The sequence below is a fragment of the Microbacterium hibisci genome (genome assembly GCF_015278255.1).
GTDB classification, from domain to species: domain Bacteria; phylum Actinomycetota; class Actinomycetes; order Actinomycetales; family Microbacteriaceae; genus Microbacterium; species Microbacterium hibisci.
In genome coordinates this window covers 796126-852276 of record NZ_JADIJC010000001.1, presented here as the reverse complement: position 1 = coordinate 852276, position 56151 = coordinate 796126, and the positions used below count along the sequence as shown (strand labels likewise).

Annotated in this window: 58 protein-coding genes, 1 tRNA gene, 1 other RNA gene and 1 pseudogene (2 of these 61 cut by a window edge); 37 read left to right on the top strand and 24 right to left on the bottom strand. The window is 69.9% G+C overall.

All coding sequences use genetic code 11. The features are described 5' to 3' along the window. Positions 1–769 carry the 5' portion of a DedA family protein gene (locus IM770_RS04070; RefSeq protein WP_203579798.1) on the bottom strand. 17 nt of this gene lie to the left of the window's left edge, so only the first 769 of its 786 coding nucleotides appear in the window; its start codon is at positions 767–769; its stop codon lies beyond the left edge, outside the window. Positions 770–816: 47 nt separating this feature from the next. Continuing rightward, positions 817–898: transfer RNA gene (locus IM770_RS04065), tRNA-Leu, on the bottom strand. A 105-nt stretch (positions 899–1003) separates the two neighbouring features. Here IM770_RS04065 and IM770_RS04060 point away from each other — a divergent pair. Further along, positions 1004–1333, top strand: coding sequence for a hypothetical protein (locus IM770_RS04060; protein ID WP_203579797.1), 330 nt, complete (start codon positions 1004–1006; stop codon positions 1331–1333). Between the two features lie 33 nt (positions 1334–1366). Here IM770_RS04060 and IM770_RS04055 read toward each other — a convergent pair whose 3' ends face one another. Both IM770_RS04055 and IM770_RS04050 read right to left on the bottom strand, forming a co-directional pair. After that, positions 1367–1573 carry a PLDc N-terminal domain-containing protein gene (locus IM770_RS04055; protein WP_203579796.1) on the bottom strand — a complete coding sequence of 69 codons (207 nt, stop codon included), beginning with the start codon at positions 1571–1573 and terminating at the stop codon, positions 1367–1369. A gap of 67 nt (positions 1574–1640) precedes the next feature. After that, complete coding sequence (locus IM770_RS04050) at positions 1641–2186, bottom strand: GNAT family N-acetyltransferase (RefSeq protein ID WP_203579795.1); 546 nt, start codon at positions 2184–2186, stop codon at positions 1641–1643. A gap of 257 nt (positions 2187–2443) precedes the next feature. Here IM770_RS04050 and IM770_RS04045 point away from each other — a divergent pair, with 257 nt between their 5' ends. From IM770_RS04045 to IM770_RS04015, 7 genes are read left to right on the top strand one after another with little or no spacing between them, the layout of a single operon-like run. Continuing rightward, on the top strand, positions 2444–3592 hold the full coding sequence (locus IM770_RS04045) for a TadA family conjugal transfer-associated ATPase (RefSeq protein WP_203579794.1): 1149 nt from the start codon (positions 2444–2446) through the stop codon (positions 3590–3592). Then, entirely contained in the window at positions 3589–4449 is an 861-nt protein-coding gene (locus IM770_RS04040) for a type II secretion system F family protein (RefSeq protein ID WP_203579793.1), read from the top strand. Before IM770_RS04045 ends, IM770_RS04040 begins: the two co-directional genes overlap by 4 nt. Further along, positions 4446–5375, top strand: coding sequence for a type II secretion system F family protein (locus tag IM770_RS04035; RefSeq protein ID WP_203579792.1), 930 nt, complete (start codon positions 4446–4448; stop codon positions 5373–5375). Before IM770_RS04040 ends, IM770_RS04035 begins: the two co-directional genes overlap by 4 nt. 30 nt (positions 5376–5405) lie before the next feature. Continuing rightward, positions 5406–5594 carry a hypothetical protein gene (locus IM770_RS04030; RefSeq protein ID WP_203579893.1) on the top strand — a complete coding sequence of 63 codons (189 nt, stop codon included), beginning with the start codon at positions 5406–5408 and terminating at the stop codon, positions 5592–5594. A 28-nt stretch (positions 5595–5622) separates the two neighbouring features. After that, entirely contained in the window at positions 5623–6033 is a 411-nt protein-coding gene (locus tag IM770_RS04025; protein WP_239065625.1) for a TadE/TadG family type IV pilus assembly protein, read from the top strand. Further along, positions 6008–6493, top strand: coding sequence for a TadE family protein (locus tag IM770_RS04020; protein ID WP_203579790.1), 486 nt, complete (start codon positions 6008–6010; stop codon positions 6491–6493). Before IM770_RS04025 ends, IM770_RS04020 begins: the two co-directional genes overlap by 26 nt. Then, positions 6490–6933 (top strand): pilus assembly protein TadG-related protein, encoded by a 444-nt coding sequence (locus tag IM770_RS04015; RefSeq protein WP_203579789.1) that lies wholly within the window; start codon positions 6490–6492, stop codon positions 6931–6933. The genes IM770_RS04020 and IM770_RS04015 overlap by 4 nt, the downstream gene beginning before the upstream one ends. 23 nt (positions 6934–6956) lie before the next feature. Here IM770_RS04015 and IM770_RS04010 read toward each other — a convergent pair whose 3' ends face one another. Then, entirely contained in the window at positions 6957–7553 is a 597-nt protein-coding gene (locus tag IM770_RS04010) for a response regulator transcription factor (protein ID WP_239065773.1), read from the bottom strand. A gap of 170 nt (positions 7554–7723) precedes the next feature. Here IM770_RS04010 and IM770_RS04005 point away from each other — a divergent pair, with 170 nt between their 5' ends. Next, on the top strand, positions 7724–9631 hold the full coding sequence (locus IM770_RS04005) for a hemagglutinin (protein ID WP_203579787.1): 1908 nt from the start codon (positions 7724–7726) through the stop codon (positions 9629–9631). Between the two features lie 380 nt (positions 9632–10011). Beyond that, positions 10012–10701, top strand: a complete 690-nt coding sequence (locus IM770_RS04000; RefSeq protein ID WP_307785367.1) for a serine protein kinase RIO — start codon at positions 10012–10014, stop codon at positions 10699–10701. Between the two features lie 68 nt (positions 10702–10769). Here IM770_RS04000 and IM770_RS03995 read toward each other — a convergent pair whose 3' ends face one another. Further along, the gene (locus IM770_RS03995; protein WP_203579785.1) at positions 10770–14615 is read right to left on the bottom strand and encodes a S8 family serine peptidase; all 3846 of its coding nucleotides are present in this window, start codon (positions 14613–14615) and stop codon (positions 10770–10772) included. Positions 14616–14735: 120 nt separating this feature from the next. On the opposite strand from IM770_RS03995, the gene IM770_RS03990 reads away from it, so the two are divergent. Continuing rightward, a complete protein-coding gene (locus tag IM770_RS03990) occupies positions 14736–15710 on the top strand; it encodes a transcriptional regulator TrmB (protein ID WP_307785366.1) in 975 nt (324 codons plus the stop codon). A gap of 6 nt (positions 15711–15716) precedes the next feature. Here the strand turns inward: IM770_RS03990 and IM770_RS03985 are convergent, their stop codons facing one another. Both IM770_RS03985 and IM770_RS03980 read right to left on the bottom strand, forming a co-directional pair. Continuing rightward, on the bottom strand, positions 15717–16049 hold the full coding sequence (locus IM770_RS03985) for a hypothetical protein (protein ID WP_203579784.1): 333 nt from the start codon (positions 16047–16049) through the stop codon (positions 15717–15719). Continuing rightward, positions 16046–17377: an MFS transporter gene (locus tag IM770_RS03980; RefSeq protein ID WP_203579783.1), complete on the bottom strand. Its 1332-nt coding sequence runs from the start codon at positions 17375–17377 to the stop codon at positions 16046–16048. Before IM770_RS03980 ends, IM770_RS03985 begins: the two co-directional genes overlap by 4 nt. Before the next feature lie 25 nt (positions 17378–17402). Between IM770_RS03980 and prfB the strand changes: the two genes are divergently transcribed. The 4 genes from prfB (at position 17403) to smpB (ending at position 21346) form a co-directional block, all read left to right on the top strand. Beyond that, positions 17403–18512, top strand: coding sequence for a peptide chain release factor 2 (gene prfB, locus IM770_RS03975; RefSeq protein ID WP_203579782.1), 1110 nt, complete (start codon positions 17403–17405; stop codon positions 18510–18512). Positions 18513–18688: 176 nt separating this feature from the next. After that, entirely contained in the window at positions 18689–19828 is a 1140-nt protein-coding gene (ftsE, locus tag IM770_RS03970; RefSeq protein WP_203579781.1) for a cell division ATP-binding protein FtsE, read from the top strand. Then, positions 19825–20739, top strand: a complete 915-nt coding sequence (ftsX, locus tag IM770_RS03965) for a permease-like cell division protein FtsX (protein WP_203579780.1) — start codon at positions 19825–19827, stop codon at positions 20737–20739. The genes ftsE and ftsX overlap by 4 nt, the downstream gene beginning before the upstream one ends. Positions 20740–20869: 130 nt before the next feature. After that, on the top strand, positions 20870–21346 hold the full coding sequence (smpB, locus tag IM770_RS03960) for an SsrA-binding protein SmpB (RefSeq protein WP_191171280.1): 477 nt from the start codon (positions 20870–20872) through the stop codon (positions 21344–21346). 29 nt (positions 21347–21375) lie between these two features. On the opposite strand, the gene IM770_RS03955 is transcribed toward smpB, so the two are convergent. Then, complete coding sequence (locus IM770_RS03955; protein WP_203579779.1) at positions 21376–22050, bottom strand: SIMPL domain-containing protein; 675 nt, start codon at positions 22048–22050, stop codon at positions 21376–21378. Positions 22051–22211: 161 nt separating this feature from the next. Here IM770_RS03955 and IM770_RS03950 point away from each other — a divergent pair, with 161 nt between their 5' ends. The 10 genes and pseudogenes from IM770_RS03950 (at position 22212) to IM770_RS03905 (ending at position 30406) form a co-directional block, all read left to right on the top strand. Then, positions 22212–23042 (top strand): DUF4397 domain-containing protein, encoded by an 831-nt coding sequence (locus IM770_RS03950; protein ID WP_203579778.1) that lies wholly within the window; start codon positions 22212–22214, stop codon positions 23040–23042. A 20-nt stretch (positions 23043–23062) separates the two neighbouring features. Further along, positions 23063–23692, top strand: a complete 630-nt coding sequence (locus tag IM770_RS03945) for a class F sortase (RefSeq protein WP_239065624.1) — start codon at positions 23063–23065, stop codon at positions 23690–23692. Between the two features lie 36 nt (positions 23693–23728). Beyond that, positions 23729–24280, top strand: a complete 552-nt coding sequence (locus IM770_RS03940; RefSeq protein ID WP_203579776.1) for an RNA polymerase sigma factor — start codon at positions 23729–23731, stop codon at positions 24278–24280. After that, positions 24267–25022: an anti-sigma factor gene (locus IM770_RS03935; protein ID WP_203579775.1), complete on the top strand. Its 756-nt coding sequence runs from the start codon at positions 24267–24269 to the stop codon at positions 25020–25022. Before IM770_RS03940 ends, IM770_RS03935 begins: the two co-directional genes overlap by 14 nt. 129 nt (positions 25023–25151) lie before the next feature. Further along, a pseudogene (locus IM770_RS03930) lies at positions 25152–25619 on the top strand (SRPBCC family protein); the annotation flags it as partial. A 560-nt stretch (positions 25620–26179) separates the two neighbouring features. Continuing rightward, the gene (locus IM770_RS03925; RefSeq protein WP_203579774.1) at positions 26180–27682 is read left to right on the top strand and encodes a phytoene desaturase family protein; all 1503 of its coding nucleotides are present in this window, start codon (positions 26180–26182) and stop codon (positions 27680–27682) included. Positions 27683–27844: 162 nt separating this feature from the next. Further along, on the top strand, positions 27845–28264 hold the full coding sequence (locus IM770_RS03920; RefSeq protein WP_307785365.1) for a DUF2243 domain-containing protein: 420 nt from the start codon (positions 27845–27847) through the stop codon (positions 28262–28264). Next, positions 28261–29082 (top strand): cytochrome c oxidase assembly protein, encoded by an 822-nt coding sequence (locus IM770_RS03915; protein WP_203579772.1) that lies wholly within the window; start codon positions 28261–28263, stop codon positions 29080–29082. Before IM770_RS03920 ends, IM770_RS03915 begins: the two co-directional genes overlap by 4 nt. 74 nt (positions 29083–29156) lie before the next feature. Continuing rightward, positions 29157–29444, top strand: a complete 288-nt coding sequence (locus IM770_RS03910; protein WP_239065623.1) for a hypothetical protein — start codon at positions 29157–29159, stop codon at positions 29442–29444. Next, entirely contained in the window at positions 29441–30406 is a 966-nt protein-coding gene (locus IM770_RS03905) for an SDR family NAD(P)-dependent oxidoreductase (protein ID WP_203579771.1), read from the top strand. Before IM770_RS03910 ends, IM770_RS03905 begins: the two co-directional genes overlap by 4 nt. Before the next feature lie 19 nt (positions 30407–30425). Here the strand turns inward: IM770_RS03905 and IM770_RS03900 are convergent, their stop codons facing one another. Both IM770_RS03900 and IM770_RS03895 read right to left on the bottom strand, forming a co-directional pair. Further along, entirely contained in the window at positions 30426–30935 is a 510-nt protein-coding gene (locus IM770_RS03900) for a DUF2231 domain-containing protein (protein ID WP_203579770.1), read from the bottom strand. A 91-nt stretch (positions 30936–31026) separates the two neighbouring features. Continuing rightward, entirely contained in the window at positions 31027–31821 is a 795-nt protein-coding gene (locus tag IM770_RS03895; protein WP_203579769.1) for an SDR family oxidoreductase, read from the bottom strand. Positions 31822–31982: 161 nt separating this feature from the next. Between IM770_RS03895 and ssrA the strand changes: the two genes are divergently transcribed. Further along, positions 31983–32353: a transfer-messenger RNA gene (gene ssrA, locus IM770_RS03890) on the top strand. Positions 32354–32483: 130 nt separating this feature from the next. Here the strand turns inward: ssrA and IM770_RS03885 are convergent. Continuing rightward, the gene (locus IM770_RS03885; RefSeq protein WP_203579768.1) at positions 32484–33653 is read right to left on the bottom strand and encodes a site-specific integrase; all 1170 of its coding nucleotides are present in this window, start codon (positions 33651–33653) and stop codon (positions 32484–32486) included. A gap of 134 nt (positions 33654–33787) precedes the next feature. Next, positions 33788–34099 (bottom strand): hypothetical protein, encoded by a 312-nt coding sequence (locus IM770_RS03880; RefSeq protein ID WP_203579767.1) that lies wholly within the window; start codon positions 34097–34099, stop codon positions 33788–33790. A 214-nt stretch (positions 34100–34313) separates the two neighbouring features. Here IM770_RS03880 and IM770_RS03875 point away from each other — a divergent pair, with 214 nt between their 5' ends. From IM770_RS03875 to IM770_RS03855, 5 genes are all read left to right on the top strand, one after another. Continuing rightward, complete coding sequence (locus IM770_RS03875; RefSeq protein WP_239065622.1) at positions 34314–35306, top strand: glycosyltransferase family 4 protein; 993 nt, start codon at positions 34314–34316, stop codon at positions 35304–35306. Between the two features lie 173 nt (positions 35307–35479). Beyond that, positions 35480–36610 (top strand): glycosyltransferase, encoded by a 1131-nt coding sequence (locus IM770_RS03870; RefSeq protein ID WP_203579765.1) that lies wholly within the window; start codon positions 35480–35482, stop codon positions 36608–36610. Then, complete coding sequence (locus IM770_RS03865) at positions 36607–37623, top strand: glycosyltransferase (protein WP_239065621.1); 1017 nt, start codon at positions 36607–36609, stop codon at positions 37621–37623. Before IM770_RS03870 ends, IM770_RS03865 begins: the two co-directional genes overlap by 4 nt. Then, complete coding sequence (locus tag IM770_RS03860) at positions 37620–39077, top strand: glycoside hydrolase family 130 protein (RefSeq protein ID WP_203579889.1); 1458 nt, start codon at positions 37620–37622, stop codon at positions 39075–39077. The genes IM770_RS03865 and IM770_RS03860 overlap by 4 nt, the downstream gene beginning before the upstream one ends. A 140-nt stretch (positions 39078–39217) precedes the next feature. Then, positions 39218–40318: a fatty acid desaturase family protein gene (locus IM770_RS03855; RefSeq protein ID WP_203579764.1), complete on the top strand. Its 1101-nt coding sequence runs from the start codon at positions 39218–39220 to the stop codon at positions 40316–40318. A gap of 23 nt (positions 40319–40341) precedes the next feature. On the opposite strand, the gene IM770_RS03850 is transcribed toward IM770_RS03855, so the two are convergent. Both IM770_RS03850 and IM770_RS03845 read right to left on the bottom strand, forming a co-directional pair. Then, positions 40342–41055: a GAF and ANTAR domain-containing protein gene (locus IM770_RS03850; RefSeq protein ID WP_203579763.1), complete on the bottom strand. Its 714-nt coding sequence runs from the start codon at positions 41053–41055 to the stop codon at positions 40342–40344. A gap of 22 nt (positions 41056–41077) precedes the next feature. Beyond that, entirely contained in the window at positions 41078–41776 is a 699-nt protein-coding gene (locus tag IM770_RS03845) for a GAF and ANTAR domain-containing protein (protein WP_203579762.1), read from the bottom strand. Between the two features lie 120 nt (positions 41777–41896). Here IM770_RS03845 and IM770_RS03840 point away from each other — a divergent pair, with 120 nt between their 5' ends. Beyond that, positions 41897–42061, top strand: a complete 165-nt coding sequence (locus IM770_RS03840) for a hypothetical protein (RefSeq protein WP_191173235.1) — start codon at positions 41897–41899, stop codon at positions 42059–42061. 10 nt (positions 42062–42071) lie between these two features. Here IM770_RS03840 and IM770_RS03835 read toward each other — a convergent pair whose 3' ends face one another. The 5 genes from IM770_RS03835 to IM770_RS03815 form a co-directional block, all read right to left on the bottom strand. Beyond that, complete coding sequence (locus IM770_RS03835; RefSeq protein WP_203579761.1) at positions 42072–43073, bottom strand: diacylglycerol/lipid kinase family protein; 1002 nt, start codon at positions 43071–43073, stop codon at positions 42072–42074. Positions 43074–43110: 37 nt separating this feature from the next. After that, on the bottom strand, positions 43111–43659 hold the full coding sequence (locus IM770_RS03830; protein WP_203579760.1) for a hypothetical protein: 549 nt from the start codon (positions 43657–43659) through the stop codon (positions 43111–43113). A 178-nt stretch (positions 43660–43837) separates the two neighbouring features. Next, positions 43838–44269, bottom strand: coding sequence for a DUF1048 domain-containing protein (locus IM770_RS03825; protein ID WP_203579759.1), 432 nt, complete (start codon positions 44267–44269; stop codon positions 43838–43840). Positions 44270–44356: 87 nt separating this feature from the next. After that, the gene (locus IM770_RS03820) at positions 44357–45358 is read right to left on the bottom strand and encodes an IS481 family transposase (protein ID WP_203579758.1); all 1002 of its coding nucleotides are present in this window, start codon (positions 45356–45358) and stop codon (positions 44357–44359) included. Between the two features lie 563 nt (positions 45359–45921). Then, the gene (locus tag IM770_RS03815; protein ID WP_203579757.1) at positions 45922–47268 is read right to left on the bottom strand and encodes a vanadium-dependent haloperoxidase; all 1347 of its coding nucleotides are present in this window, start codon (positions 47266–47268) and stop codon (positions 45922–45924) included. 272 nt (positions 47269–47540) lie between these two features. Between IM770_RS03815 and IM770_RS03810 the strand changes: the two genes are divergently transcribed. Next, complete coding sequence (locus IM770_RS03810) at positions 47541–47792, top strand: DUF1272 domain-containing protein (RefSeq protein ID WP_203579756.1); 252 nt, start codon at positions 47541–47543, stop codon at positions 47790–47792. A gap of 126 nt (positions 47793–47918) precedes the next feature. Here IM770_RS03810 and IM770_RS03805 read toward each other — a convergent pair whose 3' ends face one another. Then, positions 47919–49607, bottom strand: a complete 1689-nt coding sequence (locus IM770_RS03805) for a glycoside hydrolase family 13 protein (RefSeq protein WP_203579755.1) — start codon at positions 49605–49607, stop codon at positions 47919–47921. Between the two features lie 225 nt (positions 49608–49832). On the opposite strand from IM770_RS03805, the gene IM770_RS03800 reads away from it, so the two are divergent. Further along, positions 49833–50201, top strand: coding sequence for a VOC family protein (locus tag IM770_RS03800; protein WP_203579754.1), 369 nt, complete (start codon positions 49833–49835; stop codon positions 50199–50201). Between the two features lie 87 nt (positions 50202–50288). On the opposite strand, the gene IM770_RS03795 is transcribed toward IM770_RS03800, so the two are convergent. After that, positions 50289–52025 carry an L-aspartate oxidase gene (locus tag IM770_RS03795; protein ID WP_203579753.1) on the bottom strand — a complete coding sequence of 579 codons (1737 nt, stop codon included), beginning with the start codon at positions 52023–52025 and terminating at the stop codon, positions 50289–50291. Between the two features lie 76 nt (positions 52026–52101). On the opposite strand from IM770_RS03795, the gene IM770_RS03790 reads away from it, so the two are divergent. Both IM770_RS03790 and IM770_RS03785 read left to right on the top strand, forming a co-directional pair. Continuing rightward, complete coding sequence (locus IM770_RS03790) at positions 52102–53034, top strand: LysR family transcriptional regulator (RefSeq protein WP_203579752.1); 933 nt, start codon at positions 52102–52104, stop codon at positions 53032–53034. 253 nt (positions 53035–53287) lie between these two features. Then, entirely contained in the window at positions 53288–54265 is a 978-nt protein-coding gene (locus IM770_RS03785) for a zinc-binding dehydrogenase (protein ID WP_203579751.1), read from the top strand. Positions 54266–54301: 36 nt separating this feature from the next. On the opposite strand, the gene IM770_RS03780 is transcribed toward IM770_RS03785, so the two are convergent. Both IM770_RS03780 and IM770_RS03775 read right to left on the bottom strand, forming a co-directional pair. Beyond that, the gene (locus IM770_RS03780) at positions 54302–54514 is read right to left on the bottom strand and encodes a putative acetyltransferase (RefSeq protein ID WP_203579750.1); all 213 of its coding nucleotides are present in this window, start codon (positions 54512–54514) and stop codon (positions 54302–54304) included. After that, the gene (locus IM770_RS03775; protein WP_203579749.1) at positions 54508–56013 is read right to left on the bottom strand and encodes an SDR family oxidoreductase; all 1506 of its coding nucleotides are present in this window, start codon (positions 56011–56013) and stop codon (positions 54508–54510) included. Before IM770_RS03775 ends, IM770_RS03780 begins: the two co-directional genes overlap by 7 nt. Positions 56014–56038: 25 nt before the next feature. Between IM770_RS03775 and IM770_RS03770 the strand changes: the two genes are divergently transcribed. After that, positions 56039–56151: the 5' end (the start) of an NUDIX hydrolase gene (locus tag IM770_RS03770; RefSeq protein WP_307785364.1), read on the top strand. Its footprint extends 304 nt past the window's final position; only the first 113 of its 417 coding nucleotides appear in the window; its start codon is at positions 56039–56041; its stop codon lies off the right edge, out of view.

Here is a 56151-nt window from a genome sequence, read left to right as displayed (position 1 = left end):
CGCCCTCGTGGTGCTCGGGACCGCGGTCGAAGACCTCGGGGTCGAGCACGAGCGCCTGGGCCTCGTCGTGATCGGTGACCACGTCTTCACCCGCCGCGGCGGCCTTCTTGGCCTTGCTGCGCTCACGCAGGTAGTGCCAGAGGGTCACGACGGCCGTGCCGCCGACGGCCGCGAGCAGGATGAGGTCGATGTAGTTCTCCACGAACTCGGCGACCGGCGGGATGAAGCCGATGAGATAGCCGAACATCGTGAGCCCGAAGCCCCAGATCACCGCGCCGATGAAGTTGTAGAGCGTGTACTTCCACTTGTTCATGTGGCCGATGCCGGCGGCGACCGGAGCGAACGTGCGGATGATGGGGACGAAGCGAGCCAGGATGATCGTGAGTCCGCCGAAGCGCTCGAAGAAGGCGTTGGTGCGTTCGACGTTCTTGACGCTGAAGAGGCCCGACTCCTTCTTCTCGAACACCGCCGGCCCGCCCTTGTGGCCGATGTAGTACCCGACTTCACCGCCGATGAAGGCGGCGAGGCCGATCAGGAGAGCGACCCACCACACGCTCAGGCCGAAGACGCCGTTCGACGCGTAGGGCTGGGGGTGGGAGAGCAGTCCTGAGATCACCAGGAGGGTGTCGCCCGGCAGCAGGAAGCCGACGAGCAGGCCCGTCTCGGCGAAGACGATGAAGCAGACGACGACGAGCGCCCACGGTCCTGCCCATCCGATGATGGACGCCGGATCGAGCCACGGGATCAGGGCGGAGGGGACTGCGTGCACGATGTGGGTTTCCCGTCGTCAGTCGGCGGAGGATGCGCGGATTCGCGTGCGGAAGGTGGGACTTGAACCCACACGCCCGGAGGCACAGGAACCTAAATCCTGCGTGTCTGCCAATTCCACCACTCCCGCGACGCGTTCAGTCTACTGACGCGCAGGGACGCGAGCCCGGGGGACAACCCGACGGTTTGCTGTGGACGCTCGGGTATCGTGTACGAGTCCCCGAAGGAGCCGATCGTGAACCCGCTCGTCTGGCCGATCATCGTTACGTTCATCGTGCTCGGCGTCCTCGCCTACCTGGGGCTCTGGAAGCAGTGGATGCGCGTCCCGCGTGGGTACGGCACGTACATGGGGTTCTCCATGCTGTACATCGGCCTCGCGCTCGGGGTCGGCGGTCTCGCGGTGGAGCTCGGCGTGGTGCGGACTCCGTTCGGCACTGTCGTGATGGGCGTCGCCGTACTGCTGCTGCTCGTCGCGATCGTCGGGTTCTGGTGGCTGCCGTCGTTCCTACAGCCTCGGTGGTTCCGTATCTGGCTCGCGGCGACCCGCCGGTCGGATGGTCGGTGAACCGCCCGGATCAGACGCCGGTCGACGTGCTCGTCAGCGCCTGATGCCGAACAGGAAGTAGCTCGCCGGCCCGATCCAGTTGACGAGGATGGCCGGAATCCACGCGGCCTTGGGCCCGCGTACCTCGTCGGCCTCGCGGTGGGCGAGGTCCCAGAACGCGAGGAAGGCGAACGCGACCTGCACGATGCCCAGGATCCCGAGGCCGGCCTTCGCGCTGGGGGAGATCTCGGTCTTCGTCATCGTCGTCCTTTCGTCGGTGCTTCCATCCTGCCGCGCGAAGACGGATGCCGCACCCCTCGGCGCCGCTTCACCGCGTGAGTACGTCGAGGCGCTGACCACCGTCGATCGTCACGTTTCCGAGAACCCGGTAACCCAGCCGTGCATAGAAGCGCTGAGCCGGCTCAGCCTGTGCATACACGCCGAGCACGACGTGCGCCTCACACCGCGATTCGAGGAGCCGCGTGAGGCACAGCTCCGCGACGCCCCGGCGCCGCGCAGCAGCCGCGGTCGCGAGCTCCTGGATCACGAAGACGTCGTCGGCGGCGTCTGCGAGGGAGGTGGTCTCGGCGGTGTCGCAGCGTCGGAGAAGGCGCTGCCACCCCGCGTCCGACGAGAGGGTGCGTCCGAGCCCGAATCCGAGGATCGCCGAGTCCTGGGTGGCGACCGCCAGGGTGCCGCCGGGGGTGGCGAGGAGCTCTGGACCCCACACCGCGATCTCTCCCAGACGACCAGGATCCTCATCGTACGGAGGCGCCGAGAACGCTTCGACGAACAGCCGCGTCACGGCGTTCCACACCGCAGCGTCTGCCTGCGCCGACCACAGCTCGACCACGGGCGGAGACAGCGAGGGCATCCCGCCATCCTGGCGCATTCTCCCGATCCGGCGTGGACCCCGCAGCTTCGACAGCCCTGCTTCCGGCGGCCGGATGACGCCTCACCGCGGAGCACGTTCCGCCGACGCTGCTGAGACTGCCTCCGCACGAGACGCCCCGCGCCGACGGAGAGCGGCGGTGGCGTTCGCGAGTGTGCAGCGCCGTTGACGTGCGCGTGCGGCTGCGGCGCTGTGGATAACTTTCGGCTGGCTCGGCGCCGAATTGCCAAGATGCTGACGTGACCTCCTCCGCCGCCCCCGTCGCGACCGTCGTGGCGGAGCGGGTGCGGGAGCGGCTGCGCGCGGAGCGGTCCGATCCGACGCGCGACCCGGACTTCGCCGCACAGATCGCCCGCGCGGAGGTTCGGCGTCACAACGACTTCGCTCTCGCGCGGGGGCTCGCGCCGGTCGACGACGAGAGTGCGTGCGTGCGCGAGGTGCTCGCGGCCGTCGCCGGCTTCGGTCCGCTGCAGGCGTACCTCGACGATCCGACGGTCGAGGAGCTCTGGATCAACGCCCCGGACCGCATCTTCGTCGCGCGCGGCGGCGTCGCCGAGCGGACGCCGCTGATGCTCACCGATACGGCGGTCCGCGATCTGGTGGAGCGGATGCTGCAGTCCAGCGGTCGTCGTGTCGACCTCAGCCAGCCCTTCGTCGACGCCTCTCTGCCGGACGGGAGCCGGCTCCACGTGGTGATCCCCGACATCACCCGGCGCCACTGGGCGGTGAACATCCGCAAATTCCTGCCCGCGTATCGCGACCTCGGCCGGCTCGTCGCGGCCGGCTCGATCGCTCCGGCGGCTGCCACCCTCCTCCGCGACGCGATGATCGCGGGCCGCTCGGTCCTCGTCTCGGGCGCCACCCACGCCGGCAAGACGACACTGCTCGGCGCGCTGATCGCCGCCTGCCCGCCCGACCAGCGCATCGTCACGGTGGAGGAGACGTTCGAGCTGGCCGTCGCCGCCCCCGACCTCGTGGCGCTGCAGGGTCGGCAGCCCAGCCTCGAGGGCACCGGCGAGGTCACCCTTCGGCGCCTCGTCAAGGAGGCGCTGCGCATGCGCCCCGACCGCCTCGTCGTCGGCGAGGTGCGCGATGCCGAGGCCCTCGACCTGCTGCTGGCGCTCAACACGGGTGTCCCGGGCGCCGCGACCATCCACGCCAACTCGGCGCGGGAAGCGCTGGGCAAACTCGCCGCGCTGCCTCTCCTGGCCGGGCGGAACATCGACGCGGCGTTCGTGCAGCCGGCTGTCGCGGCATCGGTCGATCTCGTCGCCCACTGCGAAAAGGACGCCGCCGGCATGCGCCGCGTCGTCGAGATCGTCGTGCCGACCGGCGTCGCCGGCGGTGTCGTCACGGCCGAGACCCTGTACCGAGCGGAGTCGGTGTGACCTTCGTGTGGGGCGCCGCGCTGGCGGCCGGGCTGCTGCTGACGGTGTCGCCGTGGCTCTGGCCTGCCGGATCGCAGACGCGGCCGGCGTCCTCTCGTCAGGGGCGCATCGCGCGACTTCTCGAGGATGCCGGCATGTCCCGGCTCTCCGTCGTCTCCCTCGTCATCGTCGCCGGGGTCTGCGCCCTCGTCGCCGCGGCGATCGCGTGGCTGATCGCTCCGGTTGCCGCATTGGCGCTCGTCGCGGCCGCGGCGGGGGCGATCGCCCCGTTCGCGTGGTTGCGCGCGCGGCGCTCCAAGCTCCTGCGCACCAGGCGCGGACTGTGGCCGGATGTCTGCGACCTGCTCATCGCCTCGGTGAGGGCGGGGATGTCGCTTCCCGACGCGGTCGCCAGTCTCGCGGAGTCGGCACCGGCCGAGCTGCGACCGCCGTTCGCGGTGTTCGCGCGCGACGTAGCGGCGTCAGGACACTTCGACTCCAGCGTGCTCCGGCTCAAGAAGAGTCTCGCCGACCCCGTCGCCGACCGGATCGTCGAGACCCTGCGCATGGCACGCCAGGTCGGTGGCACGGAGCTCACACCGGTGCTCCGGGCACTCGCCGCCTCGGTTCGCGCGGACGCCACACTGCGCGCGGAGGTCGAGTCGCGGCAGTCCTGGATCCGCGGCGCCGCGATCCTCGGCGTCGTCGCTCCGTGGGTGATCCTCGCGATGCTCGCGATGCGCCCGGAGGGCGCGCGGGCCTACGGAAGCCCTGGTGGCATCGTCCTCATCCTCGTGGGCGCTGCGGTGTCATTCGTCGCGTACCGGCTCATGCTGCGGCTCGGCCGCCTTCCCGAGCCGCGACGGTGGTTCGGATGACCGGCTTCGCGGTGGGCGACCTGGCCTACGCGGTGGTGCTCGGCACGGCGCTCGGCATCGGCGCGTGCCTGCTGATCTCACTCGCTCCGCGCTGGGGCGCGCCCAGCCTCGCGCGCCGTATCGCGCCTTACATCCGCGACGTCACCGACGCGCGCGGACTCGACGTGACGGCCGGCGGCATGGGGGCCTCGCTCGCGTGGAGGGACTACGCCGAGCGCCGCCCCTCCCGCCTGGCAGGTGGCGACGCGGCTCTGGCCCGACGGCTGCATCGCGCGGCGTGGAGCATCGACCCCGCGCGGTTCCGCGGTCGCCAGCTCGGCTGGGCGATCGCGGGACTCGCCGCCGGGGGAGTGGGCGTGGTGGCTCTGGTGCTCGCGGGCAGAGGGTCGCCGGTGCTCGGGCTGCTTCCGCCTGTCGCCGCGGTGTCCGCGGCCCTCGCGTACGACGCGTGGCTGACGCACGCGGGACGCGCCCGTACCGGACGCATCGAGGAGGAGCTGCCGACGGTGCTCGAGTTCCTCGCCCTCTGCCTGTCGGCCGGCGAGGGCATCCTGGATTCGCTGCGACGGGTGAGTGAGGTCGGTGCCGGCGAGCTGACCGGCGAGCTGCGGGGAGTGGTCGTCGCCGTCGGCACCGGTTCGCCGCTGTCGGACTCGCTCGCCCGGCTCGCCGCCAGCCTCGAGATCCCGGCCCTCACGCGCACGGTCGATCAGCTCGTGGCGGCGATCGAGCGCGGCGCGCCGCTCGCGCACGTGCTCCAGGCTCAGGCGCTCGACGCGCGCGAAGACGCCAAGCGCACGCTCATCGAGCGCGCCGGACGGAAGGAGATCTTCATGCTCTTTCCACTGGTGTTCCTGATCCTGCCGTTGAGCGTGCTGTTCGCGGTGTTCCCCGGGATCTTCATGCTTCGACTCGGACTCGGCTGACAGCCGGAAGGAGAAATGATGAACGCACGGATGCGGCAGCTGGTGGCGCGGATTCGCACTGCGGGTCGCGAGCTCGTTGAGGACGACCGGGGAGATGTCCCGGGCTGGGTCCTCATCACTCTCATGACCGCCGGGCTCGTGGTGCTGATCTGGGCCATGGCCGGGCCGGCCCTCGCCGACCTGTTCGAGCAGGCGATCAGCCGCGTCTCGGGACTCTGAATCGGGGATGGTCGTCGTGGTCCGTGCGATGAGGCGCGTCCGCGCGCGCCTCGCGGCGGCAGCGCGCGACGACGCGGGCTCGAGCCCGGTCGAGTTCGTGCTGGTGGGCGCCCTGCTCACGGTGCTGACGCTCGGAGTCCTGCAGTTCGGTCTGGCCGTGTACGTGCGCAACGTGGTGCACGACGCGGCGGTCGAGGGCGCCTTTCACGCCGCCCTCGCCGACACGACCCTCGACGAGGGCGCGCAGCGCACGCGCGACATCGTCAGCCGCACGATCGGCGTGGAGTATGCGACTGACGTGGCGGTGCGCGAGAGCACCTCGCTCGGGCAGGAGACGGTTCAGGTTCGCGTCGCCGCCACACTCCCGCTCATCGGCCTGCTGGGTGCGTCGCGCTCAATGGAGGTGACGGCCCATGCTCCGGTCGAATCCTTCGATTGACGCCGTTCGCGCGGCAGCCGAATCGGCGGACGACGCCACGGACCGCGGATCGGCGGCACTGGAGTTCATCGTGGTCGGGCTGATCCTGCTCGTGCCGCTGGTCTACATCGTCGTGGCACTGGGACTCATCCAGGGGCAGAGCCTCGGCGCAGAGGCCGCGTCGCGTCACATCGCTCGCGCCGTCTCGACGGCCGCCGACGCCGACGACGCGCGCGCTCGCGCTGACGCGGTCCTCGCTGCGGTATCCGAGGAGTACGGACTCGACGACGTCGACCTCTCGATCGGCTGCACGCCGGCCGGCGCCGCATGTCCGAGCGCGGGCGCCACGCTGCACGTGAGCGTCCGGACTGTCGTCGCCCTTCCGCTCGTGCCGCCGGTGCTCGAGCTCGACCGGATCGCCGCGATACCGGTCGAGGCCTCGGCCGCGCACAAGGTCTCGCGCTTCTGGAGCGAGCGATGAACCGTCGGCTCAAGGCGCTTCTCGGTCGACGTCACGGCGCCGACGACGAGGGCAGCGTGCTGCTCCTCACCCTCGGCTACGGCGTGCTCGCCATCGCGGTGATCCTCGTGTGCACGGCCGCGACCAGCCTGTACCTCGCGCAGAAGCAGCTGGACGCGGTGGCGGATGCCGCGGCGCTCGCCGCAGCCGATGGCTTCGAGCTCTCGGTGGTGGACGGTGAGCCTGTCGCCACGCTCACGTCCGACGGTGTGCGCCGTGAGGCAGAGGCGATGGTGGGCGCCGTCGCCACCGACGCGCGCCTCATCTCGGCGACGACTCCGGATGGCGTGTCCGCGCGCGTCACGGTGGCCGGGTCGTGGCATCCGCCCGTCGTCACCATGTTCGTGCCCGACGGCGTCGCGCTCGAGGCGACCGCAACCAGCCGCACAGCACTCCGCTGACGACGAGAGTCTCGCCAGGGGGTTCACATATCGGCTGAGCCCGCACGAGCGGCGAGCGCCACCGCCTCCATGCGGGAGTGCACGCCGAGCTTGCCGAGCAGATTCTGCATGTGCGCCCCGACCGTCTTGATGCTGATGCCCATGGCCGTCGCCACCTGCTTCTGCGTCATGCCCTCCGTCGTCAGCGTGAGCACCTGGCGCTCGCGCTGCGTGAGGGTGGTCAGGCGTCTCAGGTCGGCGGTCGCGCTGCGCGCGGGCTTCGTCCGCTCGACGAGGCGGCGCACGCGCGCGAGGAACTCCTCGGCGTCCATCGACTCTGCGGCGTAGTCGTCGGCGCCGACGAGCAGGCCCGCCACGACATCGGCGGGCGTGATGCGGTCGGCCGAGACGAGCACAGCGGGCATGTCGGGCCCATAGCGATCGCGAAGCTCGCGGAGGAAACCGCAGCCGCCGTCTTCGACCTCGAGGATCGCCACCGCCGGCGCGGTGCCGTTCAGCCACGTGGCGGCATCCGTTGCTCGTCCGAACTCCGCGGAGCGCAGGCCGAGTCGCCCCAACAGTGCCACATAGTCGGACCTGACATGGTCGCCCGCGACGACCAACCCGTACGCATCTTCCATGCTCACGATTCCTCCCCGAATCGCGCGCCTCTCGCCTGGAACGCCACCTAGGGAGATTACCCAGCCCCAGATGTCCGGTTCACCCAATGGTCGCATTCCCACGCGGTTCCTAGGGTAAGCGCTGGGCCGCGCCGCTACCAGTGGCGTGGCGACCTGGGGAAGGGGAGATCATGTCGGAGAAGGTGCGGCGACGCTCGCTCGCCGCGGGAATAGTCGGCTGTCTGGTGGCAGCCTTGATCATCGGCTCGGCGCCGGCAGCGTTCGCCGTCACCGTCGGCCCGTACGAGATCGAAGGGAACCCGATTCCGGACAACGCGGGCATCCCGACGTACAGCGATCCGGCGGGCAACACCAAGGAATTGGGGCCGGTCAACTCGAGCACGACCAAGATCGGCGTCATCCACAATGACGCGTTGCCGACGCTCGACCTGACCAACCCCAACTCGCAGGTCGACCTCAATCGCGTGTGGCTCGAGGCCAAGCGCGTCTCCAACGAGGACTTCCTGTACTTCGCGTGGCAGCGCGACAAGGAGACCGGCAGCGGCTTCATCGCGTTCGAGTTCATGAAGAACCCGGCTCCTGCGGAGTGCGCGTACGGCTCTGCGACGGACGCGCAGCTGATGGCTGCCTGCAATCCGTGGAAGAACCGCGCTCCGGGCGACTTCCTGATCCTGTGGGACCAGCAGGGCGGCAGCACGAAGCTGTACGTCCGCATCTGGCAGGCGAACATGACCTTGAGTCCGATCAGCGAGCTGCCGGCGAACACGTACCACGCCGAGTACAGCCCCGACGGATTCCGGGGGGAAGCCGCCATCAACCTGACACTCAACGGAATGGGCTCCGGCGGGTCGTGCCTCGCGTTTGCGAACGTGATCCCCAGCACCGTCACCGGCAACTCCGACACCGCCGACTACAAGGACACCGTCCTGCAGCGCATCTCCATCAGCAACTGCGCGTCGCAGACCCGGACGACTCCGTCCGACGTCAACGGGCTGTCGCTCGGTGGGACGGTCTCGATCGGCGGCGGTGTCGTCGCGGTGAAGGACTCGGCGGAGGTCAGCGTCACGGGCGGCAATACCAATGCCGCGGGGAGTGTCGCGTTCTGGCTCTGCAAGGTGGACACGGGCGCGTGCGACGGGACGACCGGCCGGGTCGGAACGCCCATCGGCTCGACGAACCTGAATACGGCGGCTCAGTATCCGCAGACGATCCTCTCGCCGACGGCGTGGGTGACGTCTGTGGGTCGCTACTGCTGGCGCGCGGTGTTCACGGGTGACCCTGCGAACCAGATCCCGGGTTCCGCGGACTTCGACGCGACGCGAGAGTGCTTCACCGTCACTCCGGTGACGCCGACGCTCTCGACGACGGCGAGCGCCGACGTGACACTCGGCAACGAGATCAGTGACGACGCGGAGCTGGACGGCACAGCCACCCAGCCGACGGCGGCGATCATCGAGACCGTCGAGCCGACCGGCCTGACGCCGGCAGGTGGCACCATCGTCTTCAAGGCCTACGGCCCGCTGGACGACGACTGCAACGGCGCCGCGACCTACACCTCGAACGCGGTGACGGTCAGTGGAGACGGCACCTACGAGAACTCGCCCGCCTTCGTGCCGACGCTTCCGGGCGACTACCACTGGGTGGCCGTCTACAGCGGCTCGTCGCCGAACACCAACGGTCTCACGCACAACGCGGACTGCCTGGACGACGCTGAGGACGTGACGGTGACCACCGTCGCCTCTTCGCTGACCAGCGACCAGACCTGGGTGCCCAACGACTCGGTCACGCTGACCGCGCCGGCGGGCGGACCCATGACGGGAACGGTCCACATCGCGCTGTATCCGAACGGTGACTGCGACCACACCGACGACCCGATCTACGCGGACGATCTTCCGGTGCCTGGCCCCGGCGGACAGACCGTGGAAACGGACAACGAGACCGCAGTCCTCGAGTCCGGCGAGTATTCGTGGGAGATCAGCTACACGAGCACGAACCCGGCCCAGCGCAGCATCGGAGCGAGCTGTGAGGAGACCTCGTCGATCACCATCCTGAACGGAGGTGCCGCGACGAGCGACTGAGGCGACGTTCCGCGCCTCGCGCGGAACCACGACGGCCGTGGGCATCAGCCCGCGGCCGTCTTCGCGTGAGGGATGGATGAGGCGGCGCGCCTCCGCTACAGTGGTGCCCGATTCAGTGCTCCGGCACGTGACCGGAAGGAGGAGAACGATGGCTGTCTTCGTCATGGCCCGTGTCCATTCCCCTTCCCTCGAGGTCGCCCGCACCCACTGAGATCGGCGGCCTCCCACCCTGGAGTGCCCATCCGATGTCATCCGCACGCTTCGACGCGTCCGCATCCCTTCTTCCGCTCGAGCTCGAGCCGGGCCCCGGCCAACGCTGGTCGACCTGGCCGGCGTCTCCACCCACGCAACGCGGGCCGCTGCCGCATCCCGATTGGCTCGTGACATCCTCCGGCGCGTGGGACACCGAGCTCGGCGTCGTCAAGACCGGCAAAGAGGCCGACGTCCATCTCATCGAGCGCGCCATACCGGGCGCCTCCGGCATTCGGCTCGCCGCCAAGCGCTACCGCAGCACCCACCACAGCGATTTCCATCGCTCGGGCAGCTACGAAGAGGGGCGCACCATGCGCAACACCCGCGACGCCCGCGCGGTCGGCCGCAAGTCCGCCTACGGACGTTCGGTCGCCGCCGGGCACTGGGCCGTGAGCGAGTTCGACGCCCTGTGCCGTGCCTGGCGTGCCGGGGTTCCGGTGCCTTACCCCGTGCAGGTGAGCGAGACCGAGGTGCTGATGGAGTTCATCGGCGACGGCCGGACGGCTGCGCCGCGCCTGGCGCAGAGCCGGCGGCACGGGGAGCAGTTGACGGATGCCTACAGGCAGGTCGTCGGCATCCTCGAGGCCTTCGCGCGCGCGGGTTTCGCGCACGGTGACCTGTCGCCGTACAACCTGCTCGACCACGACGGCCGCGTGGTGGTGATCGATCTGCCGCAGATCGTGGATGTCGCCGCGAATCCGCAGGGCCTCGACTTCCTCTACCGCGACGTGGTCAACGTGTCGACCTGGTTCGCCAGGCGAGGTCTGGAGAACGACCCGGAGGACCTCTTCGCCCACCTCGTCGCGCAGCTGTGGTGACGCGGGTGGCGGGTGCCCGACGCCGAAGTGCCCCGGCGCTCGCGCACCGGGGCACTTCGGCTCGGTCCCTAGCGAACGCCCTTGGCCGGGGTCGCCTGGAACGCGTTCTCGATCTCCTGCGTGAAGGTGTTGCCCTCGGCATCCGTCGCCGTCACCCGCAGGTCGACCCAGCCGCCCTTGTCGGGAACGGAGATCTGCGCGGCGTACCCGCTCACCCACGCGCGCGACTCGGCGAAGATGTACCCGTCGCCCTTGACCGCGCCGGTGGGGGCATCCGTCGCCGCCGTCTTCAGGCCGACCGGCACCCACTCGCCGCCCGCGGTGCGAGCCTCGAGCGTCGCGCCCGTGATCGCGCCGGCGGGCGCCGTGCCCGCGACGTGACCCAGTTCGAGCCCGAGGGCGACCGGCGAGCCCTTGCGACGGCCTTCGCCCACGAGGTTCTTCTCGTTGACGTCGACGTCGTAGTACGCCTGGATCATTGGCAGTCGCCGGTAGTCCCAGTCGCCCTGCTGACCGGCCGAGCGGAAGGCCCACTCGGTGACGGTCTTCGTGGAGCCCGCCAGGTGAGCGCCGTCGTGGGTCGCGGTGCTGACGACGCGCCAGTCCTGCTCGCCGTCCGGCAGGTCGAACACGTTGGCGCCCTGGTGCTCCTTCTGCGCGAACAGCTCGCCGTCGATGTAGAGGTCCATCGACTGGTGGACGGTCGACGGCTCCATCCACGTGTCGAAGGCGCCGGTGTGATCGCCGCTGCCGCCGTCCGCCCAGCTCGGGATGTTGATCTGGGTGTTGTCGGACTGGCGGTACGGCACCCAGTAGCCCGTCGCAACGTACGGACGCACGATGCCGCCGTAGTACTCGGCTTCGGTGCGCTCGCCCGGCTGGTAGGTGCGCTGGATGTCGCGCATCTCCCAGCCGACCGACGTGATCGTCGCGCCCTGGTACCAGCGGAGCTGATCGGTGTTGACCCATTCGGCGCGCGCGGTGCCGCGCTGGGTGCGCATCGGGAATCCGCTGCCGTACTCCGCGCCGGGCACGAAGTCGTAGCGGAACTCGCCGATCTCCTCGGCCTGGCCGATGTAGCGGGTGTCGATGCGCGCGAGGTCCTTGGCCGTGTGGCGGTAAGCGAGGTCGGCGGGGATCTCGCCGTCTCCGAACTCGGCGATGTCGTACACCACCTCGGCCGTGGGCACTCCCGCCGCCGTCAGCGTGACCTTCTTCGCCGCCAGCTGCTGGAGCAGCGCGCGCCCCTCGATGCCGCTGATGCCCGCGACCGGGAGGGCGGCATCCGTCGTGTAGTCCTCGGATCCGACCCACTCGTTGAACTCGCCGTCGGCGTCGTTCACGACCACCAGCAGCTTCGCGCCGGCGGCTGCCGCATGCGCGGCGCGGGCGGATGCCGACACCTCGGCCGACCGCGTCACCACGGCGATCTTGCCCGCGACGTCGACGGCGGCGAACTCCTCGGCGCTGCCCGTGCCGGCATCCACGGCGGCCGCCTTGAACGAGCCGTCGAGGAGCGTCGAGCCGATCTGCACGATGAGGTCGAGCGGCTTCTTGCCCGCCGAGACCGTCAGCAGCGGGGTCTGGAGCCTCCAGCGGGTCGTGAAGCCGAAGTCCGCGTCGTCGACCGTCATCGGCTGGGCCCACAGCTCGTCGGTCCACACCGGCATCAGGGCGCTCGCCGCGAAGGCGTCGACCGTCACGTCCATGCGGCGGAAGACCGGCTCGAGGCCGTCCTGACCCACGTCGACCGTGACCTGTTCGGCGGTGCGGGCGTCGAGTGAGACGGTGCGGTTCTGATCGAGGGTCAGCGTCGGTTCGCCGACCAGCACGCTGGCGATGGTGTCGGGGGTGCGGTTCAGCTCCATGAACGACATCACCGTGTAGTCGCCCTTCATGAGGCGCAGGGTGGTCTCACCGTCGACGAGCACGGGCTCGGCCCACTCGGTGGACGGATCCCACAGCATCGCGTAGGCGGCAGTGGGGTTGCCCTCGAAGTCGGTCGCCGCGATCGTGAGGTCGTAGCGCTCGGCCTCGGCGATCGTGCCCAGCGCCGTGCGGGTGACGGGCGCGTCGTCGACCGAGCCGACGAGCACGCCCGACAGCTGCGTGCCGGCCGGCACCTTCGCGGGATCGACCGTCATGGTCGCCGAGCGGGTCTCGCCCGCCGGGATCGTCAGCGTGTCGACGTCGAGCGTCAGCGCGTCGAACGCGATCCCCGCCGACAGCGGGGCGGGGCCGCCGGCGCCGGGGGTGGTATCGGACAGCGTGGGGGTCAGCGCGACCGTGATCTCGGCATCCGTCCGGTTCGTGTACTCGACCACGCGCTCGACCGGGGTCGGCTCTTCGCCCCACATCAGCATGCCGAAGTCTCCGGAACCCGATGCCACGACCGGCGCCTCGAGAGCCCCGTCGACGTCGATCACGCCCGTGCCTCCCTGATACGCCGTGTAGCCGACGTCGGTCGCGGTGCTCGCGAGCGCGGCCTTGAGCTGCGCGGTGGTGTAGCCGGGGTTCGCGCCGAGCAGGATCGCGGCCGCGCCCGCGACGTGCGGCGTCGCCATCGACGTGCCGCTCATCCCGATGTAGGGGCCCTCACCGCCGCTGTCGGCCGATCGTGCCGCGGTGACGTCGTTGCCGGGGCCGGTCACGTCGGGCTTGAGTGCGCCCGAGCGCGACAGCGGGCCCTGGCTTGTGAACCACGACAGCGCGCCGGAGGGGTCGTCGACCGAGCCGACGGTGAACGCCTCGGCCGCTGATCCGGGGGCGCCGATCGTCTCGGGGGCCCCGGAGTTGCCGGCGGCGACCACGAACAGCGCGCCCGTCTCTGCGGCGATCCGGTTGAGTGACTCCGCCATCAGATCCTTGCCGTCGGACGGCGAAGGCGACCCCAGGCTCATCGACACGATGGGGGCGTTCTGACCCGCCCACTCCATCGCCTCGATGATCCAGGAGTCCTGGCCCCACCCGCTGGCATCCAGCACCTTGCCGACCAGCAGGTCGGCGCCGTCGGCCACGCCGCGGTGGGTGCCGCCGCTCGCGGCGCCGGTGCCGGCGATCGTCGAGGCGACATGGGTGCCGTGGCCGTTGGGGTCCCAGGCCACCTCCTCGCCCGGCACGAAGCTCTTCGATTCGGGCAGCACGCGGCCGTCGAGGTCGGGGTGGGTGTCGTCGTAGCCGGTGTCGAGCACGGCCACGGTCACGCCTTCGCCGGTGTAGCCCGCGGCCCAGGCCTCGGGCGCGTCGATGTAGCCGACACTCCCGTCGAGCGTCGCCTGCACCTTGCCGTCGAGGTGGATCGCCTCGATGCCGCCGGCGAGGGCCGGGGCTGACGAGAACGTCCGCGCGCTGGGCGCGGTGAGCGCCTGCCACGCCGCCGACGCGTCGCTGTGGCCGAGCGTGGCACCCGCTGCGCCGATGCTCTCGAGCTGCGTCTGCAGTTCGAGGCCGGGGACGGGGGCCGCGTAGCTCCGGGTTGCGGCGGCGTCCTGCTCGACGATGACCGGCGTCGCGTCGACGGACGCGTCGTCGTAGCCGTACTCGATGAGGAGCGAGACGTTGAACAGGTCGGCGTCGAGCGCACGCGAGGCGAGATACGGCATGGCGGCGTCGGGCACCACGTGCAGGTCGCCGGCGGCCTCGTAGGTGCGGGCGCCTGCGCCCTCCACGGCCGGGTCGATCGATACCGCGTGCGTGCCGTCCGACAGGTCGGTGACCGTGACGCGATCGCCGGTGATCAGCGTGACGGTATGGGTGCTGCCGGCGACCGCGGGCGAGGTGGGGGCATCGTCGCGGGCGGACGTGGCGGTCGCCGGCAGGCTGGTCAGGCCGATGCCGGCGATGCCGATCGCCAGACCGCTCGTGGCGGCGACGATCGGTCGCAGGCGGCGGCCGATGGGCTGGGGTCGTGACATTCGCGAACCTCTCGGTGTGGGGATTCCGTACCCCCACCTTCGTGCGCCCGATGCCTAAAGTGGTTGGCGGAGAAATGCCATGACCGTCATCCGCCAGCACCGGCGGGCGACGATGGATGAGTGGAGAAGACCGCGGTGCTCGATGCGCTGGGCCTCGATGAGGCGCACACGGGGGTCTACCGCTTCGTGCTGCAGCAGCCGTCGGCGTCGACGGCCGAGATCGCGTCGGGGCTCAGCATGTCGCTGCCGCGCACGCGCCCGATCGTCGCCGAGCTGGAGCGCCTGGGCCTGCTCGCCCGTCAGGCGGCGAACAGCGACCGGTTCGTGGCGTCGCCGCCGTCGATCTCGCTGCGTCCGCTGCTGCTGGAGCGCGAAAGGGGACTCACCCGGGCGCACGAGACGCTCGTGGAGCTGAGCGACCTCTACCGGCGGTCGGCCGAGCAGCGCAGCGTCGCCGACGTGGTGGACGTCGTCATCGGCGACGATGCCGTGCGGCAGCGCGTGGCACAGCTCCAGGCGGCCTCGATCGAGCAGGTGCGGGTACTCGTGCTCAACGAGATCGCGCTCTTGAGCGGCGAGGACAACGTCGAGGAGGACCGAGCCCTCGCGCGCGGCGTGCGCTACCGCGTGATCGTCGAGAGCGCGGTGCTCGAGCGACCCGGGTTCCTCGCAGCGGCCAGGGAGATGGCCCAGATCGGCGAGGAGATCCGCGTTCTGCCGACTCTCCCGACCCGCATGTTCATCGCCGACGATCAGATGGCGCTCGTGCCGATGCACTCGCAGGACGAGGACCGCGGCTTCGGCGCCCTGCTGATCCACCCGAGCGGCCTGCTCGACCTGGTCTCATCGATCTTCGAGGAGTACTGGCGGGCCGCGACCGAGTTCCTCCCGATCGCCGCGGGCCCGGTGACGGAGGACGTCGACCGCGATCTGCTGCGGCTCCTGCTGCTGGGGATGACGGATGCCGCAGCCGCCGCCCAGCTGGGCATCTCACTGCGTACGGTCCAGCGTCGGGTGGCCGAGCTCATGGAGGCCGCCGGGGTCACCACGCGCATGCAGCTCGGCGCGGAGGCCGTCCGCCGCAGCTGGGTCTGAGCGCGCCTACCAGCCGTGGGTGTTGAGCCAGTCGCGGCGGCGCCCCGCGTCCGCGGCCGTCTCGGACCCGTCGAACGTGTCGTGATCGACGAGTCGCGAAAAGTCGTCGAGCTCGACGAACCGCTGGCACACCGGGCACAGGGCTCGCCCGTCGGGAAAGCCGTCGGCCAGCGGCTCCGCGGGCGACCCGGGCGCGCCGGAGCCGGGGCAGTGGGCGGCGTCGGCTCCGGCATCGGCCCACATGATCGTCCGGTGGCGGTGAAGCCCCGCGTGATCGAGCGGACGCGTGCAGCGGCGTCCGTCTTTGCGGCTGCGGCAGAACAGGACGACCTCGCTCACGGCGTCACCCGCGGGACGTAGCGCGGAACCCAGCGCACGAAGGCGAGCGCGCCGAGGAGCCCGACCGCCCCCATGGCGCCGGCGGCCACGGCGAGCGACGCCGCGGCGGCGATGCCCGACACCAGCAGCGGCGCCACTGCGCCGCCCGCGTCGGTGAGGGTGCGCCACGACCCGAGGAACGGCGCCGGGTCGGCCGCCGGCGCGACATCGGCGCCCAGAGTCAGGAGGATGCCGCTCGACAGCCCGTTGCCTACGCCGAGGACGGCGGCGAACATCGCGAACCACATCGCCGCCTGCGGCAGGTCGTGGGTGAACGCCAGGGCGACGAATCCGGCCCCCATCAGCAGCATGGCGGGCAGGGCGGCCCACAGCCGTCCGAACCGGTCCATCACCTGACCGCTGGCATAGAAGAGCGCGAAGTCGATCGCGCCCGAGATCCCCACGACGAGCGCGATCGTCTGCGCGTCGAGGCCGATCGACACGCCCCACAGCGGCAGCACGACCTGCCGCGCCGAGCGGACGGCGGAGAGGGATGCCGCGGCCAGGCCGAGCGTCGAGAGCACGCGGCGGTGGCGCCACATCGTGCGGAGGACGCCGGTGCCCGGTCCCGATGCCTCGCCCGCCCCGTCTCTCGGGCGCTGGGCGCGCGGGAGACGGATCGAGCCGGTGACGGGCTCGCCGGTGTCTTCGGCATCCATCGCATCCCCGCGTCGAGTGCCCGACGGCGGACGGACGAACTGCTTCTCGGGGTCGGGACCCAGCAGCACGAGCACGACCGTCGCCACGAGGCATCCGCCGAAGAACCAGATCGTGGCGTGCTCGTCGCCGAAGATCGCGAGCAGCGCGGCCGCGACGAACGGCCCGATGAACATGCCGAGGCGGAAGGTGCCGCCGAGCAGCGAGAGGGCGCGGGCACGGAACGAGAGGGGAACGCGCGTCGTCATGAACGAGTGGCGGGCCAGGCCGAAGGCCGCGGCGCAGATTCCGATGAGGAACACGGCGATCGCGAAGATCCCCAGTGACGGGGCGAGCGCCATCCCGATGACTCCGGCGAGCGAGACGAGCCCGGCGATGGCCATCGTGAGTCGCTCGCCGATGCGCGCCACCGCCCAGCCGGCAGGGATGTTTCCGCACAGCTGCCCGACGACGAGCGCCGAGGCGACAAGCGCGGCGGTCGCGACATCCGCTCCGAGCTGCGCGGCGATGACCGGGATCAGCGGGATGACGGCTCCCTCGCCGAGGGCGAACAGCACCGTCGGGCCGTAGACCATCGGGCCGAACCGCCACAGCACGTCGCGAGCGGTGGGGGAGTCGGCGTGATCGGACATCGCTTCCACGTTAGTCTGGAGTGTCATGCTCGACTTCGATCCCTCCGCCGACATTCAGGCCCTGCGTTCCACGTTCGCCGACATCAAGGCCGTGGTCGACGTCGAGGCACTCAACGCCGACATCGCCCGTCTCAGCGAGGAGGCCGGCGCCCCCGACCTCTGGGACGACGTGGAGAAGGCGCAGAAGGTCACCAGCGCCCTCAGCCACCGCCAGGCCGAACTCAAGCGCGTCGCCGACGTCGAGCAGCGCCTCGACGACCTCGACGTCCTCGTCGAGCTCGCCAACGAGATGGACGACGAGGACTCCGCCGAGGAGGCCCGCCACGAGATCGCCGAGCTGGAAGACATCATCAGCCAGCTCGAGGTGCAGACGCTTCTCGACGGCGAGTACGACGAACGCTCCGCTGTCGTGACGATCCGATCCGGTGCGGGCGGCGACGACGCCACCGACTTCGCCGAGATGCTGCTGCGCATGTACCTGCGCTGGGCGGAGCGCCACAAGTACCCGGTGAAGGTCATGGACACCTCCTACGCGGAGGGCGCCGGCATCAAGTCGGCGACGTTCGAGATCGACGCCCCCTACGCCTACGGCACCCTGTCCGTCGAGGCGGGTACGCACCGCCTCGCGCGCATCAGCCCCTTCGGCTCGGCCGACAAGCGGCAGACGTCTTTCGCCGCCGTGGAGGTCATCCCGGTGATGGAGGAGGCCCAGGAGGTCGACATCCCCGAGGGCGACATCCGCGTCGACGTCTTCCGCTCGTCGGGCCCCGGCGGCCAGTCGGTGAACACGACCGATTCGGCCGTGCGCCTCACCCACATCCCGACGGGCATCGTCGTGTCGATGCAGAACGAGAAGTCGCAGATCCAGAACCGCGCCGCCGCGATGCGCGTCCTGCAGACCCGGCTCATGCTGCTGCAGCGCGAAGAGGAGGCCGCGAAGAAGAAGGAGCTCGCCGGCGTCATCACCGCGAGCTGGGGCGACCAGATGCGGTCGTACTTCCTGTACGGCCAGCAGCTCGTGAAGGACCTCCGCACCGGCCATGAGGTCGGCAACCCCGCGGTCGTCTTCGACGGCGACCTCGACGGCTTCATCTCGGCCGGCATCCGCTGGCGCAAGCGCAAGGACGACGACTGACTCGTCGTCACCCCCTTCCGCGGTTTCGAATCGCGCACTTGGCACTCATCCGGCGTGAAAAGCTGCAAAGTGCGCGATGCGAAAGGCGGTGTCGGCAGCGAGCCGCCGGAACCGATGCGCAAACGTCGAGTGTCGCTGGACGCCCGTCCGGGGCATCCGCATAGGCTCGTTAGGCCATGATCCGGTTCGAGAACGTCACGAAGCGCTTTCGCGGCACTTCCCATCCCGCGCTGAGCGATGTCGACTTCGAGGTGCAGCGCGGGGAGTTCGTCTTCCTCGTCGGCGCCTCCGGCTCAGGCAAGTCGTCCTGTCTGAGGCTGATCCTCCGGGAGGAGACGCCGTCCGAGGGGCGCGTGGTCGTTCTCGGCCGCGACCTGCGGAACCTGTCGAACCGCAAGGTGCCGTATTTCCGGCGCCACGTGGGCGCTGTCTTCCAGGACTTCCGGCTGCTGCCGACCAAGACCGTCTTCCAGAACGTGGCCTTCACGCTGCAGGTCATCGGGTCGTCGCGCGGTTTCATCCAGCAGGCGGTCCCCGAGGCGCTCGCGCTCGTGGGCCTCGCGGGCAAGGAGAAGCGGTTCCCGCACGAACTGTCCGGCGGCGAGCAGCAGCGCGTCGCGATCGCGCGCGCCCTGGTGAACCGGCCCCAGATCCTGCTGGCCGATGAGCCGACCGGAAACCTCGACCCCGCGACCTCCGTCGACATCATGCAGCTCCTGGCGCGCATCAACGCCGGCGGCACGACGGTCGTGATGGCCACGCACGAGGCGGGCTTCGTCGACCAGATGCAGCGTCGCGTGATCGAGCTGGTCCACGGCGAGATCGTGCGCGACGAGCGCCACGGCGGGTACGGCGACCGCTCCGGCCTGCCGAGCCTCGCGCCCGAGCCGGAGCGCGGCGCGGCGGCCGTGGCCGCGCTCACCGCCGTTCTCGAAGTGCAGCGAGAGGCGGCTATCGCCGCCGCCGCGGGACTGGATCCGACAGCCGTCGACGACGATGAGCTCGACGCGACGGAGACGGATGCCGCGTCGCCGGCCGCTGCGGCGGCAGCCGCGGCCGCCGCCGCGGCCGCCGCGGTCGCGGTCACGGCGGAAGAGGCGCGTCAGGCCGCAGCGCTGGCTCAGGCGATCGATGAACCGGCGACCGACAGCGAGCCGGAGGACGAGGCATCCGTCCCCCCGAAGCCGGCACCCCCGCATACCCAGTCGATCCCGATCGTCGACGCGCGCGAGCTCGCGGTGGAGGAGCTGGGCCTCGCCGACCGGCTGGGTCTCGGCGAAGTCGATCCCGACGACGAAGTGGGGCCCACCTCATGAGGTTCGGACTCATCATGTCGGAGGCGTTCACGGGCCTGCGGCGCAACCTGTCGATGGTCGTGTCGGTGGTGCTCGTGACGTTCGTCTCGCTGACGTTCGTCGGAGCCGCGATCCTCATCCAGATGCAGATCGGCACGATGCGCGACTTCTGGGTCGAGCGCGCGCAGGTCGCCGTCTACATGTGCACGAACATCTCGACGCCCGCGACGTGCGCGAACGGCGAGGCGACCCCGGAGCAGGTCGAGGAGGTGCGCGCGAAGCTCGAAGGCAGCGCGCTCGCGCCGCTCATCCGCGACCTGCAGTTCCTCGACCACCAGCAGGCGTACGACGAGCTGCTCCAGATCGCGGGGGAGGAGAACGCCAGCGTCATCACCCCCGACCAGGTGAACGAGACCTTCCGCATCACGCTGGTCGACCCGTCGCAGTCCGACGTGATCATCGAGGCGTTCAGCGGCATCCAGGGCATCGAGCAGGTCCAGGATCAGATGCAGTACCTCGACCCGCTGTTCTCCGCGCTGACGATCGCGACCTACATCGCCGTCGGCATCGCGGTGCTCATGCTCATCGCGGCGGTGCTGCTGATCGCCACGACGATCCGGCTCTCGGCCTATGCGCGCCGGCGAGAGCTCGGCATCATGCGCCTGGTCGGGGCGTCCAACCGCTTCATCCAGACCCCGTTCATCCTGGAGGGCGTGTTCGCCGCGCTGCTCGGATCGCTGCTCGCCAGCGCGGCCGTGATCGCGGGCGTGCACTTCGGCGTCGACAACTACTTGCGAGGTCGCGTCGACTTCGTGACGACCTGGGTCGACCTGGGCGACGCGTGGCTGGTGGTGCCGGTGCTGATCCTCGTGGGCGTGGTGCTCGCGGCGCTGTCGGCGGGCTTCGCGATCCGCCGCTGGCTTCGCGCGTGACGCGCACCAGTCGCTGAGGGCGCGCGACCTTCACCGGTCGCTGAGCTTGTCGAAGCGCGGGGTAGACTGACAGGCTGCCGTGGGCGCCTTGATCCGAGGGATCGCCCGGAGGCATCAGCGAGGAGATATCATGCCCAGGGAACGCGGGGAGAAGGTCGTGGCGACCAATCGTCGCGCGCGCCACGAGTACGCGATCGAGAAGACGTACGAGGCCGGCCTCGTGCTCACCGGCACCGAGGTGAAGTCGCTGCGCGAAGGGCGGGCGAACCTGTCGGACGGCTACGCGTACATCGACAACGGCGAGGCGTTCCTCGACGCGGTGCACATCCCGGAGTACTCGCAGGGGCACTGGACCAACCACTCGTCCAAGCGCACACGCAAGCTGCTGCTGCACAAGGAAGAGATCGTCAAGCTGTCGCACGCGATCTCGGCCGGCGGCTACACGCTGATCCCGCTGAAGCTCTACTTCTCGGACGGGCGCGCCAAGGTCGAGATCGCCGTCGCCAAGGGCAAGCGCGAGTACGAGAAGCGTCAGACGATCCGCGAGCGTGAGGACAAGCGCGAGGCCGAGCGCGCGATGCGCAGCCGCAACCGCCTGGGCGAGTGAGGGTCGGACCTACCGGACATCCGCGGCGCTCATCGCGCGGCGAACCGGGCCTCGACGGCGGCCGAGACGACGATGTCCTCCGGCTGCAGCTGCACGGCCGGCGCGCCCCCCGCATCGGCGGCGAACGACGCCTTCGCCATCAACATGCGGGGTGCCGGTCCCGACTCGGGGCGACCCTGCTCCGTGAGCAGCCCGACATCGGCGAGCTCCAGTGCGGTGACCTTGTCGAGTCCGAGCGCGCTCGCGTAAGCCGTCGCACGGTCCACGGCGACGCGGACCGCTGCGGTCGCGACCTCTCGCTCTGTCGCAGCGCGAGTCTCGGGTGTGAGCTTCCACTCGATCCAGCCGAGTTGCACGCCTTCGCGCTCCGCCACCTCGCCGGCCCACCATGAGAGCACGGCGAAATCGGTGAACGTGACGGAGAAGTCCACGGTGGCGTGATGCACGGGCGCGAGACGCTTGCCCTCGTTGTTCCAGGGACGCTCCGACCACACCGACACTCGCTGGCTGGTCCACTCGGCCACCGTGCCGGCCGTCTTCCGCGAGACCAGGTCGTCGCGCACCGGCTCGGTGAGCCCTGCCATGCGCTCGACGACCGCGCCGCGCTCGGGTCCCTCCGCGCGGATGGTGAGGTGCGCAACCGCGCGCTCCGGGGCGATGCGGGCTTCGTGCTCCCCGCGGACCGTGATGACGACGTCGCTCATGACGCCGACTCTACGCGGCGGGCGCGTCGGCGGTGAGCAGGTACGACTGCGCGAACCCCTCCTCAGAGAAATCTTCATTCAGCTGCATCCAAATGGCGGCGGCCGCGGGAATCACTTGTCGATGGGCGGCGCAACGACCGCCCCGACGAAGGAGGACCACCGTGCGAAACAAGATTCTCGCGGGCATCGCCGCCGGGGCCGTCACCGCCCTCGGCCTGATGGTCGCCCCCGCCCACGCCGCCAGTGCCGGCGACGCCCAGCTGTCGGTGCTTCACGGCGTTCCCGGCACAGCCGTCGACGTGTACGTCAACGGCGAGCGTACCCTCGACGACTTCCAGCCGGGCACTCTGGCCGGGCCGCTCGCGCTGCCGGCCGGCGACTACGAGGTCGCGCTGACCGCCACCGACGCCGCGGACGACAGCTCTCCGATCGTCGGCCCGGTGACCCTCACCCTCGCGGCGGACACCGACTACACCGCCGTCGCCCACCTCCCTGCCGCAGGGGGCACGCCGACCGTGACGGCGTTCACCAACGACACGTCGGCCACCGCCGCGGGCGAAGGCCGGCTCACCGTCCGGCATGTCGCTGCGGCGCCCGCCGTCGATGTGCTCGCGGGTGGATCACCGGTCATCGAGGACCTGTCGAACCCGAACGAAGCCACCCTCGATCTGCCGGCGGGAACCGTCTCGGCCTCGGTCGCTGCGGCCGGGACCACCGACCCCGTCCTCGGTCCCACCGACGTCGACGTCCAGGAGGGCGCGCTGACCATCGTGTACGCGTGGGGCAGCCTGGAGGACGACAACCTGGCCGTCGCCGTCCAGACGATCTCGGGTCTGCACTCGGCTCCTGACGGGGTGCCGTCGGGCAGCGGCGGCCAGCTCGCCGCACAGGACGCGACGGTGCGGGCGCTCTTCGTGCTCGGGGGGCTCGCGGCTGCGGCGCTGGTCGCGGCATCCGCGCTCGTGGTCGCCCGCGCACGGACCGACCGCTGAGCGGGTACGACATGGCACGGATGACCGCGAGGGCGCTGACCGCTCTCGCGGTCGTCCTCGTGCTGGCGGGGTGCGGCTCGGGGCAGGCCGAGTCCACCTCGCCGTCGACGGCACCGACGGCCGCGGCGACCCCCACGCCGCTCCCCACACCGGTCGTCGAGGTGCCGGTCGCGGCGGCCACCCCGACACCTGCGCGCACCCCCGTGCCGCCCGTGCGGGTGGTCGCCGCTTCTGTCGGCGTGGACATGCCGGTGGTCCCCGTCGGCGTCGAGGAGGGCGGCTTCATGGAGCTTCCGGTCGACCCGGCGATCGCGGGTTGGTACCGGTTCGGCGCCGATCCGACGAGCGCGGACGGAAACACGGTGATCTCGGCGCACGTGGACGCGCCGGCCCACCCCATCGGACCCTTCAGCCGCCTGCGCGACCTCGCGCAGGGAGACACCGTGGATGTGACGGATGCCGCGGCCGCCGCGCACCGCTACTCGGTGGAGTCCGTCACCTACTACCCGAAGGCGGTGCTGCCGGTGGACGAGCTGTTCGCCCGCGCCGGCGCGAGGAAACTCGTGCTGATCACGTGCGGCGGAGCGTTCGACTCCAGCACGGGCCGCTACGCCGATAACGTGGTCGCCATCGCGACCCCGATCCCGTGAGCCGGCGACGCCGCCGGCCCGAAGAGAGGACACAGCGTGGACGACGCGCACGAACGGGAGCTGAGCGATCGCTTCCGCGTCGGCGACGAGCGCGCGCTCGAAGAGATCTACCGCCGCTGGTCGCCGGTGGTGTTCACGATGGCGCTGCGGTTCGTCGGCGATCGTGGCGACGCCGAGGACGTGACGCAGAAGACCTTCGTCTCGGCATGGACGTCGCGCGAGTCGTACGACGCCTCGAAGGCGAAGCTCTCGACGTGGCTGATCGCGATCACGCGACGCCGCATCGCCGACACGCTCGAGGCGCGCACGCGCGTGCGTGCGCTGCAGGAGGAGCTGCAGCGGTTCACGACGCCGGACGCCGTCGTGGGCGCCGAGATCGACCTCGGCGACCGGCTGCTGCTCGCCGACGAGATCGATCGGCTCGAGCCGGACGCCCGCCGTGTGGTGCGCCTGGCGTTCTACGACGACCTGACCCACGAGCAGATCTCCGAGAGGTTGGGCATGCCGCTCGGTACCGTGAAGAGCCATATCCGGCGAAGTCTCATCCGCCTGCGGAGTCGATTGGAGGTGGGTCATGCCGCACCTTGACCCCGACCGCCTGTCGCTGATCGCGCTCGGAGAACCCGCCACCGATGGGGAGCGCGCGCACCTCGACGTGTGCGACGCGTGCGCGCTCGAGCTCGCCGAGCTCGAGTACACGGTCGTCGTCGGTCGCTCCACGGTCGCCCTCGGCGACCTCGAAGCGCCGCCCGAGCGGGTGTGGGGGCGGATCGCCGACGAACTCGGGCTCGACGCCGCCCGCGCCGTGCCGGCGGGCACCGACGCGGAAGCGGCGGCTGGGGCCGCGGCATCCGTCCCCGTCGAAGACAGGGTGGCGAGCGCGCCCGCGCGCCGCACACCGCGATTCCGGCTGCTGTTCGCGCTCGCGGCGAGCATCGCCTTGGTGCTCGGTGTCGTCGGGACGGTTGCGCTCGTGAGGCAGAGTCAGCCGGTCGAGATCGCTGCGGCCACGCTCGACGCCTTCCCTGCGCATCCGGATGCCTCAGGCTCCGCGGTCGTGGTGGAGAAAGCCGACGGCGCGCGGCTGATCGAGATCGATCTCGACGACGCCGCGGCGGACGACGGCTTCCGCGAGGTGTGGCTCATCAAGGCCGATGCCTCGGATCTGGTCAGTCTGGGCGTGCTGGAGGGGACGACGGGAACCTTCGCGGTTCCCGACGGCCTCGATCTGCGTGAGTTCGCGCTCGTCGACGTGTCGCAGGAACCGGACGACGGGGACCCGACCCATTCGGGCGACTCCATCGTGCGCGGGGAGCTCGGGTTCGCGTGATCTCGGCGGGCTGGCGCCCCCCCGGGCGGTGGGTGGTCTGCCACAGGCGTCGCCTGCCGCGCAACCCGCTCCTCGCCCTGGCGACGCCGGTCTAGCGTCGACAGCAGGTGACCCGAGGGGAGCGACGCCATGTCCCGCAACGTGAGGCTGCTGCACTGTGTGCCCGACGACGTGTTCGAGGTGCTGAGCGACGGGTGGCTCTATCCGTCGTGGGTGGTCGGGGCCTCCCGCATGCGCGAGGTGGACGAGACCTGGCCGATGGCGGGCGCCGAACTGCACCATTCGTTCGGTGTGTGGCCGGCACTGATCAACGACAAGACGGTCGTCGAGGAGTTCGTGCCGGGGCGCATGATGGTCATGCGGGCGCGCGGGTGGCCGATCGGCGAGGCCCGGGTCACCATCGACGTCAAGTCCCGGGGCGACGAGTGCGTCGTGCGCATCCAGGAGGAGGCGATCGCCGGGCCCGGGCGCCTGGTGCCTGCGCCGCTCATGGACATCGCCCTCCACTGGCGGAACGACGAGACGCTGCATCGGCTGGCCTACCTTGCCGAGGGGCGGGCCGCGCGCCGCACGGCGGCGACCACGGCGGAGAAGGAGATGGCCGCATCCGGCGAGGAGCCGTCGGCTGCGTCCGGCGAGGAGCCGTCGGCTGCGCCTTACGCGAGCGAGGGGACGGATGCCGCGTCCCGCGGTGTCGGGTCGGATGAGGGAGAGGACGGACGGATGACGCACGAGAAGGAGCCCGAGTCGGCGGCGCCGACCGGGGAGAGCGAGTGGGTGGACGCCGCGACGTCGATCGACGCGGTCGAAGCGGGACCAGCGGATGAGCCCGGCGAGAGCGAATCGCTGCCTCCGTTGACCTCGAGCCCGGCGAGCGCCGCGGGGGCGAGCTCGGGCAGTGCGGATTCCGCCGCGGAAGGCTCCGCCGCAGCCGACGCGCGATCCGCGGGGCTCGATGAGCGCGTCGCGCGCGGCGACGAAGCCGGCGCCTCGGCGGGCGCTCCCGAGGACTCGTGGAATCCGATGTCAGGGGCCGGTGAGTCCGAGCCGATCGCGCCTGGCGCCGGAGAACCCGCGCGGCCGGCGAAGAAGCCCGCGTCGAAGCCGACGTCGAAGCCGAAGCGCCCGACGCCCGGCACCGAGGAGGCGCCGTCACCGTGAGCGCTCGGCCCCGGCGCGGCGGCACCGAGCTGGATGCCGTGATCGTGGGATCCGGGCCCAACGGGCTCGCCGCCGCCGTCACCCTCGCCCGTGCGGGACTCCGCGTGTGGGTGTTCGAACGCGCCGACCGTCCGGGCGGCGGGGCGGCCACGAGAGAGCTGACGCTCCCCGGCTTCCAGCACGACGTCTGCTCAGCGGTGCACCCGATGGCCTTCGAGTCGCGGTTCTTCCGCGAATTCGGCCTTCGTGAGCGCGTCGAGTTCGTCACGCCCGAGGTCTCGTTCGCGCACCCGCTCGACGAACGCCACGCCGGTGTCGCGTTCCGCGACTTCGATCGCACGATCGAAGGGCTCGGTCCCGACGCGCTCGCCTACGCACAGCTGCTCGGACCGCTGGTGCGGCGCTCCACCGCCGTCGCCGACTTCACCGGCTCGCCCCTCGTGCGCGTGCCCGACGACATCCCGACCGCGTTGGCGTTCGGGCTCCGAGCGCTCGAGCAGGGAGGCCCGGCCTGGAACGCGCGCTTCCGGGAGGACGCCGCCCCGGCGATGCTCACCGGCGTCGCTGCGCACACCATCCTGTCTCAGCCCAGCGTCGCCGCAGCCGGCGCGGGACTGGCGCTCGCCGCCTACGCCCACGCGCGCGGGTGGCCCATTCCGATCGGGGGGAGCCAGGCAATCATCGACGCGATGGTCGACGATCTCCGCGAGCACGGCGGCGACGTGGTGGTCGATCACGAGGTCACGTCGCTCGATGCTCTTCCCGACGCGGCCGTGACTCTGCTCGACGTCACCCCGAAGGCCCTGATCCGCATCGCGGGGGATGCCATGCCGCCTCGCTATCGACGCCGGCTGCAGCGCTTCCGCTACGGCGACGGCGTCGCGAAAGTCGACTTCGCCCTGAGCGAGCCCGTGCCGTGGACGCACCCCGAACTCGGCCGGGCGGGCACGGTGCACGTCGGCGGCACACGGGCGGAGGTGGCGGATGCCGAGAATCAGGTCAATCGCGGCCGTCTGCCCGAGCGCCCCTATGTGCTGGTGTCGCAGCCCTCGCTGTTCGACCCGACCAGAGCGCCCGCCGGCAAGCACACGCTCTGGACCTACACGCACGTCCCCGCCGGGAGCGCGGTGGACCGACGCGAGGCCGTGACCCGCCAGATCGAACGGTTCGCCCCGGGCTTCCGCGACACGATCCTCGCCACCAGCTCGCGCACGGCGCGAGAGGTCGAACGGCACAACCCGAACTATCCGGGCGGCGACATCGCCGCAGGCGCGCCGAACCTGTGGCAGCTCGTCAGCCGGCCCGTGCTGAGCCCGGATCCGTGGCGCACGCCCATTCCCGGCGTCTACCTCGCGGGCGCGTCCGTCGCGCCCGGACCCGGCGTGACCGGGCTCCCGGGCTGGTTCGCGGCCCTGAGCGCCCTCCGCCACGACTTCGGCACGCGGACGCGTCCCGACCTGTCGCCGCGGGAGGCGCGGCGCACGAGACGCTCCGGGTAGCTAGCACGTCCTCGGTCACGCGTCGAGCCCCTTCATCGCGGGTGCGCGAAGCAGGATCTTTCGCGTGTGTCCACCCGCCGCGACTCGCGCGCCGAGAGACGCTCGTCTGCCGGACTATGGCGAGCGTACGCTGATCGGCCCGCGCACAACGTGTGGTCCGGCGTGCTGTTCGGCATCGGGCTGATCGCCTTCGTCGATGAGACGGTGTTCCACCAGATCCTGCACTGGCACCACTTCTACGATCTCGCCTCGACCGACGTCGGACTCGCCTCGGACGGCCTGTTCCACGCTCTCAGCTGGTTCGCGACGATCGCGGGGCTCTTCCTGCTGGCCGACCTGCGACGGCGGGATGCCCTGGTGTGGTCGCGCTGGATCGGCGGGGTGCTGCTGGGTGCCGGCGCGTTCCAGCTGTATGACGGCATCGTGCAGCACAAGCTGTGGGGCATCCACCAGATCCGCTACGTCGACGACATCATCGTGTACGACGTGATCTGGAACGTGACGGCTCTCGCGATGATCGGCCTGGGCGTCGTCCTGCTCGCGGCGGGGCGGGCCTCCCGCATACGGAGGCGCTCCCGATGAGCAGCGGCTTCGTGACCGCCGTCGGTCATGACGGCATGCATCCCGGGGCGGGGTCGCTCGCCGCCATCCCCCTGGTATTCGCCGGCGCCGCCGTCTGGGCGTACGCGGCGGCCGTCGCCGCCTCGCGCGGGCGCGGCCGGCCGTGGCCGGTCCACCGACTCGCGCTGTGGGTGGCGGGTGTCGCACTCGCGGTCATGCCGACTGTGGGACCGCTCGCCGTGGCGGCATATGACAGTTTCGTCGCGCACATGTGGGCGCACCTCCTCGGCGGCATGGCGGCCCCCGTGCTGCTGGTGCTCGCGGCGCCGGTGACCCTCGCTCTGCGCACGATGCACGTCACGCCGGCTCGGCGGCTCTCGCGCCTGCTCGGCAGCCGGCCGGCGGCCGTGGTCGGCCATCCCGCCACGGCGGGGCTGCTCAACGCGGGCGGGCTGTGGCTCCTCTATCGCTCGCCGGTCTTCGAGGCTGTGCACGGATATCCCCTCATGCACGCGCTCGTGCACCTGCATCTCGTCGTCGTCGGCTGTCTGTTCACCGCTGCCGTGATCGGGCTCGACCCCGCGCCGCATCGGCCCCGTCGTCTCGTCGGCGCCGTGGTGCTGGTGCTGACCGCGGCATCCCACGCGGTCCTCGCCAAGCATCTGTACGCATACCCGCCGGGCTCACTGCCGCTCGCCGAGGCGCAGGCCGGTGCGCAGCTGATGTACTACGTCGGAGGGTGGGTCGAGGCATCCGTCGTCCTCATCTTCTGCGCGCAGTGGTACCGCGAAGCGGGGCGCCGTCTCGCCCGGGCGGGGAGGTCGGCGCCCATCGCGTGAACGCCAATCATCCCGTCGACGCCGGCTGTCAAGGGGGACGACCGCAGGTACGGTCGCGACCTACCGTCGCCGGCATGGACTCTCACCGTCAGAACCCCGACGCGGCGGCGTCGAAGCGCGACGCGTCGCGGCCGCTCTCCGAGCAGGAGTCGCTGCGCAAAGACATGAGCTACAGCCCGGCGAGCGAGACCGAGACGCAGCACAAGCAGAAGGACGCGCTGCCCGACACGGTGGACCCCGACATCGATGCGCACGCCGTCAGAGTCGTGCCGGGCACCGGCGGGCCGGACGACGTAGGCGACGTCGACGTCGACCCCGACGACCTCGACCTGCCGCGCCGCTCGTCCCCGGCCGAGCGATGAGCCTCGCAGAGCCGCCCGTCGTCGTCATCACGGGCGCCTCGAGCGGCATCGGACGGGCGACCGCCCGGCGGTACGCGCGACGGGGTGCCCGACTCGTGCTCGCCTCGCGCAGCGAGCCGGCGCTCGAGACCGTGGCGGCGGAATGCCGTGAGCTCGGGGCTCACGCGGTCGCCGTGCCGACCGATGTGTCGCACGAGGGTCAGGTCCGGGCACTGGCCGCCTCGGCGGTGAACGAGTACGGCCGCATCGACGTCTGGGTCGGCAACGCCGGGGTCTTCGCCTACGGCTCGTTCGAACACCTGCCGCCGAAGCTCTTCCGTCAGGTGCTCGAGACGAACCTCATGGGACAGGTGCACGGAGCCCGCGCGGTGCTGCCGTACTTCCGGCGCCAGGGCGCGGGAACGCTCGTGATCGTCGCGTCGATCTACTCCCGCGTCGGGTCGCCGGTCATCTCGCCGTACGTGACCAGCAAGTGGGGCCTGCTGGGCTTTGCCGAGTGCCTCCGTCAGGAGCTCAGGGGGAGCGGCATCCGCGTGCGCGTCGTCCTTCCCGGAACGATCGACACTCCCATCTACCAGCACGCCGCGAACGTCACCACCCGCCATGTGCGGCCGCTGCCTCCGGCGTCCTCACCCGAGCGGGTGGCGCGGGCCATCGTGCGCGCGCCGCGCCGACGGCGGTTCTCGACCTATGTGGGGCGCGTCCAGAAGACCACAGTCCTGGTGCACGACGTCGCACCGGCCGTGTTCGACGCGGCGTCCTCGGTGATGGTCGAGCGCGTCGAGCTCCGCGGCGAGGGCGCCGAGGTCACACCGGGCACGGTGCACGAGGCGCCCGGCGTGGCAGGCCCGGTGACCGGCGGCTGGCGCTCGCGCGGCATCCGTCTGCTCCTCGGCGCGGTCGCCGCCGCGGCGCTCTCGGCGCTGCTCATCGGGCGCCGCTCGGCCATCACCGGTTGCTGAGCCGTCCGTCCACGACGGTTCAGCGGAACCCCTCCATCTGGGTGCGCTCGTCCGCAACGCGCACGCCGTAGCGGTACGCGAGCTTGCCGCCCAGCCAACCCGACAGCCCGAGCGCGGCGAGCCCGACGAGGCTGAGGATGAAGCCCCAGATGCTGACCTCATCGTCGTCATCGGCCGACAGTCTCACGAGCAGATTGATGACGTACAGCGCGGTCACTCCGAGGTTGAGCGCCATGTGGATCGTCGCGGTGCGGCGCGCCGCCGTGCTGCGCCCGAGCTGGAGGTAGTCGAGAAAGCCCCAGATCGCCGCGAGCACCGCGCCGATGAGGCCGATGACGATGAGGATCCACGCGCCGCGGACGTACGGCTCGGGGTTGTCGGACGCGAGCCCGATGATGTCGAAGATCAGGCTCGCCACCCACGTGCCGATCGGGATCGTCACGAGGATGGGGTGGAAGGGATGGCCGTAGGGTCCGGCGAGAGCCGTACGCGGCTGCTTGGCCCGCTGCTGCGGGGTGTTCTGCGACATGTCTCACTCCTTGCGTGGGGTGGCCTCAGCCGACCACCGCCGGCGGTGCCCTGCACGGGCCTTGACAAGGCGGACGAACGGATGCCTCCGCCTAGGCCTCCCGCCACCCGGTGTCGCCCAGCTCCGAGCCGCCGACCGGTCCCATCAGCAGCATCCCGCCGTCGACGACCCACGACGCCCCGGTGACGTACGACGAGGCGGGCGAGGCGAGGAACGCGACGACTTGGGCCACCTCCCGGGCGTCGCCCGATCTGCCGAGCGGGATGCCCGGGCGCTCGGTCTGGGCGACGTCGGCGTCCTCCTGGCCGGTCATGGGGGTGGCGATCTCTCCGGGAGCGACGCTGTTGGCCGTGATGCCGTGGACCCCGAGCTCGAGCGCGGCGCTCTTCATCACCGCTCCGAGCGCATGCTTAGCGGCGTTGTACGCGGTGAAGCCCACACGGGGCTGATGCTCGTTGACACTGGTGACCGCGATCAGGCGCCCGCCGCGCCCGGCTTCCACCATCAGCCGGGCCGCGCGCTGCACGATCCGGAAGGCGCCGGTCAGGTCGACGGCGAGCGTCCGGTCCCAGATGTCGGCGCCCAGCTCCAGGAAAGGCTCGCTCTGCACCATGCCCGCGTTGCTGACCAGCACGTCGACGCCCCCGAGCCGCTGCGCGAGGTCGTCCACGACGTCGGCTGCGGACGGATCGCCGGTGTCGAGGTAGGCGATCTCCGCACGCCGGCCGTGAGAGCGCACCTCGTCGGCCGTCTCGAATCCGCCCCGTTCGTCGGCGTGCCACGTGATGCCCACGTCCATGCCGTCCCGTGCCAGCGCGACGGCGACCGCACGTCCGATGCCCGAGTCCGATCCGGTGACGATCGCGATGCGATGGCGCGCTTCCATCCCGCGAGTCTGGCCGCGGACCGACGGTTCCCGCCGGGAATGGCGGGGGAGCGGCATCCGTTATAGACTGATGTGCTCGGATGCGTCAGCGCCCGAGTGTTGGCAACTCCACAGTGTGACAGCGGCCCTTCGCAAGAAGGATGACCCTCTACCGAGGGCACGGGGATGATCGGTTTCGACATCGCCTGTGAATCTGCGTGAAGCGGGCCGAGGATGCAGGGTTATCTCGTGAACGCTCCCTGCAAACCAATAACTGCCGAAAAGAAGCAGTCCGCGTTCGCCCTCGCTGCCTGAGCAGCGAGCCCGACGCCGTCAATCCGTGACTGATCCCGTCACGGGTATTGGCGTCATCTAGGGATCTTGCTGCGTGACGACGCCTGAGCGTCACGTGGGACTCTTATCAGGCTGGGCTCGTCGACTTAGGTGTCTGTGACAAAGGTCGGAGCCGAGTAGAACGCTCGCACAGACTGCGCCCGGAGAAACCGCAGTTACCCAGCGATGGACGGGGGTTCGATTCCCCCCATCTCCACGAACCGTTGTCACAGAAGAGGGTCAGAAACCCGCGGAATCACGCGGATTTCTGACCCTTTTCGTTTCGTTGGCTCCGGCGCCGATTCGCGATTTGCCCACAATTTGCCCTCGCCCTCGGATTTGCCCACAAGTCATACCTGAACGATCCGGCTGACGTCGGCGGCGAGCGCGCCCTTGGTTGAGGCGTGCGGCGACGTCGGCGAGGTCGTCTCGAACAGGTCGGCATAGGTGTCGAGCGTCATCGCGGCGGACTTGTGGCCGAGCATCCGCTGCACCGCCTTGACGTTCGCGCCCGACGAGATCGCGAGGCTCGCCGCCGTGTGTCGTAGGTCGTGAGGTGTGAGTCGCTCGACGCCGGACCGCTCGAGCGCCGCGGCGAACCAGGAGGTCGTGCCGACACTCGTCTTCGCCCGCCGCAGGTGGTTGCCGTCGGCATCGGTCAACACGAGGTCGTCCGGGCCCTTGCCGGCGCACATCTCCCGGAGCGGTGCCTCGAGGAACTCGGGGAACGGGACGATCCGTCGCTCCCAGTTCTTCGGCGCTCCGACGACAATGCGGCCTTCGACCTCGACGGCGGCACGATTGACCTGGATACGATCGCGGTCGAAGTTGATGTCGCGCACGTGCATGCCGATCGCCTCGCTCCAGCGGAGCCCGCAATACGAGAGAACGAGGATGAGCGTTCGGTAGGTCGACGTGCTCGCAGCCTCGGCGAGCTGGACCACCTCGGCGTGCGTCAGATACCGGCGCGGCTTCTCGGATCGCTTCGCTGGCAGGTTTTGCGCGCCGCGGGCGACGTTGCGCGCGATGCGTCCGTCGCGGACCGCGGTGTCGAGGATGCCGGCGAGCACGCCGAGCGCGCGGTAGACGACAGTCGCCGAGCGAGGCTTTCCTGTGACTCCGTTGCTCTTCGTCCGATTGGTCGCCGCCGTACCTTCGGAGAGCTCGCGGATCCACTGCTCGACCTGGGATGCGCGGATGTCGCCGATGCGCGTGTCTTCCCACCGCGGTCGCACGTACACGCGCCAGGACGTCTCAAGCGAGCTGTACGACGACGCCTTGAGCGAGTGCCGCTTGTTGCGCATCCACTCGGTGCCGAGATCGCCGACCGTCGCTCGTGCCGCGGCCGGATCGGTGTAGGAACCGTCGGTGCGGGCAACTTCCGTACGGGCGAGGAAGATCTCGGCGTCGCGCTTCGTGCGGAACCCGCGCTTTTCGACCTGACGATGAGTGCTGTCGTCGCGCCAACGAACTCGATAGCGTCGTCCGGCCGCTGCCTGATAGCTCGCGATGCTTCCCATTCTGACCTCGCTGTCAGGCTAGTTCAGGGTGCGGACACACGGGGCGTGGCTTTGTCGCTCATGACGATCCCCATCCGGGCGCAGGCCCGATCAGGATCGCGACGTGAGTGCGAGCAAGCTCCGCATGATGCCGTTCAGTACGCGAACGGCTTCCGAAGCTCCTGCATCGGCTGGCCCACCTCGACCAGATATGTCAAGGGCAGCGGACCGAAGACGTCCGCGACCTCACCGCCGAGCTGTTGCGGAAAGGCGACGACGAGTTCAATGCCTGGGCGACGCATGTTGCCCATCAGGTAGTCCACACCCCTGATGCGCTTGAGGCGACCGCTCACGCGAGGTCGTGAACTGCTGTGGTTCGGAGGGCGCGCGAACGAAATACGGTGGTTGATGTCGAAGTCGTCGAGATCTCCCACGGCGCACGAGCGGGCGCGTGATGACTGTTCCATGCCTCATCGTCCCATGCGGCAGGCGCGAGTGGGGGCCGAGCGCGAGCAGCCCGGAGTGCTCGCGGAGTCGTGCGTCGGGTGCACGAGCCGACTCGAGCTGTGAGCCATCCAGGATGGGGGCGTAACGTCCGACCATGAGCGCACAGGCACAGACGAACGGTAGCGACGCGCCGGCCACCGCGACGAACCGACGAGTGCTCGAGTGAAGGTCGCGATGCTCGGTCCCATCGCCTGGCGGACGCCGCCGATCAGTTATGGACCGTGGGAGCGCGTGACGAGCCTGCTGACCGAGGAGCTGGTGCGTCGCGGGGTAGACGTGACGCTGTTCGCCACCGCCGACTCGATCACCGGCGGCGACCTCGATGCCGTCGCGCCGCACGGCTACGCGGAGGATCCGACGATGGACGGCCGGGTGTGGGAGGCGCTTCACGTCGCACACGCGCTGGAACGGTCCAGCGAATACGATCTCGTGCACAACCAGCTCGACTGGCTGCCGCTCGCCTTCACCGCCCATTGGGCCGCCCCGATGGTCACGACGATCCACGGCTTCTCCGGTCCCGCGATCCTGCCCGCGTATCTCGGCTCGGCTTCGACGTTCGTCTCCATCTCCGACGCCGACCGCTCCCCCGGCCTGGAGTACCTCGCGACGATCCACCACGGGATCGATCCCGAGGAACTCCCGTACGTACCCGAGCCGGACGACTACCTCGTGTCGTTCGGACGCATCCACCCCGACAAGGGCACCGCTACGGCGATCGAGATCGCGCGACGGGCCGGCCTCCGGCTGGTGATCTGCGGCCTCGTCCAGCACGTCGATTACTTCCGCAACGAGGTGGAGCCCCACATCGACGGGGACCGCGTCGTCTTCCTCGGCGCCGTGGCACCCGAGGAACGCGCGCGCGTCCTCGGTCACGCCGCCGCACTGCTGCACCCGATCGACTTCGACGAGCCGTTCGGGCTCTCGGTGGCCGAATCGATGATGTGCGGAACGCCGGCTCTCGCTTACCGCCGGGGATCGATGGCGGAGGTCATCGACGAGGGTGTGACGGGCAGCACCGTGGCCTCGATCGACGAGGCGATCTCGGCTCTCCCGGCCGTCGCGTCGCTGGACCGTCGTCGCGTCCACGAACGCGCCATCGCGCGATTCGGCGTGGAGCGGATGGTCGACGAGTACCTGAGCGTCTACGAGACCGTGCTGGCTCGCTGACCCTGTGACGACGTCCAGGTCGGACGTGTACCGTGCAACCACAGCGTCCGGGTGCGAACCCGGAGGTGGACCGGACCGCGGCGATGAAGGCGTGGTTCCACGAGGGATGCCGCCGGCAGACGTCTCGCCATCGCTTGGGGCGACCGCCCCGGGCATCATCAGGGAGCGTCGCCGTGACTCACTACGGATTCCTCAGCACCTTTCCGCCGACCCGCTGCGGGCTGGCCACCTTCACCGAGTCGCTCTCCGCTGCGCTCGTCCGGCACGACGACGAGGGCACCATCGTCCGTGCGCTCGATCAGCCCGAGGAGCGGGGTCACCAAGATCCTCGTGCACGGTCACGCGTGCGGACCGACCTGATCGCCGGCGACAGTCTCAGCGCGTTGCGCGCGACCCTGGCGCTGAACGCGTGCGATGTCGCGATCGTGCAGCACGAGTACGGGATCTACGGTGGTCGCGACGGTGATGAGGTCATCGGCGTGCTCGCTGCGCTGCGGATCCCCGCCGTCGTCGTGCTCCACACCGTGCTCGTGGCGCCCACGCCGCATCAGCGGGAGGTCCTCGAGGAAGTGTGCCGACTCGCGTCCGTGGTGGTCGTGATGACGATCCACGCCCGTGACAACCTCGCCGCGACCTATGCGGTCGATCTCACCCGCGTTCGCGTCATCCCGCATGGCGTGCAGCATGTGGCTCTCCGCGATACGAAGCCGCACAGCGGCCGCCGCGTCGTCACCTGGGGTCTCCTCTCGCCCGGCAAGGGAATCGAGTGGGGCATCCGCGCCGTGGCGCAGCTCACGGACATCACGCCGGACGTCGAGTACATCGTGGCCGGTCAGACGCACCCCAAGGTGCTGGCGCACGCGGGGGAAGGCTACCGCACCATGCTCGCGGGTCTCGCGGGCGACCTCGGCATCGGGTCGTCGGTCCGCATCGATGGGCGCTACCTCGAGGCGTCACAGCTCGCCGCACTCATCGCGTCGGCGGACGTCGTGCTCCTGCCGTACGATTCGCTCGACCAGGCGACCTCCGGCGTCCTCGCCGAAGCCGTTGCAGCCGGCGTTCCCGTCGTCGCCACGGCATTCCCCCACGCTGTGGAGCTGCTGTCGAACGGAGCCGGGATCGTGGTCCCCCACCAGGACCCCGACGCCACGGCGCGAGCGCTGCGCGAGATCATCACCAGCGCGGCCGTCGCCGATCGCATGCGCGAGACCGCGCTCCGCGAGACGAACAAGACGACGTGGTCCGCAGTCGCGGACCGCTACCGCGCAGTCACGGCGCGGCTCGCCGCCGGCAGGGCCGCATGATGGTCCCGTCTCCGCCATACGACCACCTCCGCGCGCTGACGGATCACAACGGCGTCTTCGAGCACGCGCTCCTCGCCGAGCCTCGCCGCGAACACGGATACTGCGTCGACGATGTGGCGCGCGCGCTGATCGTGGTCGCGCGCGAACAGAAGCAGACCGTCGAGCTCAGGCGATTGGCTGCGACCTATCTGCGTTTCCTTGAGTCGGCGGTGCGCGCAGACGGTCTCGCGCACAATCGGATGGGCTCCGATGGGGAGTGGTCCGACGACCCGGGCATGGGCGACTGGTGGGGACGGCTGCTGTGGGCTCTCGGCACGATCACCGCGCAGCGAGGCGACCCGTGGACCCGTGCGCGCGCACTGCGGACGTTCCGGATCGCCGCGCGCGAGCGGTCGACGAGCCTGCGGACCCTTGCCTACGCGGCCCTCGGTGCGGCGGAGATCGTGCGCGTGCGCGCCGACGACCACATCGCCCGGACGCTTCTCCGGGAGTACATCCGGGCGATGCCCGATCTGCCGGCTCCCCCCTGGCGGTGGCCTGAACGTCGCCTGGCTTACGGCAACGCATCGATCGCGGAAGCGCTGATCGCCGCAGGCGATGCCCTCGGAGACGAGGCGGCCACGACCCAGGGTCTGCGGATGCTCGACTTTCTGCTCTCGGTCGAGACATCGAACGGCCGATTCTCCGTGACGGGGACGGCGGGGCGCGGACCCCGCGAGAAGGGCCCGTCATTCGATCAGCAGCCGCTGGAGCTCGCCGCGCTCGCGGACGCGTGCGCCACGGCGCACGCCATCACCGGCGACCCGGTGTGGCTCCCTCCGATCGCGCTCGCGTGGCAGTGGTTCACCGGTCTCAACGACGGCGGGACCATCATGTTCGACGCCGAGACCGGCGCCGGCTTCGACGGGCTCGAACCCGACGGCAGGAACGAGAACCGCGGCGCCGAATCGACATTGGCCGCGTTGAGCACCTACCAGCAAGCTCTCCGACACTGTCTGTTGACAGCGCCATGACGACCCGCATCCACGCGACAGGGCTGACACCGCAGCCGGACCGGGTGATCGCCCAGCTGTTCCTCCCGGGCGAGGAGTGGTCCGCCGAGCACTCTCGCGCTGGAGAGATCATCGCGCGCGTCATCGCGATACCGGACGATCGCATCGATGCGCTCGCGGCCGAGCTAACACATGACTTCGGTTCGCGGCATCCCGACATCCGCGCGCTGTTCCTGGAGAACGCCGCCGTCGTGAGCTCCCGCCTGGGCGACCCGGTCGACATCAGCGTCGAGCGTCGTCTGGTGCTCGGCGCGAGTTTCACGGCGGAGTACGCGGTCGAAGGTGCAGCGCTGTGCAACCCCAGCGCGATCGAGCATCCCGACCAGACAGGGTTGGCTCCCGGGCAGTTGCGTGTCGCGGTAGCTCTCCGCGCCATCGGGGAGGGTCACCGTTCCTCCATCGAGTTCGCCGAAGCCATCATCGGTCCCGGCCGCCGCTGGACCTTCGTGGATCGGATGCTGCCGCTCTGGCGGGCGCGGATCGACGAAGGAGACTGGAGCATCGCCCATTTCCGCGCCGCAGTCGAAGAGGCGGGGCTCGTCAATGAGATCTCGCACAATGTGCTGCAGGGGCTTGACGACCGGTTCACCGTGTCGGACGTCGAGGCCTCCGTGACACGCCTGCCGAAGGCGCTCTCTCGGCGCGCGGACAGCGCTCGGCACATCGAGGCGATTCGCGAGCTGGCGATCTCCGTCTATCGCGCCGTGTTCTCCCGCGAGACCTCCCTCAGCCAGCGCGTGCTGACCCCGGTGGCGGCAGAGGAACGGCACGGGATGGAGGACGCACGATTCGTGCGATTCACCGACCTCGCCGGGACCACCCACTACCGCGGAACCTACACCGCGTACGACGGGCGCGCCATCGCCCCACGGCTGATCGTCACCTCGGATCTGCGCGAGTTCGACATCCATCGCCTGACCGGCGATGCTGCCCAGGACAAGGGGATGGCTCTGTTCCCTCGCCCCGTAGGCGGCAGGTACCTCGCGTTGAGCCGCAGCGGGGGCGAGAACATCTCGCTGGCGGAGTCGCACGACGGCGTGATCTGGAACCAGGCCGGTACCGTCCACCCCCCGTCGGAACCTTGGGAGATCGTGCAGACCGGCAACTGCGGCCCACCGCTGGAGACACCGCACGGCTGGATCGTGCTCGTTCACGGCGTGGGCCCGATGCGCAGATACTCGCTGGGAGCGATGCTTCTCGACCTCGACGACCCGACGATCGTCCTAGGTCGGACGGCGACCCCGATCCTGCAGCCGGTCGGCGACCGTCGCGACGGCTACGTGCCGAACGTCGTGTATTCGTGCGGCGGGCTCATCGTGGACGACGTGCTCTGGGTCCCGATCGGCATCGGGGACGCCCGCATCGGCGTGTGCTCGATAGGAGTCGACGAGCTTCTCGCGCACCTGGTTCCGTGACCTGACGGCGGGTTGAGGAGTCTACCTCCGTGTTTCCTGCATGCAGACACGCACACCCGATAACGGGCGTAACCTGAGGTCAGATGGCCCGGACCCTGTCATTGGCGCACGTCATGCGATTCGTCCGACAGGAGCACAAGATGGCCGTCAACACTCCCGGGTCGATCGCCTCCAGCGTGCGATCCACAACGCCGAAGGCGCCGAATCTCTACACCGAGCTGTCGAAGATGGTTACCGGGAGCGGCCTCATGCGGCGCCGCTACGGGTACTACTGGACCAAGCTCATCGCGGCGCCGATCGTCATCGCGACTGTGCTCGTCGTCTTCGTGCTCCTCGGCGACACCTGGTGGCAGCTGGTCACCGGTGCCGTCCTCGCCGTCCTGCTCACCCAGGTCGCGATGCTCGGACATGACGCCGCGCATCGGCAGATCTTCCGGTCCGGCCGGTGGAACGACTGGACCAGCCTCGTCCTCGGGAACCTTCTCGTGGGCATGAGCTATGGCTGGTGGCAGCATAAGCACACGCGACATCATGCCAACCCCAACAAGATCGGCAGCGACCCCGACATCGAACTCCCGGTCATCGCGTTCACCCCCGAGCAGGCCGACAAGCGGCGTGCGAGTCGAAGCGGACCGCTGCGCTGGCTGATCGCCCATCAGGGGGTGCTGTTCTTCCCGATCCTGCTGCTCGAAGGGCTCTCGCTGCACGCGTCGAGCGTGCGGCGTGTGTTCGCACGTGAGCAGCTGCGACACCGTCCGATCGAGATCGCCTTCCTCGCAGTGCGGATCGTCGGGTTCGTCGTGCTCGTCTTCCTCGTGCTGTCCCCAGGGATCGCCTTCGCCTTCCTCGGCGTCCAGCTCGGGCTGTTCGGGGTCTACATGGGAATGGCGTTCGCGCCCAACCACAAGGGGATGCCGCTCGTCCCGGCCGACGTGAAAGTCGACTTCCTCCACCGGCAGGTGCTCATGAGCCGCAACATCCGTGGCAGTCGGATGCTCGACACGGTCATGGGAGGACTCAACTACCAGATCGAGCATCACCTGTTCCCCTCGATGCCTCGACCTCACCTCCGTCAAGCGTCCGGGATGATCCGCGCCTTCTGTGTGGAACACCACGTCCCCTACACCGAGACGGGTCTCTGGCAGTCCTACGGAATCGTCCTCCGGTACATCAACAGGGTCGGACTCGGCGAGCGCGATCCGTTCGAGTGCCCGTTGCTCCAGCAACGACAAGCCGTCTAGCTGCTCGCCCGGCCGTCGAGGAGTCAGAGCGACAGTCGCCCGTCGATGACGTCGCGCGCGACGACGCCGATGGGCGTCTGTGTGGAGCGGGCGTGGCTCCGGATCCGTGCGAACGCCTCATCCATGTCGATGTCCCGCATCTGGGCGAGGTATCCCTTGGCCTGTTCGATCACGACCCTGCTGTCGAGCGCGCGCTGCAGCTGAGCCTGTGCGAGCTCGGATTCCTCGACCAAACGCTGCTGCAGAATGCTGATGGTGGCGATATCGGCCAATGCCTGCGCGGCCGCGGCATCGGCCGCGTTCAGCGCGCCGGCCTCATCGCGGAACAGATTCAGCGATCCCAGCGTCGAGTCGCGGAGCCGCAGCGGGATCGCATGGATCGACGAGAACCCGGAAGCGCGCGCATCGGCGGCGAACGCGGGCCAACGATGGGCGATCTGATCGATGTCGTCGACCGAGACGACCTCTCCTCCTGTCGCCGCCTCGACGCAGGGCCCGGCGCCGACGCGCAACTGCATCAGCTCGACGAGTTCGCTCCGCTCGCTCGTGGAGGCGATCACTTCCAGGCGGTTGGACGGGCTGAGCAGCAGGATGCCGGCAGCCGACGCGTCGAACAGCGAGATGCAGTCGTCGACGAGCCGCTGGAGTACGTCGACGATGTCGAAGTCGTCGACGAGGGAGTCCGCCAGAGTGACGAAGGTTCCCAGCAGCTGATGCTCGCGGGTGAGCGCCGTCATGCCGTCATCCTAAGCCTTGGGATCACAGTCTCAGGTCGAGCCGGCGTGCGATGACGTCCGCCGCGACGTCGCGCACCGGACGCCCCGCCGCGAACGCGTGGCCGCGGAGGAGCAGGAGGGCGTCGTCCACGCCGATGCTGTTCCGTGCTGCGACCATTCCGGTCGCCTGGTGAACCTCACGACGAGAGTACGGTTCGTCCCGCGCACCGTCGTCCGGCGCATCGAGACGGTTCAGCGCCCTCCTCAGGAGAGTGCTCGAGACGATGGCCGCCAGGCGGCTCATCCGTTCGATGTCAGCATCGGACAACTCGCGGGCGGTCATCGAGTAGAGGGCGATCGAGCCGATGCCGAGCGTGCTGACATACAGCGGGAACGCGAAGAGCGCTCCCACATCGAGCTCTCGCAGGGCGGCCCATGTGCCGGGCCACAACGCCCCGCCATCGACCTGCAGGTCGGACGCCGTGACAGGAAGCCTCGTGCGGAGAGCTTCCCAGGACGGCCCCTCGCCGAGGTCGATCTGGATCTCGTCGATCCGTGCGCCGAGCTTCGTGCTGGCGCACACCGTCGCTGAGCCCATCGGCGAGCCGAGTGTCGACACCACCGCGCCGGGCATCGCGACAGCCGCTCGCAACGGCGAGCACAGGTCGTCGCCGCCGCCCACGAGCGCGGCCACGGCGATCTCGAGGGCATCACCCGGCTGGTGGTCGGGACTCGTGGACATCGCTTGCGCCACCGTTCATCTCAGAATGACCAGGCGCGGGGTCTCGGTGCCCTGCTCATGAGCGTACGCGCACGGGCGGAGCTCTGTCTTCGGTCGGGCGAGGAGCGTACTGTGAGGAACATGTGGACAGTCCTTCTCATCCTGCTGGTTGCGTGGGTCGTGCTGTCGATCGTCGGTTTCGTCTTCGACGGCCTGATGTGGCTGGGCATCATCGGGATCGTGCTCTTCGTCGGCACCCTCATCTTCGGGATCCTCCGCCAGCGCGCCCGGCGCCCCAAGCCCTGAGCGAGCAGGATCACGACGCCGTCGACGGCGGGGCGACGACGCGGACGTGCAGCGCACCCGGTGCGACGCTGATGCGCGCACGGACGACGTGCCCGAAGGGGTCACCGTCCAGCTCCACCGCGTGAGGGGTTTCGAAGCGCACCTCGAACTGCCTGCCCTGGACGTAGCCGAGCGCGTGAAGGTCCGGCGACCGCGAGAGCCATCGTCGGGTGAACGGGGAGCGGCGAGCAGCGTTCTGGAGCGTCAGCCTCGTTCCGATCCGCGCCCAGCCGAACGGACCCGCCGGCCGCATGATGACGACATCCAGGAGTCCGTCGTCGATGACGGCGGCCGGGATCAGCAGCATATTGCCCGTGAGGGTTCCGCAGTTGCCCACGATGACGGTGTGCGCGCGGGTGGATCTGCTGCGTCCGCCGTCGATGCGGTACGTCAGGTGGAAGAGCCGATTCGCGACGATCGATCGTGCGATCGGTGTGACGTACGCGAACCACCCGAGGCGCTTCTTCGCGACCGCGCTGGTCTCCTGCGCCATCTGGGCGTCCAGTCCGATCCCCGCCATCACCATGAACACGTGCACCTGCCGGACGCCATCCTCGTCCTCGACCTCCGCGACACCGACATCGACCGTGCGATCGACCCCGGTGAAGGCCACCGAGACGCTGGCGGGAATGTCGTTGAGGGGTGTGCCGAGGTCGCGGGCGAGCAGGTTCCCCGTGCCGGAGGGGACCAGCGCAATCGGGATGCCCGTGTCGCGTAACTCCGCGGCCGCGGCGCGGACGGTGCCGTCTCCGCCGGCGACGATCACGACCGCCGGGTCGCCCGCGGCAGCCTGCGCCGCGGCAGCTCGGCCGGCATCCTCGCTCGCGGTTTCGTACCACCGGGTCGGCTCCCACTCCATACGACGCTCATGCTCGGCAACCGCCGTGCGGATGCGTTCGACCGGCGCCTTCGTCGGGTTGTATACGACCGCCGCGTGCGGATGCCCTCCGTTCCTCTGCTCCGATCTGCTCATCTGCCGGTCCGGATCGTACCGGGCACCTGCATCGTGCTCAGCGGCTGTGCCCGCCCTCGGTTCCCCAACTATCGATCTGCTCTTGATCGGTCGCGGCCCCTGCCGTCTGATCGCCCGCAGATCCGGGCGCCTTCGCCGACGCGGATGCCTGGAAGGTGATGGACTCAGCGAGCGCCGCCACCGCGGCCGCGCGAGCCTGCTCGGTCTCCGCTGCATCGTGGACCTTCATTGCAGCGGCATCCTGGCGAGCGCGAACACCCGCACTGATCTCAGCCAGTCGATCCGCCAGGACCGCCGCGAGCCCGTCCCTGAGTTCTTCCAGATTCGTGTTCGAAATCTCCAGCCGACGGTCCGAGACCGTCACCTCGACGGTGGGGTACCCGGCCCGCGCGAGCCGGTCCCGAGTCTCGATCCCCAGGATCTCCGTGACCTCGTCGCGTTCAGGGCGACGGGTGAATACCGCCTCCACCGTGTAACGCTCCGGGGCGTGGTCTGTCAGCAGCGCAGCAGGCAACGACCCCACCAGCACTGATCCCAGGCCCAGCGCAGCGACATCGATGCCGCTCGTTCGTGTCTGTGTCTCCATGATCGAACGGTACGCCTCCTAGATGTGTAGCTCACAGGTTCGTGAACGTCGCTATCAGCGAACCCCGCGACGCGTCGTATCAGAGATGTCCTCCCGATCCGGATTTCCCCGGCCCGCACCTCCACCCACTCAACACGATCGGCGCTCGTTGGATCAGAGTCTCAGACCCGGGCGACGCTTACGAGAAGTCGGCCGCACCCGGGTACCGGTCCTCCATCGTGCTGTGAGCAGCCTTCGGCCAGCCTGCCGACGTGCGGCCGGCGACGATCGCGTCGATCGTGCGGGCGAGGTCGGCCCGGGCGCCGGCGTCGCGCGGCGCGTGCGTGTAGTTCTCGAGCAGCGCTTCCGCGACCTGGGCCGGATCGTGACCGACGACATTCCGCACCGGGATGCCGTCTGCGGCGGCCTGCGCGAACAGCGCGGCCAGATCTTCGAGCGCGCCCGCAACGGCATCGGCTCTGGTGATCGGCCGGCGATGGTCGAGGTAGGCGGCGAACGCGGCGAACGCCGCGCGGAAGTCCGCGGACAGCAGGCCGACCGGCGTCGCGTGCGTGGCGTCGAGCGTGGACCGCTCGCCTGTGAGGCTGTTCGTCGAAATCTGCTGCGCCATCGTCGGCTCCTTCTACCCGGGGGAGGCGATCGCTCGCAGGTTACGAGAGATCCAGGGAACGACACGCTACGTGTCGTGTTCGGGACGCTAGCTGTAGTTCCCCGTGAGGTTGTGAACGCGGGCTGAGGGCGTTTGGCCGCCGATGCCGGTGTGGGGTCGGTGGTGATTGTAGTGATGGAGCCAGGCCGTGTAAGCGTTGGCGCGCTCGGCTTCGCTGGCGTAGGACTTCGCGTAGGCCCATTCGGTGCCGAGGGTGCGGTTGAACCGCTCGACTTTCCCGTTGGTCTGCGGGCGGTACGGCCTCGTCCACTTGTGTCGGATCTCGCCTAGCGCGTCTGCGAACGCGTGTGAGCGATAGCAGGCGCCGTTGTCTGTCATCATCACGGCGGTGACGTTCACGCCGATCTGCGCGAAGAATGCGTTGGCGCGGGTCCAGAACCCTGCGGCGGTCTCCTTTCGTTCGTCATCGAGGATCTCCGAATACGCCACCCTCGAGTAGTCGTCGACGGCATGATGCAGGAACCGGTAGCCGCGCGAGCCTACCGCGCCGGCGCGCGTCGCGCGTCCCCGAGCAGCTCCGGCAACGAGGTCCTGCACGGAACCTTTCCCGTGAACACGCCAGCCCCCGCCGTCCGGGATTCGGCCCTGCTTCTTGATGTCGACGTGCACCAGCTGACCGGGCTTGTTGACCTCGTAGCGCTGCGGCTTCGAAGTGCGCACCGGCAGCCCGGTGGCCTGGTCGATGTGCGCGAGCTTCGGCATCCGGAAGCGGGCGAGCACCCGCCCGACTGTCGAGCGGTGCAACCCCAGGTGGTACGCGATCCGATGCGGTCCCCACCGCCGCGTGAACCGCAACGACACGATCCGCCGCTCCGTCCGCTGCGGCAGCCGGTTTGGTGACGTCAGCGGCCTCGAGTTGCGGTCGCTCAACGGCAGACCGGCCCGATACCGGTCCGCCCACTTCTTCGCCGTAGCCGGCGAGCACTGGAACCGTTCCGCCGCCCGCCGCAATGGCCAGCGCCGATCGACGATCAGAACAGCAAGACGACGACGCCCCTCCGGCGTCAAAGGCGCATTAGCGTGAGTCACGAAGACCTCCGTGGATCTGATGTGAGGGTGGTACCCACATCGTCCCGGAGGTCTTCGCCTAACTCACACGTTCACAACGTGTCGGGGAACTACAGCTAGCGACGCGATCGAGATGACACCTCGATGAGTGCTCCGACAGCGAGAGGATAGTGCTCGGGCCCGGCTCCGGTCCCGCCGCTCGCTCTTTGCAGACTCCGCGCTCCGCGCTCCGCTTACCAACCGCTCGCTCTGGGCACTACGCCGACCCCGACCACTCACCCGGCCGACTGTCGGGGCGCCGCAATCTGAGCGTGCGGGGGAGTGCGGCATCCGATTTGCCCACAATTTGCCCACATTCGAGGAGAATCGGCACCGATCCAGACAGCTCGGGACGGTTCGAGAAGGCCCGAAAAGCCGCGTAATTCCGGGAGTTTGGGGCCGATCTCGCGAACCGGCGTGGAGGCGTCGGCAGAATTCGATTCCCCCCATCTCCACAGCCGCTGTCACAGAGTTGAAGGCCTCGGCCCCGCGATTCGTCGCGGGGCCGAGGCCTTTCTCGTCCTGTCGGCCGAGCGGCGCGCCTGTCAGCGACCGACCGGCTGCAGGTGATGTGCGGCCGCGTACTGCGCGACGTTCATGCCGAGCAGCTGACCCTGGACGTCCGCGTGGCGGAAGTGCAGTCCCGCCCAGATGCGGGCCTCGATGAGCTCGGCCAGCGGCTGCGAGAACGACCCGAACGTGCGGTCCCTCACAGCGCCGGTCGGGAGGAACGTCGAGGAGCTCGTCATCGTGAAGCCATCGTCGATCACATCGCCGAAGAACATGCGCAGAACGGCGACATGCGCACCGTCGAGGCAGTTGTGCCCAGAGGGCTGGTCGGGGTACGGGGCGGTGATCAGTGCACTCCAGCCGGGGTCGGCGATCGTCGCCGCGTTGCCGTCCTCGCCGGCGCGATGGATCGCGTTCCACGGCCGCCAGAAGTCGTAGTGGTACTTGTCGTTCCAGCAGTTGATGGCGGCGTCGGCCCCGCTCAGGTTCTCGAGCGCGAGCAGTCGGGCCGCGTCTGCGGCGGAAAGGCTGTTCCGCTCGATCAGCGACCGGGCGACGTCGTTCCACGCGATGATCGGCGCCCATTGCCACCACTGAGCGACATAGGTCTGATGAGTCGTCCTCGTCGACCCGACCGCTCTGCCGATCAGCTGCACTTCGTTGACCTCGGCCGCGTATGCCGCGCTGTCGAGCGCGGGCGGTGCAGCGGTGCGGAACTGCGACGGGCTGTCGAGGAAGAACGGATCCACGCCACCCGCCCATGGTGTGGGGTCGAGCACCTCCTGCCCCGACGCGTTGAGGAGCGGCGACCAGTGCCCCGGCGCGGGGTTGCGCACCCACTGCGACGGGCCGAACCGTCCATCGTCTTCGCGTGCCTTCAGCATCGCGTCGGCTGCCGCGCGGCCCGCGGCGACGCCCTGCTGCTCGAAGCTGCCGTCGGCGACGGCATCCATCGACGCCTTGTACTCCGCAGCCAGCCCCGCGAGCAGCCCCGCCCTGCCGGGGAACGGGGCGAGCTCGGGTGCGGTGGAGACGAGCTCGGTGAGCATCTCGTACGCCGCGGTGGCCACAGCGGCATCGACGGATGCCTTGGCCCCGAAGCGCACGTTGAGCACGTACGGCTGATGGCGCTTGGGGCCGATGGCGTTGACCGCGTCGTATACGGCGCCCTGGGTCATGCCCATGTTGATCTGGAATGCCGGCGGCGCGCCGCCGTCGGGTCCGGGGATGGCGCCCAGTGTCGAGAGTGCGACTCTGTTCCAGTTTGTGACTGCCGTCGCACCCGCCTCTGTCGGCGGTGCCGCCGAGGCGCCGGCGCCGGCCATGGTCACCGATGCGATGACGGCGACTGCCACGATGCTGAGGGATCGACGAATGTTCATGACAACCTCACAAGCCGTGATCAGAGACGATGCCCCGGGTGCTCTCACTGTCCCACCGGGCGGAAACCGCGTCGATTGGCGATAGCCCTTAGGGAACAGCCATCCCATGGGTGCGCACTACCTAGGTGGCCGACGACCCCGTGTTCGGGCACGGATCGCGGATGCCCGCCGATCGTGCGGGAACGCCGTGGGATGCTGCGGGTGGCGGGATTCGGACGAAGATCGACCGGTGGTGATGCGCGCCGCGCCGGACGCGGGCCTACGCTCGGGGGATGCTCGAGATCCGACCCAGCTGCGAGTGCTGCGACCGCGACCTTGCGGCGGATGCCGAGGCTTACATCTGCACGTTCGAGTGCACCTGGTGCCCCGCGTGCGCCGCGCGCTTCCCCAGACGGGCGTGCCCGAACTGCGGTGGAAATCTCGAGCGCCGCCCGGTGCGTCCTCCGGCGGCACTCGAGCGCACTCCTGCCGGCACGAGGCGGGTGTTCTCGCCCGACTGCGAGAGCAGGTTCGCGCCGGCGTGAACGGTGCAACGCCGCCGGCCGCGCCTGCCGAGCGGGCCGGCGTGAGCGAGCATCGGCTCCTCACCCGCGGACCACGAGTTGACGCCGCCGGGTTCGGCCGCGTCGAGGGGCGGCGTGCGGCGCCCGTCAGGCGCCGGAGATCCAGACGGTGGTCTCGCCGGGCAGCTCCCGCCCCTCGAAGTGGTGGCTCGAGAGCGACGTCGCGCCGCCGACGGGCAGCTCATACGGAGCCTCGCCGAAGTTGGTGACGACCGTCCACCCGTTCGGGCGCCGGTAGCCGAGCACGTCGTCACGACCCGTGTTGATCCAGGCGATCGACTCCTGCGTCTGCAGCAGCCGGCGAAGCGCCAGCGCCTGCCGATAGAGCGAGAGGGTCGATCGCGGGTCGTCGTCCTCCGCCGACACGGCGCACTCGGCGAACCAGGACGGCTGCGGGAGGTGGGCATCGCCCTCGCCGAAGCCGAACGAGGGTCCCGATGCCGACCACGGCAGAGGCACTCGGCATCCGTCTCGCCCGACGTCCTCGCCGGGACTGCGGAAGAACACCGGATCCTGGCGTTGCGAGTCGGGGATCGAGGCCACCTCGTGCAGGCCGAGCTCCTCGCCCTGATAGAGGTAGGCCGAGCCCGGCAGGCCCAGCACGAAGAGGGTAGCCGCCTGCGCGCGGCGCAGCCCCCGTCGCGCGTCGAGCGCGGGGCTCTCCCCGCCCGACAGCAGCCATTCATTGCCGTGCTTCCGTGTCGGGCGCCCCTTCTCGTCGCGCTGGGCATCGGGCAGGCCGTACCTCGTGGCGTGCCGGACGACGTCGTGGTTCGACAGCACCCACGTGGTCGAAGATCCCGACGTGTCGGCGAGCGCGAGGTTGTCGCTGACGATGCGACGGAACTGGGCGGCATCGAAGTCGGCCTCGAGCAGGTCGAAGTTGAACGCCTGGCCGAGGCTCTCGGCGCGCGCATAGAGCGGGATGCGCGATGGCTCGACCCATGCCTCGGCCACCGCCGTGCGAGGCGGGTCGTACGAGTCGAAGACCTCGCGCCACTCGGCGTAGACCTCGTGCACGTCGTCGCGGTCGATCATCGGATGGTTGCCGTCGCGCGGCATCTCGTCGAGCTCGGCCTGCGAGGGGAGGGGGTCGACGAAGTCCTTCGTGAGCATGTGCGCGACGTCGATACGGAAGCCGTCGACGCCCCGGTCCGACCAGAAGCGCAGCGTCTTGACGAAGTCGGCGCGCACCTCGGGGTTCGACCAGTCGAGGTCGGGCTGTTCGACGGCGAAGTTGTGGAGGTACCATTGCCCGTCCGCCACGCGTTCCCACGCCGACCCGCCGAACAGCGATACCCAGTCCGCCGGCGGCTCTGCACCGTCGGGACCGGTGCCTTCGCGGAAGATGTAGCGCCGCCGAGCGGCGGAACCACGCCCGGCCGCGAGCGCCTCCTGGAACCACGCGTGCTGGTCGGAGGTGTGATTCGGCACGATGTCGACGACGACTCGGATGCCCACGTCGTGCAGCGCCGCCAGCATCTCATCGAAGTCGTCGAGCGTTCCCAGCCGCGGGTCGACATCGCGGTAGTCGGCGACGTCGTAGCCGCCGTCGGCCAGAGCCGACGGGTAGAAGGGGCTGAGCCAGACCGCGTCGATGCCGAGCTCTTTCAGGTACGGCACGCGGGAGGTGATGCCCCGGATGTCGCCGATGCCGTCGCCGTCGGCATCCGCGAAGCTCCGCGGATACACCTGGTAGACCACCGCCTGGCGCCACCACTCCGGCGATTCGAGGTCGTTCAGCTTGGCGGTCAGCGGTGCGGAGTGCGCAGTCATCGCAGGGACGATTTCCTTTCAACGGCGATGGTGGCGATCGAGTGGCCGCGCGGGCGGTGGACGATCGGCGAGGGGCACGTCGGACATCCCACCCTGCCAGGAACATGCGCGGGTGGACAGAGGCGTCTGTCTGCGCGCCCCCGGTGAGCGATGGCGTCTTGACGTCGCGGTCGCGGTCCGGGAGTGTCGGAAGACCCCGAAGCCGATCTCCGTGAGGGCTCAACGATGACCAAGGCCGTATGGTTCGACATCCCCGTCGCCGACATGTCGCGCGCGATCGCGTTCTACGAGGCCCTCACGGGAGAGAGGCTCGTCCGCCTCCCCGTCGGTCCGGAGAAGGAGACGGCGATCTTCGCCGCCGAGGACGGAGGCGCGGGGGGATGCCTCTTCGCGGCGCCCGAGGACGAACCCTCGCACTTCGGATCCCGCGTGTACTTCGACGCGAATCCGTCGATCGACGAGTGGCTGGCACGCGTGGAGCCGGCCGGCGGTCGCATCCTCGTGCCCAAGACGGAGATCGCCGGGGGCCGGGGGCTCTACGCGTACATCGAGGACTCCGAAGGCAACCGGGTCGGACTGAACGCGTCGGCGTGACACCCTCGAGGACCACGCTGACCCTGGTTCACGTTCCGCATGAAGGCGACGCAGCGCATGCCTCGAGCGCAGAAGCAGGTGCGCGGACTACTCGACGAGTTTGCCGACGACCGACACCTCGTCCCGCATGAGCGCAGCGATCTCGTCGGGGATGGGCGGGATCGACTCTCGCACGATCCCCTCTCCGGGCGACCACACGAGATTCACCTGCAGGTCGGGGTCCGTCGCCGGAAAGTCGCTGCGATTGTGGCAGCCGCGGGTCTCGCGTCGCTCCAGCGCGGCCTCGAGCGTCGCCCTGGCCGCCAGCGCGGCGGACTTCAGGTCGAATGCGTGGGCGAGGTCGTGATAGCCGGCGATGTCGGGGTGCACGCCGATGTCGCCCATGCGGGCCTCGATCGCGTCGAGAGCCGCCAGCCCCGCGAGAAGACCGGCCTCGGAGCGCACGACGCCGGCATGCTCGGTCATGGTGTCGCGGATCGCGCGCTGCAGCGCGCGGACGTTCTCGGGGCCCTTCGACGCCAAGAGGTCGGCGATCTCGCTGCGCGCCGCGTCGACGGCGGCCGCGGACCGCACCTGCGCCGTCAGGGACGCGGAGTACGCCGCAGCGGCCCGGCCGACGATGCGACCGAAGACCAGCAGCTCGATGAGCGAATTCCCCCCGAGGCGGTTCGCGCCGTGCAGTCCCGACGAGGCCTCACCGATCGCGTACAGGCCGGGCACGTCGGTGCCGTGGTCCGACGAGCGCACCCAGACACCGCCCATCGAATAGTGCGCGGTCGGCGCGATCTCGATGGGGTCCTTCGTGATGTCGAGCATCTGGAGTTCGAGCATCGTCTGGTAGACGCGGGGCAGCCGCGTCATGATCGTCTCGCGGGGGAGATGCGAGACGTCGAGCCATACGCCGCCGTTGGGAGTGCCGCGACCCTCCTTGATCTCGGTGTAGCAGGCGAGCGCGACTCGGTCGCGGGTCGACAGCTCGAGACGTTCCGGGTCGTACTTGTGCATGAACCGCTCGCCGAGGCCGTTGCGCAGGATGCCGCCTTCGCCGCGCGCCGCCTCCGAGATGAGCGTGCCGGCCGCGCTCTCGGGCTCGATGATCCCACTCGGGTGGAACTGCACGAGTTCGGGGTCGCGCAGCCGTCCGCCGGCCTCGACGGCGAGCCGGAACGAGTCGCCCGTGTTCTCATCGCGCCGCGAGGAGGTGCGGCGCCAGATGCGGTTGTGGCCGCCGGCGGCGAGGATGACGGCATCGGCGTGGATCAGGTAGCGCGTCCCGTCTTCGAGATCGAAGCCGTAGGCGCCGAAGACGGCGCCGTCGTCATTCACCAGGATGCGGGTCACGTAGACGGTGTCGAGGATGGGCACCCCGAGCTGCGCGGCGCGATTGACGAGCGTGCGCTGGATCTCGAGGCCCGTGTAGTCACCTGCGAACGCGGTGCGCCGGTAGGTGTGCGCACCGAAGAAGCGCTGCGAGATCCGCCCGTCGTCCTCCCGCGCGAACGGCATGCCGTATCGCTCGAGGTCTTCGATGCCGCGGGCGGCGCCCTGGGTCACGACCTCGACGGTCTCGGGGTTGGCGAGGAGGTAGCTCTCCTTCAGCGTGTCGGCCGCATGCTGCTGCCAGCTGTCTTCGGCGTCCATCGTGGCCAGCGCCGCGTTGATGCCGCCCGCGGCGAGGGACGTGTGCGCGTCGGACTTCGGTCGCTTGCCGAGCGCGAGGACGTCGACTCCCGCCTCGGCGAGTTCGATGGCGGCGCGCAGGCCGGAGCCTCCCGTGCCGATGACGAGGACGGTGGTGGAGAGCCGGCGCTCAGGGGTGATCATGCGTCCACGCTAGGCACGTCGGATCGATAACTCCAATGCCGATTCTGCGTTCCATCGATAGCGGTAGGCTATCGATGTGAATCTTGAGCAGCTCCGGAGCTTCGTCGCCGTGGCGGACGTCGGCAACTTCACGCGGGCCGCCGACCACCTGCGTCTCGCGCAACCCTCTTTGAGCCGGCAGATCGCGCTGCTCGAGCACGAGTTCGGTGCGGCGCTGTTCCATCGCGCCCGCACGGGCAGCACGCTGACGACGGCGGGGGAGTCGCTCCTTCCGCTGGCGCGGAGGATGCTGGCGGACGCGTCCTCCATCCGGCGCGAGATGGACGAGCTGGCCGGGCTGCGGCGCGGCCGGGTGCGCCTGGGCGCGACGCCCACCCTATGCGTCAGCCTCGTGGCCGAGGCGCTCAGCTCCTTCCACGCCGTGCATCCCGGGGTGGAGCTGCACCTGTCGGAGCACGGCTCGCGGCATCTGCTCGGTGAGCTCGCGGCAGGGGAGCTCGACCTCGCACTGATCACGACCTCGGAGGCGGCATCCGGCGATCGGTTCGCCACGACGCCGCTCCTGGTTGAAGAGCTCGTCGTGATCTCATCGAGTGCGGCGCCGCCCGTGACCGAACGCGACAGCATCGCCCTCTCCGAGGTCGCCGAGCTGCCGCAGGTGGTCTTCGCGTCGTCGTACGACCTGCGGGCGACGACGGATGCCGCATTCCATGCCTCCGGCGTCACACCGCGTGTCGTTCTCGCAGGTGCCGAGATGGATGCCGTCATCCGCTTCGTGGAGCGCGGCATCGGCGTCGCGATCGTCCCGGCGATGGTGCTCGTCGACCGCCCAGGACTCCGCGCGGTGCGACTCTCCTCACCGACGCTCACCCGCACGATCAGCATGGCGCGCGCGGTGGACATGGCCCCGACCGCTGCCGTCGATGCGATGCAGCAGACCATCGCGCGCACCGCGGCCGAGTTGGCGACTCAGCGGTCGGCGACGATGCGTATGGCCGCGAGCGCGTGAGGTGGTGGCGGCTCGCGACCCGCGCGGACGCCGGTCGTGGACGACCGGCTGAGCTGTACCGCAGGACGGGTCCCAGTCCCGCCGCCGTCGACGCCCATCACCTCCGCACCATGCAGAATGCCGGAGCTTCCTGAGAAGACTGCCTGTAACGGGCCGCTCCCGGCAGCAGGGAATGCCTCCGCCCCGCGCACCGCTATACGTTCGAGTGGTCGCGCACCCGCGGCCCGCTGGACACACCACAGGGAGCACCACCGTGCGCGCACTCATCCACCCCACCTTCGGCGAGGCATCCGAGGTCCTCGAGGTCGCGGAGCGACCGCTGCCCGAGCCCGGCGCCGGCCAGGTGCGGGTGCGGACGGTGCTGTCGCCGATCCACAATCACGACCTCTGGACGATCCGCGGCACGTACGGGTTCAAGCCCGAACTCCCGGCGCAGGCCGGCACCGAGGCGGTCGGTGTCGTGGATGCGCTCGGCGAGGGCGTGGACGCGCTGCAGGTCGGCCAGCGCGTCGTCACCGGCGGAACGTTCGGCGTGTGGAGCGAGTACTTCGTCGCGAAGGCGGCCGGTCTCATCCCGGTGCCCGACGGGATGAGCGATGAGACGGCTGCACAGCTCGTCGCCATGCCGTTCAGCGCCCTGAGCCTGCTCGACTTCCTCGACGTGCAGCCGGGCGACTGGATCGTCCAGAACACCGCCAACGGCGCCGTCGGCAAGCTCGTCGCGCAGTTCGCCGCCGCGCGCGGCGTACGCGTGCTCGGCCTCGTCCGCCGCGACGCCGGCGTGGACGAGCTCGCCGGGCTCGGCATCCGTGATGTCGTCTCGACCGCGTCGGACGACTGGCGGGAGCGCGCCGCCGAGATCCTCGGCGAGAATGCGCCGCGGGCGGCTGTGGACTCGGTCGGCGGCTCCGCGGCCGGTGATCTGCTGTCGCTCCTCGGCGAGGGCGGCACGCTCGTCTCGTTCGGAGCGATGGGCTCCGACACGCTGGAGCTCTCGTCGGGCGACCTCATCTTCAAGCAGGCGACGGTGAAGGGCTTCTGGGGCAGCATCGTGAGCCGGATGATGGATGCTGCGAAGCGAGGTGCGCTGTTCGCGGAGCTGATCGGGCGCATCGGGTCGGGCGAGGTCGCCTTGCCGGTCGACGCGGTCTTCCCGTTCGAGCGGGCGCGCGAGGCTGCGGCGGCAAGCGACGTGCCGGGTCGGGCCGGCAAGGTGCTGCTGCGGTTCTGATCGCCCCCCGCACGGGCGGCTCGGCCAGGACGCCGGCTACCGGCGCGGGGCTCGCGGGGCCGGAGGCGGGGGCACTTCCTTCGCGGCGATGATCGCGCCGCGCGGGATGCGCTCGACCCCGCGCTTGCCGTCCACGACCACGGTCTCGGCATCGGCGCTCAGCAGCTCGCCGAGAGCGTCGGTCGCCTGGCCCGTCGGCAGCAGGTAGCGGACCACGACGCGACGACCCGGCTCGGGGAGGTTCACCATGCGCCGGGGGAGTAGTCCTTGAGGAAGACGCCGAAGAGGTCCTCGCCGGCCTCGCCGCGAACGATCGGATCGTAGACGCGCGCGGCGCCGTCGACGAGGTCGAGGGGAGCGTGAAAGCCCTCTTCAGCGAGTCGCACCTTGGTCGGGTGCGGGCGCTCGTCGGTGATCCAGCCGGTGTCGACGCTCGTCATCAGGATCCGGTCGGTCTCGAAGAGCTCCCGTGCGCTCGTGCGCGTGAGCATGTTGACGGCGGCCTTGGCCATGTTGGTGTGCGGATGCCCCGGCCCTTTGTAGCCGCGGTTGAACACGCCCTCCATCGCACTCACGTTCACGACGTACGTGCGCCTCGCGGGACTCGCGGCCATCGAGGCGCGCAGCTTCGACACGAGAAGGAAGGGCGCGGTCGTGTTCGCCAGCTGCACCTCGAGCATCTCGAGCGGATCGACCTCGTCGACGCTCTGCACCCACGAGTTGGTGTGGTCGAGGTCGGGGATGAGTCCGCCGGCGTCGATCGCGGTGCCCGCGGCGAGGCGCTCCAGCGAACTCGAACCTGCCGCCATCGCCTGCTCGGTCAGCTCCTCCGCGCGTGCCGCGGCGGCCGCGAGGATCGGGTGGGCGGTCACGGAGCGCTCGAGCGCCTGCGGGTGGCGGTCGTTCGTGTGGCCGAAGGTGACCAGTTCGGGCAGCGGGCCATCCGGCAGCGGCGCGAGCTCGGCGTCGACGAGCGGCTGGTACGCCCCCGGTGAGCGGCGCACGGTCTGCGTCGCGTTGTTGATGAGGATGTCGAGTGAGCCCGCTGCCGCGACATCCTCCGCCAGGCCGATCACCTGAGCCGGATCACGCAAGTCGATGCCGATGATCTTGAGGCGATCGATCCACTCCGGCGCGTCGGGCAGACTGCTGAAGCGGCGCACCGCATCGCGCGGGAAGCGGGTCGTGATCGTCGTGTGGGCACCGTCGCGCAGCAGACGCAGCGCGATGTACATGCCGATCTTCGCGCGGCCGCCGGTGAGCAGCGCGCGCTTGCCGGTGAGGTCGGTGCGCGCCTCGCGCTTGGCGTGGCTCATCGCCGCGCACGTCGGGCAGAGCTGGTGGTAGAACGCGTCGACGAGCGTGTATGGCTGCTTGCAGATGTAGCAGGCGCGCGGTTTGAGCAGGGTGCCGGCCGTGGGAGCGGTGGTGGAGCTCGAGATCGGGATGCCGCGCGTCTCGTCGTCGATCCGGTCGGGCGCGCCGGTGGCCGTGGCGGCGACGACGGCGCGGTCGGCGGCGGCGATCGCCTCCCGGATCTCGCGACGACGCTCCTTCTTCACGGCCTTGAACATCGCGGCGGTCGCTCGGCGGACGGCGATGTAGTCGGGGTGCGTCTCGTCGACGCCCGCCATGTTGCCGAGCACACGGAGGGTGGTCGCCAGGTCGTCCGGGTCGATGCCGCTCGGCGGCAGGTCGGAGGGAGCGGGGGAATCGGGAAGCACACGTGATTCTACGCCGGGACGCATCCGCGCTTCCTGTTAGCGTGCCTTCGTGAGCACCTCCAACCCGGCCGGGGCGACGACGGGCAGCATCCGTGTGTCCGCCGCCGTCATCGTGAACGACCAGGACGAGCTGCTTCTCGTGCGCAAGGCTGGCACGACGGC

Coding starts and splice junctions, on each gene's coding strand:
- smpB (WP_191171280.1), top strand. CDS start 20,870: ATGCCCAGGGAACGCGGGGAGAAGGTCGTGGCGACCAATCGTCGCGCG.
- IM770_RS03945 (WP_239065624.1), top strand. CDS start 23,063: ATGACCGCGAGGGCGCTGACCGCTCTCGCGGTCGTCCTCGTGCTGGCG.
- IM770_RS03880 (WP_203579767.1), bottom strand. CDS start 34,099: ATGGAACAGTCATCACGCGCCCGCTCGTGCGCCGTGGGAGATCTCGAC.
- IM770_RS03810 (WP_203579756.1), top strand. CDS start 47,541: ATGCTCGAGATCCGACCCAGCTGCGAGTGCTGCGACCGCGACCTTGCG.
- IM770_RS03910 (WP_239065623.1), top strand. CDS start 29,157: ATGGACTCTCACCGTCAGAACCCCGACGCGGCGGCGTCGAAGCGCGAC.
- IM770_RS03850 (WP_203579763.1), bottom strand. CDS start 41,055: ATGACGGCGCTCACCCGCGAGCATCAGCTGCTGGGAACCTTCGTCACT.
- IM770_RS03815 (WP_203579757.1), bottom strand. CDS start 47,268: ATGAACATTCGTCGATCCCTCAGCATCGTGGCAGTCGCCGTCATCGCA.
- IM770_RS04050 (WP_203579795.1), bottom strand. CDS start 2,186: ATGCCCTCGCTGTCTCCGCCCGTGGTCGAGCTGTGGTCGGCGCAGGCA.
- IM770_RS04030 (WP_203579893.1), top strand. CDS start 5,406: ATGCGGCAGCTGGTGGCGCGGATTCGCACTGCGGGTCGCGAGCTCGTT.
- IM770_RS04015 (WP_203579789.1), top strand. CDS start 6,490: ATGAACCGTCGGCTCAAGGCGCTTCTCGGTCGACGTCACGGCGCCGAC.
- IM770_RS04020 (WP_203579790.1), top strand. CDS start 6,008: ATGCTCCGGTCGAATCCTTCGATTGACGCCGTTCGCGCGGCAGCCGAA.
- IM770_RS04055 (WP_203579796.1), bottom strand. CDS start 1,573: ATGACGAAGACCGAGATCTCCCCCAGCGCGAAGGCCGGCCTCGGGATC.
- IM770_RS03800 (WP_203579754.1), top strand. CDS start 49,833: ATGACCAAGGCCGTATGGTTCGACATCCCCGTCGCCGACATGTCGCGC.
- IM770_RS03840 (WP_191173235.1), top strand. CDS start 41,897: ATGTGGACAGTCCTTCTCATCCTGCTGGTTGCGTGGGTCGTGCTGTCG.
- ftsX (WP_203579780.1), top strand. CDS start 19,825: ATGAGGTTCGGACTCATCATGTCGGAGGCGTTCACGGGCCTGCGGCGC.
- IM770_RS03780 (WP_203579750.1), bottom strand. CDS start 54,514: ATGGTGAACCTCCCCGAGCCGGGTCGTCGCGTCGTGGTCCGCTACCTG.
- IM770_RS03900 (WP_203579770.1), bottom strand. CDS start 30,935: ATGTCGCAGAACACCCCGCAGCAGCGGGCCAAGCAGCCGCGTACGGCT.
- IM770_RS03915 (WP_203579772.1), top strand. CDS start 28,261: ATGAGCAGCGGCTTCGTGACCGCCGTCGGTCATGACGGCATGCATCCC.
- IM770_RS04035 (WP_203579792.1), top strand. CDS start 4,446: ATGACCGGCTTCGCGGTGGGCGACCTGGCCTACGCGGTGGTGCTCGGC.
- IM770_RS03980 (WP_203579783.1), bottom strand. CDS start 17,377: ATGTCCGATCACGCCGACTCCCCCACCGCTCGCGACGTGCTGTGGCGG.
- IM770_RS04025 (WP_239065625.1), top strand. CDS start 5,623: ATGAGGCGCGTCCGCGCGCGCCTCGCGGCGGCAGCGCGCGACGACGCG.
- IM770_RS03875 (WP_239065622.1), top strand. CDS start 34,314: ATGCTCGGTCCCATCGCCTGGCGGACGCCGCCGATCAGTTATGGACCG.
- IM770_RS03905 (WP_203579771.1), top strand. CDS start 29,441: ATGAGCCTCGCAGAGCCGCCCGTCGTCGTCATCACGGGCGCCTCGAGC.
- IM770_RS04010 (WP_239065773.1), bottom strand. CDS start 7,553: ATGGAAGATGCGTACGGGTTGGTCGTCGCGGGCGACCATGTCAGGTCC.
- IM770_RS03935 (WP_203579775.1), top strand. CDS start 24,267: ATGCCGCACCTTGACCCCGACCGCCTGTCGCTGATCGCGCTCGGAGAA.
- IM770_RS03805 (WP_203579755.1), bottom strand. CDS start 49,607: ATGACTGCGCACTCCGCACCGCTGACCGCCAAGCTGAACGACCTCGAA.
- IM770_RS03955 (WP_203579779.1), bottom strand. CDS start 22,050: ATGAGCGACGTCGTCATCACGGTCCGCGGGGAGCACGAAGCCCGCATC.
- IM770_RS03885 (WP_203579768.1), bottom strand. CDS start 33,653: ATGGGAAGCATCGCGAGCTATCAGGCAGCGGCCGGACGACGCTATCGA.
- IM770_RS03860 (WP_203579889.1), top strand. CDS start 37,620: ATGACGACCCGCATCCACGCGACAGGGCTGACACCGCAGCCGGACCGG.
- IM770_RS03795 (WP_203579753.1), bottom strand. CDS start 52,025: ATGATCACCCCTGAGCGCCGGCTCTCCACCACCGTCCTCGTCATCGGC.
- ftsE (WP_203579781.1), top strand. CDS start 18,689: ATGATCCGGTTCGAGAACGTCACGAAGCGCTTTCGCGGCACTTCCCAT.
- IM770_RS03895 (WP_203579769.1), bottom strand. CDS start 31,821: ATGGAAGCGCGCCATCGCATCGCGATCGTCACCGGATCGGACTCGGGC.
- IM770_RS03995 (WP_203579785.1), bottom strand. CDS start 14,615: ATGTCACGACCCCAGCCCATCGGCCGCCGCCTGCGACCGATCGTCGCC.
- IM770_RS03830 (WP_203579760.1), bottom strand. CDS start 43,659: ATGGAGACACAGACACGAACGAGCGGCATCGATGTCGCTGCGCTGGGC.
- IM770_RS03845 (WP_203579762.1), bottom strand. CDS start 41,776: ATGTCCACGAGTCCCGACCACCAGCCGGGTGATGCCCTCGAGATCGCC.
- IM770_RS03825 (WP_203579759.1), bottom strand. CDS start 44,269: ATGGCGCAGCAGATTTCGACGAACAGCCTCACAGGCGAGCGGTCCACG.
- IM770_RS04005 (WP_203579787.1), top strand. CDS start 7,724: ATGTCGGAGAAGGTGCGGCGACGCTCGCTCGCCGCGGGAATAGTCGGC.
- IM770_RS03775 (WP_203579749.1), bottom strand. CDS start 56,013: ATGCGTCCCGGCGTAGAATCACGTGTGCTTCCCGATTCCCCCGCTCCC.
- IM770_RS03855 (WP_203579764.1), top strand. CDS start 39,218: ATGGCCGTCAACACTCCCGGGTCGATCGCCTCCAGCGTGCGATCCACA.
- IM770_RS03865 (WP_239065621.1), top strand. CDS start 36,607: ATGATGGTCCCGTCTCCGCCATACGACCACCTCCGCGCGCTGACGGAT.
- prfB (WP_203579782.1), top strand. CDS start 17,403: ATGCTCGACTTCGATCCCTCCGCCGACATTCAGGCCCTGCGTTCCACG.
- IM770_RS03835 (WP_203579761.1), bottom strand. CDS start 43,073: ATGAGCAGATCGGAGCAGAGGAACGGAGGGCATCCGCACGCGGCGGTC.